Source organism: Paraburkholderia sp. RAU2J (assembly GCF_003634845.1).
GTDB classification, from domain to species: Bacteria; Pseudomonadota; Gammaproteobacteria; order Burkholderiales; family Burkholderiaceae; genus Paraburkholderia; species Paraburkholderia fynbosensis.
Genome location: NZ_RBXG01000001.1, coordinates 3,386,538 through 3,443,941, shown reverse-complemented (window position 1 = coordinate 3,443,941; position 57,404 = coordinate 3,386,538). Strand labels below are relative to the sequence as shown.

Sequence of the window (57,404 nt, the reverse complement as noted above, 5' to 3'; positions counted from 1 at the left end):
ACGTCGCGTTCGCGTGGCCGGTGCGTGGTCCGCTGCTCGGCACGTTCAACGATTCGACAAACAAAGGTGTCAATATCGGTGGTGCCGCAGGCGACCCGGTGAAGGCTTCCGCGGATGGCCGCGTGGTCTATGCCGGAAATGGGCTGCGTGGTTACGGCAATCTCATTATCATCAAGCATGACGCAACTTATCTCACCGCGTATGCACACAACCGCGCTTTGATGGTAAAAGAGGGAGACGCGGTGACGAAAGGGCAGAAGATCGCTGAGATGGGCAATAGTGATTCCGACCGTGTGATGTTGCATTTCGAAGTTCGCCGTCAGGGTAAACCTGTCGACCCACTGAAGTATTTGCCGCCGCAATAAGCGATACGACCATGCCGAAATCGAAGCGCCGCCCGCCGCAAGCCGAGTCTGAAACGATCAGCCAAGCCACGTCCGCTGCGGTGGACGAAAGCGGCGCTTCGGAAGTGGAAGAAGAGATCGCGGAAGAACGCGATCTCGACGAGCGTCAGAGCGGCGCTGAGGAAGCCGGCGACGCCCGTGAAGGTGCGAGCGAAGCAGCGCCGGATGCGGACGATTTTCGCGCGCTACTGCAAGCCGAGCTGACGGCCGACACCATCCAGCATTATCTGAATCGCATCAGCGTGAAGCCGCTTCTCACGGTCGAAGAGGAGCAGAAATATTCGCGTCTTGCCAAGGCGGGCGAGTTCGATGCGCGGCAGGTGATGATCGAGCGTAATCTGCGGCTGGTCGTCAGTATCGCGAAGGGTTATCTGAATCGCGGTGTGCCCTTGCTCGATCTGATCGAAGAGGGCAACCTCGGCCTGATGCACGCGATCGAAAAATTCGATCCGACGCGCGGCTTCCGCTTTTCGACTTATGCGACCTGGTGGATTCGTCAAAGCATCGAACGCGCGATCATGAACCAGGCGCGCACCGTGCGCTTGCCGGTGCACGTGATTCGTGAGCTCAACCAGGTGTTGCGCGCGAAGCGCCATCTGGAAAAAAATTCGATGAATTCCGGGGAAGCCGCCGAGCGCCGCGACGCCAGCATCGACGACATCGCCTATCTGACCGGCAAGACGACCGACGAAGTCACCGACATTCTCGCGCTGAACGAGCACACGGCCTCGCTGGATGCGCCGCTCGATCTCGATCCGGCGAGCAGCCTGCTCGATCTGCTGTCTGACGACCAGAGCCAGTCGCCGGATGCCGAAGTGCAACATCGCGAATTGGAAACACTCACGCGGGCATGGCTCGCGCGCCTGTCGGACAAGCATCGTCATGTGATCGAGCGCCGCTTCGGGCTCAATCACATCGAACCCGCCACGCTCGAAGAACTGGCCGACGAAATGGGCCTCACGCGCGAGCGTGTGCGTCAGATCCAACAGGAAGCGCTCGTGCGTCTGAAGCGCTTCTTCGCCTCCAACGGTGTTCGGAAGGACGCCGTTCTATAACCTGATGACTCCGATTCTTGTTTTCGACATCGAGACGATTCCCGATGTCGCCGGCATTCGCCGCCTCGAAGATTTGCCTCCCACGCTGAGCGACGCCGAAGTCGCCGAGCACGCGTTCGCCGCGCGCCGAGAAAAGACCGGTAGCGATTTCCTGCCGCATCATCTGCAGCGGATCGCCGCGATTTCCTGCGTGTTCCGCGACAACAACGGTTTTCGCGTGCGCTCGCTCGGCACGCTGGAAGATGGCGAGGCCGCGCTGATCCAGTCGTTCTATCGCGTGATCGAGAAGTACACGCCACAGCTCGTGTCGTGGAACGGTGGCGGATTCGACCTGCCAGTGCTGAACTATCGGGCATTGGTCAACGGCATTCCCGCCAGCCGCTTCTGGGATCTCGGCGAGGACGACCGCGAGTTCAAGTGGAACAACTACATCAGCCGCTATCACGCGCGTCATACGGATCTGATGGACGTGCTCGCGATGTACCAGGCGCGCGCCAACGCGCCGCTCGACGCGCTCGCCAAGATGTGCGGCTTCCCCGGCAAGATGGGCATGGACGGCAGCCAGGTGTGGCACGCTTATCAGGATGGCCGCGTCGAGGAAATCCGTAATTACTGCGAGACCGACGTCGTCAATACGTATCTGCTGTATTGCCGGTTCCAGTTGATCCGCGGCGCGTTTTCGGCGGCGGAGTATGCTGATGAGATCAATCTGGTCAAGAACGCGCTGGCGCTGGAAGTCGCGCCGCAATGGGCCGAGTATCTGGCGGCGTTCGAGCAATAGTGTCGCACTGTCCGGCAGCCAGAACCGGCCGACGGGGCGCCGCGCCGGTTCGCCGGCCGCCGCCGCGGTTGACGACACAAAGGTGAATCGCGAGCGTGGCCGGCTACGGCAGCGCTTCGTCTACAATCTCGCCTTTCCCCAAGTCTGTCAGGAAGTCGCAGGTGTCCCGAACTGCCCCCCATCGTCGCTCGCCGAAGCGCCCCTCGAAATACCAGAAGGCGCCGGTGCCAGCGCCCGTCATCACCGGCAATGAACCGGTCATCGAAATCGTTTCGCTCGATATGGAAGCGCGCGGCGTCGGCCGCACCGAGACCGAAGACGGCACGCCCGGTAAGGTGATTTTCGTCGAAGGCGCTTTGCCCGGCGAACGCGTCAGCTACTCGACGCATCGCAGCAAGCCGAAATTCGAGCAAGCCGAAGTCGTTCAGGTGTTCCGCGAGAGTGTGATCCGCACCAAGCCGAAGTGCACCTACTTCGATATCTGCGGCGGCTGCTCGATGCAGCATGTGGATATCCGCGCGCAGGTCGCGGTCAAGCAGCGCGTGCTCGAAGACAACCTGCAGCATCTGGCGAAGCTGCGCCCCGAAACGGTGTTCCGGCCGATTCACGGGCCGGCCTGGGGGTATCGCTATCGTGCGCGCCTCGCCGTGCGTTTTCTGCCGGAGAAGGGCGGGATGCGCATCGGCTTCCACGAGAAGAAGAGCAGCTACATCGCCGACATGAAGACGTGCGATGTGCTGCCGCCGCATGTCTCGGCGATGCTGATGCCGCTGCGTTTCATGATTCGCAAGCTGTCGATCTACGACCGCATGCCGCAACTCGAACTGGCGGTGGGCTCGTCGGTCACGGCGCTGGTGGTGCGCAACCTCGAACCGATCACCGCCGCCGACGAACAGGTGCTGCGCGATTTCGCCGACGAGCACAAGGTGCAGTTCTGGCTCCAGCCGGGCGGCCCGGACACGGTCACGCCGCTCTATCCGCTCGACGTGCAACTCGACTACACGCTGCCGGAATACGACATCCGCATGCCATTCAAGCCGACCGACTTCACCCAGGTGAATCACGCGATCAACCGCGTGCTGGTCAGCCGGGCCTTGCGTCTGTTGGCGCCGGCGCGCACCGATCGCGTGCTCGACTTGTTCTGCGGGATCGGCAACTTCACGCTGCCGCTTGCGCGGGTCGCGAAGGAAGTGGTGGGCATCGAGGGCAGCGAAGTATTGACCACGCGGGCGCTCGCCAACGCTGAGCTCAATGGTGTGGCGGGGCATACGTCGTTCGCGTGCCGCAATCTGTTCGAAGTCACCGCCGACGACCTGCGCGCGCTTGGCCATTTCGACAAATTCCTTATCGACCCGCCGCGTGAAGGCGCGCTGGCCGTCGCAAAGGCGCTGGTGGAGATCGCGCAGAGCGGCAACGGGCCACTGCCGAAACGCATCGTCTACGTGTCGTGCGCGCCGGCGACGCTGGCGCGCGATTCGGGCCTGCTCGTGCATGAGGCCGGTTATCGGCTGGTCGGCGCGGGCGTGGTGAATATGTTCCCGCACACGTCGCACGTGGAATCGATCGCGTTGTTCGAGCGGGACTGAGCGCCGCTTACGGTCACGGCCGTTATCGGCCGCCTGTATCCGAACGAGGCAGGCGGCTCGCACAAGTAAAAACGCCACGACCGGAGTCGTGGCGTTTTTATTTCCAGCTGGGATTCAGTGCGTGGCGCGTTAGAACTGCCACCACGACTTCTGCGTACCCGGCCGTGCGTGGCCCGTGATGTACGGGCTGTCGGGGAAGGTGCCGGCCAGCACACGTTTGGTATCGTCGGCCAATTGCGGCTGATTCAGTTTCTGATACGACAGCATCATGATGTGCAGCGCATCTTCGATAGCCGGTGCGTTCTTGTACTCCCGCAGCGCCAGTTGCGCGCGGTTGATCGCTGCGACATACGCGCCACGGCGATAGTAGTAATCCGCCGCGTGAACCTCGTGAGAGGCCAGCGCATTCACGATGTAGCGCATGCGTTGCGCGGCATCCGGCGCATACTTGCTCTTCGGGAACCGGTCGACCACCACCTTGAACGCGTCGTATGACTCGCGCAGCGACTTCGGATCGCGCTCGCTCATATCCTGGCCGGAGAAGCGGCCGAACAGACCGAGGTCGTCGTTGAAGTGGATCATGCCCTTCAGGTAGTACGCGTAAGCGATGTCCGGATGATCCGGGTGCAGCTGGATGAAGCGGTCGATCGCCGTGTCGGCGGCGGCGTTTTCGTTGTCTTTCCAGTTGCAGTACGCGACGTTGATCTGCGCCTGCTGGGCGAAATGGCCGAACGGGTCACGGCCTTCGAGCATTTCGAAGTATTTCGCGCACTTGCCGAAATCACCACCGGACAAGGCGTCGTTCGCCTCCGTATATAATTTGTTGTTGTTCCACGTTGCCGTTTCGTCGGTCTTCTCCGGCAGGCCGTGGCAAGCCGCAACGGCGACGACGGCTGCGGCACACGCAATGTATCCGGCCACTTTCCGGGCCGCCTTCTTGATGGCCGCCAAATTGATCGCCGCTTCAGTGATGGTGTTCAAGGCTCGCATTTTCCAGTCTAGCTTTACGTCCAGGTGACCCAGACTCAATGACCCGCTCAAATACTCCAGGCGCCGCAACCGGCGCCGGGAATAGCAACAAAGATTATAGCGTAAGCGCTGACCCCTCCGACGCGTTGGGCGTCGATTCCCTCGACGACGATCTCGGCAGCGACGCGCTCGCGGCCGCGGGCGCGCCGGCCATGGTGCCGACCGTAGCGAGCCGCGTCGCCGACGAGAGCCCGCGCAGCGTCGTCGTGCCCGACGAACTGGCCGGCGAGCGCCTCGACAAGGTGCTCGCGCGGGTGTTTCCCGAATTCTCGCGCAACCGGTTGCAAAGCTGGATCGTAGGGGAGCGCGTGCGCATCGACGGCAAGCCGGCGAAGATCCGTCAGCCGGTGCCGCTCGGCGCGACCATCGAGCTCGTGCCCGATCTGCTGCCCGAGCAGCTTGCCTTCACGCCCGAGCCGGTGCCGCTCGACATCGTCTACGAAGACGACACGCTAGTGGTGATCAACAAGCCGGCCGGCATGGTCGTGCATCCGGCGGCGGGCAACTGGGGCGGCACCATGCTGAACGGTCTGCTGTACCGCTACGGCGACGCCGCCGCTGGCCTGCCGCGCGCGGGCATCGTGCACCGGCTCGACAAGGAGACCTCCGGGCTGATGGTGGTGGCGCGCACGCTCGAAGCGCAGACCGACCTCGTGCGCCAGTTGCAGGCGCGCACGGTGAAGCGCCGCTATCTCGCGCTGGTGTGGGGCAACATGCCGGAAGAGGGCACGATCGACGCGCCGATCGGCCGCGATCCGCGCGAACGCACGCGCATGGCGGTGGTGACGAGCGCGTCGGGCAAGCCCGCGCGCACGCATTTCCGCCGGGTCGATTCGGCGATCTGGCAGCGTCAGCCGGTCACCGCGATTCACTGCGACCTCGAAACCGGCCGCACCCATCAGATTCGCGTGCATTGCGCGCACATCGGCCATCCGCTGCTCGGCGATCCGGTGTACGGACGCGCGCGCGGCAAGCGCTCGGTCACGCCGCTACCCGACGGCTTCGCGCGCCAGGCGCTGCATGCCTGGCGGCTCGGGCTGATTCATCCGCAAACCGGCCGCACGATGCAATGGCGCGCCGACGTGCCGGAAGACATGGAGGCGCTGTCGGCGGCGCTCGGGCTGGGGCGCGACGACGCGGGCGAGTTCGACGAGACGTACTATGAGGAGGACGACTACGACGCATCGCTGGATGATGACGAAGACGCCGCCCTCGATCACGACGACGCCGAAGACACAGACGATCACGACAAGGACGATCACGCATGAGCCCGAATCTGCCGGAGCTGAGCTTTGCCGATGTCGTGCAACCGGCATGGAACGTGTCGCCGCGCGTGCGCGCGCTCGTCACGACGCGCGACGGCGGTGTGAGTCAGCCGCCGTTCGGCCGCTGGCGCAATGGCGCAGACCAGCCCGGCGGCCTCAATCTCGGCACGAAAGCCGGTGACGATCCGGCCGCGGTCGCGCTGAACCGCAAGCGGCTGCTCGATCTCGCGGGCGTGAGCGAGGCCGCGTGGCTCGAACAGATTCACGGCGCGAGCATAGTGCGAGCTGAGGATGTGCTCGCCCAGGCGCGGGCGGACGGCACGCCGACGCGCGCCGATGCGAGCGTCACCGATCGCCCCGGCACCGTGTGCGTGGTGATGGTGGCCGACTGCATGCCGGTGCTGCTGTGCGACGCAGCGGGCCGCGCGGTCGGTGCGGCGCATGCGGGTTGGCGCGGGCTCGCGGCGGGTATTGTCGAGCAGACCGCGCAGCGTGTCGCGCAACTCGCCGGTGTCGAAACGCACGCACTGCATGCGTATCTCGGGCCGTCGATCGGTCCCGACGCGTTCGAAGTCGGCCCCGACGTGCGTGACGCCTTCATGAACGGTGTCGACGGCGCACAACGCGACGCGACGGCGAACGCATTCGTCGAGCACCCGCGCAATCCCGGCAAATATCTCGCGAATCTCCCGGTGCTGGCGCGCTTGCGTCTGCAGACGCTAGGCGTGACGCGCGTCGTCGGCGGCGATCTCTGCACGGTCACCGAACGCGAGCGTTTCTATTCGTATCGCCGCGATCGGGAGACCGGCCGTATGGCCGCGCTGATCTGGCTGGACGACCAGGCGCAGACCCTCGCAGACTAATGCGGCTTGCGCCGCTCGCGATTCAGACAAATCCACGCCCGCATGGGGACGCTTCGTACACCGATCCGTCGTCATGCGGATGTGCTGCATTGGCGAGCGCCGGTGGCCTGGGCCACGCGTTTCGCGGACTCGCGTATGCGGGTTTGTGCCGAGCCGCGCGGCGCATTTTTGCTGCGCTGCCGGAATTCGCGGGGCTGGCGTAGATCTGTCGCATAAAGTGTCTGCGTGCGAACGGATAAACGCACATAAGCCCATGCAATTTGGGAGCTTTTTTCGTCGCGGCCCTCTCCAATCACCAGACTTCAAAAGCGCGATCTGCTACACAGGGAAAACGATAATTAAAAAACTATCGCACTGCGGCAAAATCGGGAACAAGCATTGACATGCCTTGCGATGGGGAGCAAGAATGTTCCTCACGAGCTCCTCGTACATGGGACAGGGCGTGACGAGGTCGCGAGCAATCGCTCACGTGCGCACGAACCTGCCTCTCAACCCGTCCGCAAGGACTTACCGGTCAAAAGCAGGTATGGCAGCTTCTCATTCCTCAGCTTCCCCCAGCACGGACTCCTCGACGGAGCAAACGCAGCAGGCCGGTACGAGCGGTGCAGCGCCCGCCGCCGGCATGCAGCAATTATTCGACACGTGGATGAACGGGTGGCGTTCGCTCGGTACGCCACCCGGCGTGGGCGGCCTGCCGTTCTCCATGCCCCAGATGCCGCAGGTGACCGGCGCCCCGCAAATGGGCTTCCCCCAGATTCCGTCGTTTCCCGGCATGCCCGATTTCAGCAAACTGGCCGCGGGCGCGATGCCGTCCATGCCGTCGTTCGCCGGGCTGAATATCCCGAGCGCCGCGATTCCGACTGAACGTCTGCAGAAACTGCAAGCCGACTATTCGCGCGAGGCGATGGAGTTGATCCAGCAGGCCGCTTCGTCGGCGGCCAAAGCGCCCGAGCTCAAGGACCGCCGCTTCAGCGCCGAAGCATGGAGCGCGACGCCCGCGTACGCATTCACCGCCGCCTGGTATCTGCTGAACGCGCGCTATCTGCAGGAAATGGTCGACGCGCTCGACATCGAACCGAAGGTGCGCGAGCGCATCCGTTTCGCGATCCAGCAGTGGACCGCGGCGGCCTCGCCGAGCAACTTCTTCGCGTTGAATCCCGAAGCGCAAAAAACCTTGCTCGACAGCAAGGGCGACAGCCTGCGCCAGGGCGTGATGAACCTGCTCGCCGACATGCGGCGCGGCAAGATTTCGCAGACCGACGAATCGGGCTTCGTGGTCGGCGAGAATCTCGCGAACACCGAAGGCTCGGTGGTGTTCGAGAACGACTTGCTGCAGTTGATCCAGTACAAGCCGCGTACGGCTACCGTGCACGAGCGTCCGCTGCTGATCGTGCCGCCATGCATCAACAAGTTCTACATTCTCGATCTGCAGCCGGAGAACTCGCTGGTCGCGCACGGTCTCGATTCGGGACACCAGGTGTTCCTGATTTCATGGCGCAATGCGGATCAATCCATCGCGCATAAAACCTGGGACGATTACATCGGCGAGGGCGTGCTCACCACCATCGAGACAGTCAGCAAGATCAGCGGCCGCGAGCAGATCAACACGCTCGGCTTCTGCGTCGGCGGCACGATGCTCGCCACCGCGCTCGCGGTCGCCGCGGCGCGCGGCGAACACCCGGCCGCGTCGATGACGCTGCTCACCGCGATGCTCGACTTTTCCGACACGGGCGTGCTCGACGTGTTCGTCGACGAGGCGCACGTGCAGATGCGCGAGCAGACCATCGGCGGCAAGAATGGTGCGCCGGGATTGATGCGCGGCATCGAGTTTGCCAACACGTTCTCGTTCCTGCGGCCGAACGATCTGGTGTGGAACTATGTCGTCGACAATTACCTGAAGGGACGCACGCCGGTGCCGTTCGATCTGCTGTACTGGAACAGCGATTCGACCAGCCTGCCGGGCCCGATGTACGTCTGGTATCTGCGCAACACGTACCTCGAGAACCGGCTGCGCGAGCCGGGTGCGCTGACCACCTGCGGCGAGCCGATCGACCTGTCGAAGATCGACGTGCCCACCTTCATCTATGGGTCGCGCGAAGACCATATCGTGCCGTGGCAAACCGCGTACGCATCGGTGCCGCTACTCACCGGGCCGCTGAAGTTCGTGCTTGGCGCGTCGGGGCACATCGCCGGCGTGATCAATCCGCCCGCGAAGAAAAAGCGCAGTTACTGGACCCTCGAAGGCGACGCCAGAACGTTGCCGCAGAGCGCCGATGAATGGCTCGACGCCGCGTCGGAAGTGCCGGGCAGCTGGTGGCCCGAATGGACCACCTGGCTCGATCAGTACGGCGGCAAGAAGGTCAAGCCGCGCGCCACGGCCGGCTCGGCCGAATTTCCGGTCATCGAACCCGCGCCGGGACGTTACGTGCGGCAACGGGAGTAAAGTTAAAACGCGCTTCACGGTGCGGTGTTTGGCGGTGTGAATGAGCGTCCGATTGAGCAGGGGCGTAAGAGCAACGAATTTTTAACTTGACGGGCTGCGGCGCAGTTGGCCGGCGTGCCCGGAGGATATGGAAATGACTGATGTTGTGATCGTATCGGCCGCCCGTACGGCAGTAGGCAAATTCGGTGGATCGCTGGCGAAGATCGCCGCGCCCGAGCTCGGCGCAGTGGTGATCCGCGCCGTGCTCGAACGCGCCGGTATGAAGCCCGAGCAGGTGAGCGAAGTGATTCTGGGGCAGGTGCTGACGGCCGGTTCCGGCCAGAACCCGGCACGTCAGGCGCAGATCAAGGCGGGGCTGCCCACGGCAGTGCCGGCCATGACGATCAACGTGGTATGCGGCTCGGGTCTGAAGTCGGTCATGCTCGCGGCCAACGCCATCATCGCGGGCGACGCGGACATCGTCGTCGCGGGTGGTCAGGAAAACATGAGCGCCGCGCCGCACGTGCTGCCGGGTTCGCGCGACGGCTTCCGCATGGGCGACGCGAAGCTGATCGACTCGATGATCGTCGACGGCCTGTGGGACGTGTACAACCAGTACCACATGGGCGTGACGGCGGAAAACGTCGCGAAGGAATACGGCATCACGCGTGAACAGCAGGACGCGTTCGCGGCGCTTTCGCAGAACAAGGCGGAAGCCGCGCAGAAGTCGGGCCGTTTCAACGACGAAATCGTGCCGGTCGAGATCCCGCAACGCAAGGGCGAGCCGCTGCGTTTCGCTACCGATGAATTCGTGCGTCACGGCGTGACGGCGGAATCGCTGGCGAGCCTGAAGCCGGCGTTCTCCAAAGAAGGCTCGGTCACGGCGGCCAATGCGTCCGGTCTGAACGACGGTGCGGCGGCGGTGCTGGTGATGTCGGCGAAGAAGGCCGAGGCGCTCGGCCTCACGCCGCTCGCGCGCATCAAGGCGTATGCGACCTCCGGTCTGGATCCGAAGGTGATGGGCATGGGCCCGGTGCCGGCTTCGCGCCGCTGTCTGGAACGCGCGGGCTGGACGCCGGCCGACCTGGATCTGATGGAAATCAACGAAGCGTTCGCCGCCCAGGCGTGCGCCGTGAATCAGCAGATGGGCTGGGACACCTCGAAGATCAACGTGAACGGCGGCGCGATCGCGATCGGCCATCCGATCGGCGCGTCCGGCTGCCGGATTCTCGTCACGCTGCTGCACGAAATGCAGAAGCGCGATGCGAAGAAGGGTTTGGCGTCGCTGTGTATCGGCGGCGGCATGGGTGTGGCGCTGGCGCTCGAGCGCGCCTGAGTACGCCGCGCTGACCGGCGCAGCGAGGCGCCGGCCGGCAGGCATCAGGCAAGGTTGCCGCGCGTCACGGCGAAGCAGGTGGCGCGTGGTATCAGCAGTGGCCTCGTCGGCCGGTCGCCCGGCGGCAGTGGAGATGAAGCACCAGACGAGGGTAGAGGTTGCCGGTCGGCGCCTCGAAAAACGATAACGGAGTGTAGTTTATGACACAGCGAATTGCGTACGTAACGGGCGGGATGGGCGGTATCGGCACGAGCATTTGCCAGCGACTGCACAAAGAGGGCTTCAAGGTGATCGCGGGCTGCGGCCCGAATTCGCCGCGCCGCGTGAAGTGGCTCGAAGAGCAGAAAGCGCTGGGCTTCGATTTCGTCGCGTCCGAAGGCAATGTCGGCGATTGGGAATCGACCAAGGCCGCGTTCGAGAAGGTCAAGGCCGAAGTCGGCGAGATCGATGTGCTGGTGAACAACGCCGGCATTACGCGCGACGTCGTGTTCCGCAAGATGACGCATGAAGACTGGACGGCGGTGATCGACACCAACCTGACCAGCCTCTTCAACGTCACGAAGCAGGTGATCGACGGCATGGTCGAGCGTGGCTGGGGCCGCGTCATCAACATCTCGTCGGTGAACGGCCAGAAAGGCCAGTTCGGCCAGACCAACTACTCGACCGCGAAGGCCGGTATTCACGGCTTCACGATGTCGCTCGCGCAGGAGGTGGCCACCAAGGGCGTGACGGTTAACACCGTGTCGCCGGGCTACATCGGCACCGACATGGTCAAGTCGATCCGTCCGGACGTGCTGGAAAAGATCGTGGCGACAATTCCGGTGCGCCGCCTGGGTCGGCCGGACGAAATCGGCTCGATCGTCGCGTGGCTCGCGTCGGATGAGTCGGGCTTCTCCACGGGCGCTGATTTTTCGCTGAACGGCGGCTTGCATATGGGCTGAGTCACCAGCGCGCCGCTTACAAGGCGGTGCGCTCCGGCTCAGATGGTTCCGGCGGCGTCCCGGTTGCGCAATGACCTCATTGCGCAACCGGCTGACGCCGTTTCCGCGCTCAACTCGCGCTCAAAGGCGTTACATGACCACTACTACAAAGAAAACTGCCGATCGACTGATCAAGAAATATCCGAATCGTCGGCTCTACGATACCGAGACAAGCACGTACATCACGCTCACGGATGTCAAGCAGCTCGTGCTCGATCAGGAGGATTTCAAGGTCATCGATGCGAAGAGCAACGAGGACCTGACGCGCGCCATCCTGTTGCAGATCATCCTCGAGGAGGAGAGCGGCGGCTTGCCTATGTTCTCGTCGTCGATGCTGTCGCAGATCATCCGTTTCTACGGCCATGCGATGCAGGGCATGATGGGCACGTATCTGGAAAAGAACATCCAGGCCTTCATCGACATTCAGGCGAAGCTCGCCGACCAGTCGAAGAATCTGTATGAAGGCAAGGCGATGAATCCGGAAGTCTGGTCGCAGTTCATGAACATGCAGGCCCCGATGATGCAGGGCATGATGACCAGCTATATCGAGCAATCGAAAAACATGTTCGTGCAAATGCAGGAGCAGATGCAGAACCAGGCGAAGTCGATGTTCGCCACCTTCCCGTTCACGCCGGGCGGCGCGGTTAATGCCGGCAGTGGCGGGAACGCGCCGGGCACGCCGCAAACCGATCCGGAACCGGAGAAGAAGTAATAGCGTGGGGTGTTGCGGGTCGCTCCGACGTGACGGCTTCAAGGGGGCTGCAGCTACTACATGTGGCATGCGGTTGTTTGCGTCGCCGCCTGCGTCGCCTTAGCGCTTCCGCCCACGCATAGCACAGGCGCGTAGGCGCCGGCGCGGTACAATTACGGATTGAGTGCGCAGGTGCTCTTCCATAGGGTAGGGGTCTTCATGGCCCTTGAATCCCTTGCTTCGCTCCCCCATTCTCGCCGTCGCCATCGTCATCGCTCCCAATCGGGCCCGCTTTACTTTATGTCGCAGATCAATTTCTCCACCGCATCGGGCCCTTCGACTCCGAAGGCCGCACCGGTCAGCCTCGCTTGACCGGCGGATCGCATAAGCAGGCTCCCGCATGAGCCGGCTGTTTCTCGCCCCGATGGAGGGGCTCGCGGACTACGTATTGCGCGACGTGCTGACCGGCCCGGGCGGCTTCGACGGCTGCGTTTCGGAGTTTGTCCGCGTGACGGGCTCGTTGCTGCCCGCCCGCGTCTACGAGAGGGAGGCGCCCGAAGTCCTCCACGGAAGCCGCACCGCGAGTGGTACGCCGATGGTGATCCAACTGCTCGGCAGCGATCCCGGGTGGATGGCCCGCAATGCGGCGCAAGCGGCCGTCTTGTCGCCGTACGGGGTCGACCTGAACTTCGGCTGTCCCGCCAAACTCGTCAATCAGCACGGCGGCGGCGCCATGCTGCTGGCCGACCCCGAGCAATTGCACCGGATCGTCTCGGCCGTTCGCGCGGCAGTGCCGGCGAACGTCGCCGTGACGGCGAAAATGCGCCTCGGCGTGTCCGATACGGCGCGGGCGATCGATTGCGCGGTCGCGCTTGCGGAAGGCGGCGCGGCCTCGCTCGTCGTGCATGCGCGCACGCGCGATCAGGCCTACCGGCCGCCGGCCCATTGGGAATGGATCGCGCGCATCGACACGGCCGTTCGCGTACCGGTCATCGCAAACGGCGAAGTCTGGAGCGTGGCGGACTGGGAGCGGTGCCGAACCGTTAGCGGCTGCGCCGACGTGATGCTCGGTCGCGGTGCCGTGTCGGACCCGTTCCTCGCGCTGCGAATCCGCGGACTGATGGATCCGTCCCCATCCGATGTGGAGTGGCGGCGCGTGCTTCGCGATATCGCCGGATATCTGAAGAAGTTGCAGGCCCGCGCGACGCACAGCCATGAGCATGGCCGCGTCAAGAAGTGGCTCAGCTACCTCCAGCGGACCTGGCCACAGGCGGCCGAACTGCACGCGGCGATCCGGCGCGTGCAGGATTCCCACGAAATTCTCGGCGTGATCGAGCAGGCGCTGGCTTCCGGCACATCGCCGCGCCTATCTCGATCCGAATACGCCGAACAGCTCGATATGGCCGACGCCGTGACCGGTTGAGAGCGCTAAAATTCAAAGACTTACGAGCGGTGGCCGTGCCGAACCGCTACAATTCAAGGTTTAACGTCTCCATGCGGTCCTTCATGTCTGTCACCCCCACGATTGCCCCGACCGCCGCGCCTGCAGCCGCGCCTGCGGCCGCGCCTAAAGTCGGTTTTGTATCGCTCGGCTGCCCGAAAGCGCTAGTCGATTCCGAGCAGATCATCACCCAGTTGCGCGCCGAAGGTTACGAAATTTCCGGTACGTACGACGGCGCGGACCTCGTGGTCGTCAACACCTGCGGCTTCATCGACGAAGCGGTGCAGGAAAGCCTCGACGCAATTGGCGAAGCGCTGAACGAGAACGGCAAGGTGATCGTCACCGGTTGCCTCGGCGCGAAGAAGAGCGGCAGCGGCTCGGGGCTGATCGAAGAGGTGCATCCGAAGGTGCTGGCCGTGACCGGCCCGCACGCGGTCGGCGAAGTGATGCAGCACGTGCACACGCATCTGCCGAAGCCGCACGACCCGTTCGTCGACCTGGTGCCCGCGGCGGGCATCAAGCTCACGCCGCGTCACTATGCGTATCTGAAGATTTCCGAAGGCTGCAACCACCGCTGCACGTTCTGCATCATCCCGTCGATGCGCGGCGACCTCGTGTCGCGCCCCGTCGCCGAAGTGATGCTCGAAGCGGAAAACCTGTTCAAGTCCGGCGTGAAGGAACTGCTGGTGATTTCGCAGGACACGAGCGCCTACGGCGTCGACGTCAAATATCGCACCGGTTTCTGGAACGGCAAGCCGATCAAGACGCGCATGACCGATCTGGTCGGCGCGCTCGGCGAACTCGCCGCGCAATACGGCGCGTGGGTGCGTCTGCATTACGTATATCCGTATCCGAGCGTCGACGAAGTCATCCCGATGATGGCCGAAGGCCCATACAAGGGTCACGTACTGCCGTATCTCGACGTGCCGTTCCAGCACGCGCATCCCGAAGTGCTCAAGCGCATGAAGCGCCCGGCCAACGCCGAGAAGGTGATGGAGCGCGTCAAGGCATGGCGTGAGATGTGCCCGGATCTGACGATCCGCAGCACGTTCATCGCCGGCTTCCCCGGTGAGACCGAGGAGCAGTTCGAGACGCTGCTCGACTTCATCCGCGAGGCGGAACTGGACCGCGTCGGCTGCTTTGCGTATTCGCCGGTCGAAGGCGCGAGCGCCAACGAACTCGACGGCGCGTTGCCCGACGAAGTGCGTGAAGAGCGTCGCGCGCGCTTCATGGAAGTGGCGGAGGAAGTGTCGGCGAAACGGATCGCGAAGAAGGTCGGCAAGACGCTGAAGGTGCTGGTCGACGAGATCAACGCCGATGGCGGCATTGGCCGCACCGCCGCGGACGCGCCGGAGATCGACGGCGTGGTGTATGTTGCGCCGGCTACCAAGGCGTCCAAACGCTATAAGGTTGGCGATTTCGTGTCGGTGAAGATCACCGGCGCCGACGGGCACGACCTGTGGGGCGAGGTCTAAGCGATGACCGCAAGCATTGCCGCAACGCCGCAAAGCCAGCCCGCAGCGGTCCTCGCCCTCGGCGAGGCGATGATCGAATTCAACCAGTCGGCGCAAGACCAGCCGAACTATTTGCAGGGCTTCGGCGGCGACACGTCGAACTTCTGCATTGCAGCGGCGCGCCAGGGCGCGCGCACCGGTTTCGTGTCGGCGGTCGGCGCAGATCATTTCGGGCGTCTGCTGGTCGATCTGTGGGAGCGCGAGCAGGTGGATACGTCGCTCGTGCGCGTCGATCCGCACGCGCCCACCGGCGTCTATTTCGTGTCGCACGGTCCGAACGGCCACGCATTCGACTACCTGCGCGCCGGTTCGGCCGCGAGCCGCTACGCGCCGCACGATTTGCCGCGCGACGCGATCGCCGCGGCCAAGGTCGTGCATCTGTCGGGCATCAGCCTCGCGATCAGCCTGAGCGCCTGCGATGCCGCACTGGAAGCGATCGCGCACGCGCGCGCCAACGATGTGCGCGTGAGTTTCGACACCAACCTGCGCCTGAAGCTGTGGCCGCTCGCGCGGGCCCGCGCGGTGATGCTCGAAGCGATCCGTCAAACCGACATCTGCCTGCCGAGCTGGGACGACGTCACCGACCTGACCGGCTTGACGGGGCGTGACGAGATCGTCGATTTCCTGCTCGCGCAGGGTCCGCGCGTGGTCGCGCTGAAGCTCGGCAAGGAAGGCTCGTATATCGCGACGCCCGACGAGCGGCGCGTCGTGCCGGGCCACGTCGTCAACGCGGTCGATGCGACCGGCGCGGGCGACTGCTTCGGCGGCGCGTTCATCGCGCGCATTGTCGAAGGCGACGATCCTTTTGCGGCGGCGCGTTACGCGAACGTCGCCGCGGCGCTGTCCACGCAAGGCTACGGCGCGGTGGCGCCGATTCCTTCGCGTGCCAGCGTCGAACGAATTCTGGCGGGCTGAACGCAACGCCATGCGCCGCGACGCGCGGCCCGCCAAGGCAAGATCATCTTAGAGACTTTCACAGACGAAAAGAGGAGCGAGCGATGCAACGGGACGTAGTGGTGGTAAGTGGTGTGCGTACGGCAATTGGCGCCTTTGGCGGCAGCCTGAAGGATTTTTCGCCGACCGATCTCGGCGCGCGGGTGGTGCGTGAGGTACTGACGCGCGCCGGCGTGTCGGGCGACGAAGTCGGCCACGTCGTGTTCGGCAACGTCGTGCACACCGAACCAAAAGACATGTATCTGGCGCGCGTCGCCGCGATCAACGGCGGCGTCGCGCAGCACACGCCCGCGTTGACCGTGAACCGCCTGTGCGGCTCGGGCCTGCAGGCGATCGTCTCGGCCGCGCAGAGCATCCTGCTCGGCGACGCCGACATCGCGATCGGCGGCGGCGCGGAAAACATGAGCCGCGCGCCCTATTCGATGCCCGCCGCGCGCTTCGGTCAGCGCATGGGCGACGCGCGCCTCGTGGACATGATGGTGGGCGCGCTGAACGACCCGTTCCAGTCGATCCACATGGGCGTGACCGCCGAAAACGTCGCGCGCCAATACGACATTTCGCGCGAAGCCCAGGACGCGCTCGCGCTCGAATCGCACCGCCGCGCGGCCCACGCGATCACGAGCGGCTACTTCAAGGAGCAGATCCTGCCGATCACGCTGGCGTCGAAGAAGGGCGACACGGTGTTCGACACGGACGAACACACGCGCATGAACGCATCGGCGGAAGACTTCTCGAAGCTCAAGCCGGTGTTCGCGAAGGAAAACGGCACGGTGACGGCTGGCAACGCGTCGGGCATCAACGACGCGTCCGCGGCGCTCGTGCTGATGGAGCGCGGTGTCGCCGAGCAGCGCGGCGTGAAGCCGCTCGCGCGGCTGGTGTCGTATGCACATGCGGGCGTCGATCCGGCGTACATGGGCATCGGTCCGGTGCCGGCTTCCCGCAAGGCGCTCGAACGCGCTGGCCTGACGGTCGCCGATCTCGACGTGATCGAGGCGAACGAAGCCTTCGCCGCGCAGGCCTGCGCGGTCAGCAAGGAGCTCGGCTTCGATCCGGCGAAGGTCAATCCGAACGGCTCGGGCATTTCGCTGGGCCATCCGATCGGCGCAACCGGCGCGCTGATCACGGTCAAGGCGCTATACGAACTGCAGCGGATCGGCGGGCGCTATGCGCTCGTCACGATGTGCATCGGCGGCGGGCAGGGTATCGCGGCGATCTTCGAGCGGATTTGACGCTCGCAGTGAACCGGTAGCAAGCAGGTATCAGGTAATGAGGAAGGAACGGATGCGGGAATCGAAAGCGATGAAGGGCGCGGCGAAGGATGCGCTGAAGGGCGCGACGGCGCGGCGCAGTTGGTCAATCATGAGCGCGGCCGCGTTGCTGTGCGCCGGCACGGTGGCGTTGACACCCGCGCAGGCCTGGGCGGAAAGCGATGCGGTCAAGCAACTGGCGGCGCCTGCGGCGATCCAGTTGCCGCTCAAGCCGAGCCCCGAGTTCGCAAAATTCCCGCGTTACGCCGGCACGCTGGGCTCGCGTCAGATCGTGCTGCGGCTCGGTGCGAAAACCGACGATCCGTCCGGCGTGCACGGCGAATATCAGTACACCGATACCGGCGAGGTGATCCTGATCGCCGGCGACCGTAATGGCGATACGCTCGAAGTCGAGGAATCGAACGACGGCACCCATATCACCGGTAACTGGGTCGGCACGTTCGCCGCCGACGGCTCGGTGGAGGGCGACCGCATGAACGTCGACGATTCCGATCCGCAGCCGTTCAATCTGAAGCCGCTCGCGGCGGGGCAGGCGGTGCCTGCTGCGGCGGCCAGAGCCGCGCCAGCAGGGGGAGCGGCGCAGCAAGCTCCGGCCAGCGGCCGCGCCGCTGGGTCCGCGCCGGCGCCGGCAGCCAGGAACGGCGGTCAACCGGTGGGCGGCGTCAGCAATCTGCAAACCGGCGAGTGAAACCACCGCTACGCGAGCCGTCGGTCGATCCGACGCAATTTCGCTGCCTCGTCTACGCTTGCCTAGGCGGCGCGTGTGCCGAAACCGCGCGCTCGCCGCTTCTGTCTCGCTTCCGTCCGCTTTTATCCGTTTCTCTCAGCTTTCATCGAACTTCGCCATGACCCAATCCAAACTCAAACGCGGTCTGCAAACCCGCACCGTGCGCGCCGAGGACCAATTGACGCCGGGCTTCGAGTCGTTTTCGATGCCGGTCACGCGAGCGTCGACGGTCGTGTTCCCCGATCTCGCGACCATGCGCGCGCTCGACTGGAAAAACGACGCCCAATGGCGCTACGGCCTGCATGCGACGCCGACTTCGCTCGCGCTCGCACAGCGCCTCGCCGCGATTGAAGGCGGCAAGCATGCGCTGCTGCAGCCGTCGGGGCTGTCGTCGATTTCGAACGTGTACTTCGGCCTCGTGAAAGCGGGCGACGATGTGCTGATTCCCGATAACGTCTACTCGCCGAATCGCGATCATGGCGACTGGCTGGCGCGCGATTTCGGCGTCAGCGTGCGTTATTACGATCCGCTGATCGGCGCGGGCATCGCCGATCTGATCCAGCCGAATACGCGCCTCATCTGGATCGAAGCGCCGGGCTCGGTGACGATGGAAGTGGCCGACGTGCCCGCGATCACGGCGGCGGCGCGCGCGCGCAAGGTCGTCACGGCGATCGACAACACGTGGTCCGCGGGGCTCGCATTCCGGCCGTTCGAGCACGGCGTGGACATCTCGGTGCAGGCGCTGACCAAGTATCAGTCGGGCGGCGGCGACGTGCTGATGGGCGCGACGATCACGGTCGACCGCGAATTGCATCTGAAGCTGAAGGCGGCGCGCATGCGCATGGGCATCGGCGTCTCGTCGGACGACTGCTCGCTGATTCTGCGCAGCCTGCCTTCGATGCAGCTGCGCTTCGCGCAGCATGACCGCGCGGCGCTCGGTCTGGCGACATGGCTGAAAAGCCGCCCGGAAATTTCCGCGGTGTTACATCCGGCAATCGCCGACTGTCCTGGCCACGAGTTTTATAAGCGCGATTTCACGGGCGCGGGCGGGCTGTTTTCGGTCGTGTTCGACGAGCGTTACAGCGCGGCGCAAATCGATATGTTCTGCGAGTCGCTCGAGCTCTTCTCGCTCGGCTGGAGCTGGGGCGGTGCGCACAGCCTCGCCATGCCGTACGACGTCGCGTCGATGCGTACCGCCGGGCATTGGCCGCATCGCGGGACCTTGGTGCGGTTCTATATCGGCCTGGAAGAAGAGGCGGATTTGCGTGCGGACATCGAGCAGTGCCTGGCCGCGCTGGATTAGACGGCTGAGCGCGTTCGCTGAGGGGGACCCCACGGTGATGCCATAAGTAAGCCCATCGGGACACGTTGCCGGTGGGTTTTTTTTTGCCCCAATAGCCAGTAAGCCTAACCATTTTGGCTGAATAGCCGGGACGAAATCTCGACGCTACGATGGTGCATATCCTGACCAATGGCTGCTGCACGACGGCGACCCTCGATGAATCTATTCTTCTGGATGTTGCTGAATCTTGGCGTGCCGATTGTCGGACCAATCTTCACGCTGGCGCTCGTCGCACCCGCGCACGGCTGGCACGTCGCGAAGGCGTTGATCGGCGCCTCGGTGAAAGACGGCCAGCTGTTCTGGTGCGCGATCGGACTGTGTGCATCGGCGGTCTACGAAGCCGTGACGGCGTTGGAGCGGGGGAACGGTGAACTGTCGTTGCTGGCGTTTAGTATCGTGGGATTTTGTGTGGTCGCATTTTCCTGTTCGATCGTCGTGCTGTTGTGTTCGCTCAGTGTATGCGACGAGCACTGGGACGCGACTGCCGGTGATCGAACGGCATGGGGCGCGCGCAGAATATTGTCGCGCAGCGCGATAGGCCTGACGGGCTTGCTTACCTTCATAGTTGCGACTATGTTTGCAATCCTACACATACACCTGAATTCTAATTTTTAGATAGGGCTGCATTTATACTGGTTCTCTCGTGGAGGAACCGATGAGCAAGTTACTCGTTTCGCTGAGGTCTGAAAAAAATCAAGTGCGCATTATGACGGGGGTGGCTGTGGTCACCATCATCGTTTTCGTCAGCGAGATGGCGCTGCTTCTGCCCGCCATTCTGATGCGGTAGCGGGTCGGTCCGGATAGACCGTCACGGTGCAGCGCTCGCTGCGCGGCACCGCGCTGTGTTTCCCTTAGGCATCAGAACAGCCGCAGCAACCCGTCCAGTCCAACATGGTTGAACGCCACGCTGGCCGCTTCGCGCACCACCGGCTTCGCGCGGAAAGCGACAGACAGACCCGCGGCGGCCATCATCTTCAGATCGTTCGAGCCGTCGCCCATCGCAATCGCGCGGGTCGGTTCGATGCCGAGCGTGGCGCACGTTTCGCACAGCATGCGCGCTTTCACATCCGCGTTGACGATCTCGCCGATCACCTTGCCGGTCAGCTTGCCGTCCACGATTTCGAGCGTGTTTGCGCGCGTGAAATCGAGACCCAGGCGTGCTTTCAGTTTTTCGGTGAAGAACGTGAATCCGCCCGACACCAGCAATGTTTTCAATCCCGCTTGTTTCGCACCGGCCAGCATCCGCTCCGCGCCCGGCGACAGTTGCAGGCGCTCTTCATAAACGCGTTCGAGCGCGCTTGCGTCGAGACCCTCGAGCAGTGCGACGCGGCGCGTCAGGCTTTCGTTGAAGTCCTTGATCTCGCCGCGCATCGCAGCCTCGGTAATCGCCGCCACTTCGGCCTTTAGTCCGCAGAAGTCGGCGATCTCGTCGATGCATTCGATCGTGATCAGCGTCGAATCCATGTCCATCGCGACCAGCCCGAAGTCGCGCAACTGGCGGCCGGCCTCGACGAACGCGTAGTCCAGTTGATGGGCGGCGCAATAGACCTCGACATCGCCGCGCTGCGCGACGCTTGCGTCCGCGATGCGAAGTGAGTTCGCGTCGATGACGGTGGCGTGCGATCCGCGTGCGAGCGCGATGAGCGTGGTGTGGTGATCGGCGGAAAGAGGCGCGGAGCTTTGAATGACGAGGTTCATGGACGACGCAGTGACGCAGGAAAGAGGGCGCGCGGCGCGCGCGGAAAATCCCGCTATTGTATCGGTTCCGCGGGACGCGCCATCGCGAGCGCCCAGGAGGCGTCACAGGGACGGGCTGCGAGAAAAGGATCGACAGGCGCGGCGGTTGATTGCGCTCAGCCGTTGGATGCGTCCATCACGCTCGTCTGTCGAACGTCGCCGCTAAACGCGAGAGGACCTGCCGCCGTTTCTTCTGCAGCGCCACCAGGCGGCGCGTGCGGAGGGTGCGAACGCGCCGAAAGAAACATACGCTTCGCGCAGTACGACGATCAAGCCCAATCACCCCGGGCCGGGCCGCATGCGAGTCCCGCTGCACATGCGTCGTGCAATCCCTCCACGCCCGGTTCATACTGTCGCTTCCAACGACGCCCACCAGCCTGTGCCCGTCCCGACCTTGCGCGCCCGACACCGCCAGCGCACGTCGGAACAAACACACTGGCACAAGCAACAAGGCGCATCCCTACGGAGACAACCGCATGACCCCGGCGACCGCCAGCGACGCATCCTCTCTTGCACGCGACTTCGATCTTCGCCACCTGAGCCCCGCGTTCTACGCCAATCCCTATCCGGTCTACCACGCGCTGCGCACCCACGAGCCGATCCGGCGCATGCCCGACGGGTCACTGTTTCTGACGCGCTTTCGCGACGTGCAGGCGGTCTACCGCGACCCGAAAACTTTCAGCTCCGACAAGACCGTCGAGTTCAAGCCGAAATACGGCGACTCGCCGCTCTACGCTCATCACACGACCAGCCTCGTCTTCAACGACCCGCCGCGTCACACACGCGTGCGCAAACTGATCGCCGGCGCGCTCACGGCGCGCGCGATCGCGGCGATGGAGCCGGGCCTGATCCGCCTCGTCGATGGCTTGCTCGATGTGGCGGCCCGGCGCCGCCGCATCGATCTGATCGGCGAGTTCGCATCGGCGATTCCGGTCGAGATCATCGGCAATCTGCTGGACGTTCCGCATGACGAGCGCGAGCCGCTGCGCGACTGGTCGCTCGCGATCCTCGGCGCGCTCGAACCGTCGCTCAGCGACGCGCAGCTCGAACGCGGCAATCGCGCGGTGAGCGAGTTCGTCGACTATCTGCGCGAACTGGTCGCGCGGCGCCGGCGCGAACCGGGCGACCCGCAACACGACGTGCTGACGCGGCTGATCCAGGGCGAAGCGGGTGGCGAGCAATTGTCGGAAGCGGAGTTGCTGCAAAACTGCATTTTCATTCTGAATGCCGGGCACGAGACCACGACCAACCTGATCGGCAATGGACTCGTCACACTGACCGACTGGCCCGAGCAGCGCGCCGCGTTGCTGCGCGAGCCCTCGCTGATCGAGTCGGCGATCGAGGAATGTCTGCGCTACGAGAGCTCGAACCAGCTCGGCAACCGGATGGCGACCGTCGACACCGAGATCGGCGGCGTCGAGGTCGCGCGCGGCACGCCGGTCACGCTGTGCATCGGCGCGGCCAATCGCGACCCGGAACAGTTTGTGCAGCCGGACCGTTTCGACATCCGCCGCGATCCGAACCGGCATCTCGCGTTCGGCTTCGGCATCCATCAATGCGCCGGGTTGTCGTTGGCGCGGCTCGAGGCGCGTATCGCAATCGGACGTTTCGTGCAGCGTTTTCCGACGTATCGCCTTGCTGGCGAGCCGACGCGTGGCGGACGCGTGCGCTTTCGCGGCTTCGCGGCCGTGCCGGTCGACGTCGCGCCCGAAGCGGGGCCGGCCTAGCGCCACGCACCGTAGCTTTTGCCGTCCTGACGAAAGTCTTACCGCCCGGGTAGCGGGCCGCGCTTCATCCGCAAGCGCCGGCGCACCGCCTACACCGCGCCCGGCTCCGTCCGCCGAACCGTGGCACGCTTGCTGCTTCGCTTCAAGTCTTAGGCTCACGGGAGCGCACGATGGCACACATGATCTGGAAAGGCGCAATCAGTTTCGGGCTCGTCCACGTGCCGGTGCAGTTGTATCCGGCAACGCAGTCGGAGAAGGTCGGCTTCAATCTGCTGGACAAGCGCACGATCGATCCGGTCGGCTACAAGCAGATCAACAAGCGCACGGGCAAGGACGTGAGCCGCGACAACATCGTGCGGGGGTTCGAGTACGAAAAGGACAAGTACGTCGTGCTGTCGGACGACGAAATCCGCGCGGCGAATCCCGAGTCGACGCAGACGGTCGACATCCTCGCGTTCGTCGATGCATCCGATATCTCGTTCCTTTATCTCGACACACCGTACTTCCTGACACCCGACCGCAAGGGCGACAAGGTCTATGCGTTGCTGCGCGAAGCCATGAAGGCGTCGGGCAAGGTCGGCGTCGCGAGTGTCGTGCTGCACAACAAGCAGCATCTGGCGGCGCTCATTCCGGTCGGCCCGGTGTTGGCGCTGAACACGCTGCGTTGGGCCGCCGAGGTGCGCGGCTTCGACGAATTCAAGCTGCCTCCCGAAGGGATGAAGGCCGCGGGTGTGTCGGCGCGGGAACTCGACATGGCGAAGAAGCTGATCGACGACATGAGCGATGCGTGGGACCCGTCGCAGTATCACGACACGTTCCGCGACGACATCATGGCGCTGGTCGATCGCAAGATTCGCGCGGGCAAGACCGAGGAGATCACCGAGGTCGAAGCGCCGCACGAGTCGCGGCAATCGGCCGATATTCTCGACCTGTCCGATCTGCTCAAACGGAGCCTGGGCCGAGGCAAAGGCAAGCCGGCGGCAGGCGCTCGCAAGCGCGCGGCAGACGATGACGACGATCAGGACGACGCCGAGGCTGACGGCAAGGCTTCGACGCCGGCGCGAAAGAAGCCTCGCACGACACGTGCGGCGAGCACGCCACGCAGTCGCGGTAGCGGCAGCGGTACTGCCGGCGCTCGGGCGACGGCGGCCAAAACCGCAGCGGCGCCAGCGGCCCGCAAGCGGCGCGCGGCCGCATGAACGCCCGCCCACCTGAGCGTTGCGCTGACGGTTAGCGCCGCGCCCCATCCATTTTGGACGACGTCATCGCCATGAACGACAGACTCGACCTCTACCACCGCAAGCGTCGCTTCGACGAAACGCCGGAGCCTGCCGGCACCCGGACGGGCTCGAAGCGTTCCGCCGGCCGCAAAACGGCGGAACGCTCGAAAGACCAGACGCTCGCTTACGTGATTCAGGAGCATGACGCGCGGCGGCTGCATTACGACTTCCGGCTCGAACTCAATGGCACGTTATTGTCGTGGGCGGTGCCGAAAGGGCCGAGTCTCGATCCGTCGGTGAAGCGGCTCGCGGTGCACGTCGAAGATCACCCGGTCGAATACGGCTCGTTCGAAGGAGAGATCCCTGCGGGCAACTACGGGGCGGGCAGCGTGCTCGTGTGGGATCGCGGCTCGTGGGAGCCGGTTGGTGGCGCGGCGGAGGCGGCGCGCTCCTATGCGGCGGGCAAGCTCAAATTCCAGCTTCACGGTGAGAAGCTGCGCGGCGGCTGGACGCTGGTGCGCAGTCACATGCGCGGCAGCGGCGACAAGGAACAATGGCTGTTGATCAAGGAGCGCGACGATGAAGCGCGCGACGAGAGCGAGTATGACGTTCTGAAAAAGCGTCCCGGGAGTGTGCTCGGTGGCGGGTCGGCAGCGGGGAGTGGGGCGAACTCGAAAGGTGCTGCGGGCAAAACCGCGAGCAAGGGGAAAGGGAAAACCGCAAGCGGGCGGGCGAGTAAAACTGCGCCCGTCAGCGAAGGCGAAATTGCAAACGAGACTCCCGGCAAGGGCAAAAAACGGAAGGACGCAAGCAGCACCGCAACAGAACCTGCCATGGCTTCGACAACGAATACGCCGCCCAGCAGGACTTCTCCGGGCGCCGTCAAAGCCGTCGCCCGAAGCAACACAAGATCCGCAACGTCGAGCCGCGCGGACCCGAAGCGGCCCGACATCGTCTCCACCCGCACCGGGGAGTCTCTGCGCGAGCTTGCCGCGTCGCCGTCGATCGAAGGGGCCGTCAAGGCTCGTTTGCCCGCCACGTTCAAGCCGCAACTGGCGACGCTCGTCGACGCCGCTCCACCCGGCGACGACTGGGCCTACGAAATCAAGTTCGACGGCTATCGCGTGCTGGCGCGCATCGAGCGTTCGGTCAAAGGCGGCGCCGTCAAGGTATTCACGCGCGCGGGCAACGACTGGACCGCGAAGTTCAGCAAGCAGGTTGAGGCGCTCGACCAACTCGGCCTCGAAAGCGCATGGCTCGACGGCGAAGCGGTCGTGCTCGACGAGCAGGGCGTGCCGAGTTTTCAGGCACTGCAAAACGCGTTCGATTCGAACCGTCCGCAGGACATCGTCATCTATCTGTTCGACGTGCCGTTCCTGAACGGCTACGACTTGCGCGGCGTGCCGCTCGAACAGCGCCGCGCGATTCTGCACGCGCTGCTCGAGGAGGTCGACGACAGCGTGCTGCGCTTCTCGAACGACTTCGCGTTCAGCGCCGACGAACTGCTCAGGAGCGCGTGCGACATGGCCCTCGAAGGCATCATCGGCAAGCGGCGCGACAGCGGCTATCTGTCGGGGCGCTCGCAGACGTGGATCAAGTTGAAGTGCCGGCGGCGCCAGGAGTTCGTGATCGGCGGATATTCCGAGCCGAGCGGCAGCCGCGCGGCGTTCGGGGCGCTGCTGCTCGGCGTCTACGACGGCGAGGGGCGGCTGCGCTACGCCGGGCGGGTCGGTACGGGCTTTGACGCCGCGTTGCTGCGCACGGTCAAGAAAGCGCTCGATGCCCACGAGACGAAGCGCATGCCGTTCGCCGCCGCGCCGCGCGAGCGCAGCCGCACGCCGGTGCACTGGGTCGAACCGGTGCTCGTCGCCGAATGCAACTTCGCCGAGTGGACGAGTGACGGCATCGTGCGCCAGGCGTCGTTCGTGAGTTTGCGCGACGACAAGCCGGCGCGTCAGATCGTCAAGGAAACATCCCGCCAAGGAGCCGACGTGCAACAGCAAACCGATAACGGGTCCGATGCCGCGCCGAAGAAGCGGGCGGTGTCGAAGGCGGCTGGGTCAAAGACCTCTGCTTCGGAGACTACTGCTTCAAAGACCGCTGCCGCAAAGACCGCGACCGCAAAGACCGCTGCGAAAACAACCACCCCCAGCCAAGTCGCAAGCGTGCGCATCTCCCACCCCGACCGTGTCATCGACAAAAGCACCGGCACGCGCAAGATCGACCTCGTGCGGTACTACGAGTCCGTCGCCGACTGGATGCTGCCGCATCTGCAGGACCGGCCGGTGTCGCTCGTGCGTGCGCCCGAGGACATCGGCGGCGAACTGTTCTTTCAGAAGCACAGCCAGAAGCTATCGATTCCGAACGTCACGCAGCATCCCGGCCTCGACCCCGGCCATCCGCCGCTGATCACCATCGAGACGATCGAGGCGCTGGTCGGCGCGGCACAAATGGGCACGGTCGAATTTCACACGTGGAATGCGCTAGCCGCGAATATCGAAAAACCGGATCGCATGGTGTTCGATCTCGACCCCGACGCGGCGCTCGGCTGGGAGCGCATGATCGAAGCCGCGCAACTCACGCGCTCGCTGCTCGACGAACTCGGCCTCAAGTCGTTCTGCAAGACGAGCGGCGGCAAGGGCCTGCATGTCGTCGTGCCGCTCGCGAAGCAAGCCGGCTGGGACGAGGTGAAGGACTTCTCGCAAGCCGTCGCGCAACATATGGCGGCGACGCTGCCCAAGCAATTCAGCGCGAAGATGGGCGCCCAAAATCGTAAGCAAAAGATCTTCGTCGACTATCTGCGCAACAACCGCGGCTCCAGCACGGTGGCCGCATTCTCGGCACGCGCGCGGCCGGGGCTGGGCGTGTCGGTGCCGCTTTCATGGGACGAAGTCGCAGCCACCACGGGCGGCGATCAGTGGACCATCGAGAACCTGCACGAGCGTCTCGCCGATCTCGCAAGCGATCCCTGGGCGGATTATGAGAAGACGCGCCAGCGCATTACCGCCGCGATGAAAAAACGCCTGGACGGAGCGCGATGAGCGTTTGCCAGCCGATCTCACTCAATACGGGAAGGAGCACATCATGAAGACCTCACCGCAATCGTCGGACGGCGACAAGCAGGCCGATCCGCATGGGCAAAAGCAGCCGCGTTCGTTGCAGGACGCCGCCGCGCCGCTGCCGCATGAAACCGATCAGGACCCGGAGTCGCAGCACGAGGACGAGCCGCGCCATATCGGCAAGCAGGCGCATCGGGATCTCGAACATGGCCTGAAAGACACCGACCGCCGCGGCGGCGACGAGTATCAGCAGCAGACACAGAACGATACGCACACCGATGTGAATTCGGACGGCAAGCAGAGCGATGCGGGGCGGCCAGGCAAGCGCTGATGGAGGGGGCGTCGAGCGCCGGTGAACGGTGGGTCGAGCTGGTGTTGCCGCAGTTTCGGCCCAAGCCAACTCGAACCCAACCTCACTCAGCCTCACGATCCCAATAAGGCGGATCGCCAAAATGCGCTGCCAAAAACTCGATGAGCGCGAGCGTCTTCGGTGGCACGAACGCGCGGCTCGGATACACGGCCCAGATCGCCACCTCCTCGGCGAGCGGATAGGCGTCGAGCACGCTGACCAGTGCGCCGCTGCGCAAATAGGGCGCCACGTCCCACGTCGATTTCAGCGCGATGCCGAAACCGGCGAGCAGCGCATCGCGGATCACCTCGCCGTTGTCGGTGACGAGCCGTCCGCTCACGCGCACGTCGAGCGGCCCGGCAGGTGTGACGAAGGCCCAGTCGCGCTGGTCCGACAGAATCATGCATTCGTGCCGCGCGAGATCTGACGGGTGACGCGGTATGCCGTGTGCGGCGAGATAGGCGGGCGCCGCGCACAGCACCCGCCGGTTCACCGCGAGGCGCCGCGCGACCAGCGACGAATCCTTCAGCACGCCAACGCGGATCGCCACGTCGATTCCCGCATCGACGAGATCGACCAAGTGATCGGTGAGCCGCAAATCGACGCTGACGCCGGGATGGCGGCGCAGAAACTCGCTGATCACCGGCGACACGTGCTGCCGCCCGAACGACGAAGACATCGACACCCGCACCCGGCCCTGCGGCTCGGCCTGCGCACGGCCCACCGACGCGCGCGCGGCCGCCGCCGCGTCGAGCAGCGCTTCGGCGCGTGTCATGAACACTTCGCCGTCCTGCGTGAGACTGATGCGGCGAGTCGTCCGGTGCAGCAGGCGCGCGCCGAGGAGCCGTTCCAGTTGGGCGATCCGCGAACTCGCGACTGCCGCCGACAAACCGAACTCGCGGCCGGCGGCCGACACGTTGGCGAGCAGCGCGGCGCGCACGAACAAGGCGACGTCGAGCAGATCGAGCCGCTCCCGTTCGCTGGACGAGGAGCGCGCGGTGGGATCGGGAAGAGGCATTATTCGGAAAGACAAAAAGATGTTTCAGTCATTATGCCGGTTTTAGAAGAGTAAGAATCGCCGTAGGATGCCGCCCATGGATCGACGGCAAGCTGCGCCGATCCTTCATCTCATTGAAACGGACAGAACAGGAGCCTCCATGAAAGCCGTCGGTCTCTACCGCTACTTGCCGATCGATCAAACCGAAGCGCTGGTCGACGTCGATATTCCGACGCCCGAAGCCACCGGGCGCGACCTGCTGGTGAAGGTCGAGGCGATCTCCGTCAATCCGGTCGACACCAAGGTGCGCGCGCCGAAAGACAGCGTCGAAAAGACGCCGCGCGTGCTCGGATGGGATGCCGCCGGCACGGTCGCCGCAGTCGGCCCGGACGTCACGCTGTTCAAGGTCGGCGATCCGGTGTTCTATGCGGGCAGCATCACGCGGCCAGGCGCGAACAGCGAGTTCCATCTGGTCGACGAACGGATCGTCGGGCGCAAGCCGGCGTCGCTCGATTTCACGCACGCGGCCGCGCTGCCGCTGACCGCGATCACCGCGTGGGAAGCATTGTTCGACCGCCTCGGCGTGTCGCCGCAAGGCGCGGACGAAGGCCGCACGGTGCTGATCTTCGGCGGCGCGGGCGGGGTCGGCTCGATCGGCATTCAACTGGCGAAGCAGCTGGCGAAGCTGAAAGTGATCGCGACCGCGTCGCGTCCCGAATCGGCGAAATGGGCGACCGAACTGGGCGCGGACCATATCGTCGATCACTTCGGCGACATTCCCGCGCAGTTGAAAAAGCTCGGCATCGAGCAGGTCGATTACGTGCTGATGTTCAACGACACCGACAGGAATTTCCCTGCGGCCGCGGAAATCATCAAGCCGCAAGGCGGCATTTGCACGATCGTCGAGAACAGCAGCCCTGTGCCGGTCGAACTGCTGAAGGCGAAAAGCGCCGCGTTCCATTGGGAATTCATGTTCACCCGTTCGATGTTCGGCACGCCCGACATGATCGAACAGCACAAGCTGCTGACCGAAGTCGCGCGCCTCGTCGACGCGGGTATGCTGCGCACCACCGTCGGAGAAGAACTCGGGACGATCAACGCGGCGAATCTGCGCCGTGCGCATCGGCTGCTCGAACAAGGGCGCACGATCGGCAAGCTGGTGCTCACGGGCTTCTAAGGCGCGCGGCGCGCGAATAGCGTGGGTCGGTAGGGCCGGCGCCGCAGTGATGTGCGCCGGCCATGTTCATTTGCCGCGCATCATGCGAGACAACGCAATGCGATGTGCGGCCGCACGGTGCGATCGAAGCGGCGGCCCGAACCTCCTACTATCCCGGCGTTTCGCCGATTGCACACGCAGAAAACGCGTCCCTGCAAGCGGGTTAACACCCGAGCCTATGCGGCGCGCGCGGCGCCGCGCTTGGCGTTAGACTGGCGGTGCATCATGCGAAAACAGTTGCGTGTCTCGCGCACCGGTTCGCCGGACCAACCGCCCGAATCGGCGGTGCAGCACAGACAGTAGCGTTGAAGCGGGGCGCGCAGCGGCACAACAACGAGGTGACAGTATGAGCTCCAGCTTCAAACTCTCCGCCGTTTCAGTTGTCGCTTCTCTCGCTTGCGCGCTCGCGCCCGTCATGTTCGTGCCGGCGGCTCACGCGGCCACGCCGATCACGGTGACGTCCCAGTCCGCGCTCGACGGTCCGATCCGCTACACGGTTCGCGTCACGTCGAAGCAGTTCGGCAACTCACAGGAAACCCGCACGATCCGCTCCGGCGAGACCGACGACTTCACGTGGAAGACCGTGCCGCCGGGCGGCCCGGTGGCCGGCACGGATGCGTGTCCCGACTACGCGTCGCTGCCGGTCGACACCAACGGCGCGATGATCCGCCAGACGCAGATCCGCTTTGCACCGGTCGTCGGCAGCGACGGCACGGCGAGCGTGCAGATGAACTTCCAGGCGCAGACGCCGCGCGGTGTGAAGACCGTGACGAGCGGCGGAAAGACGCTCAAGTGTCCGAACGATGTGCGCGTGAGTCAGATTCTGCGCTTCACGATGCCGGTCAATGGCAGCACGAAAACGCTCACGCTCAGCGACGGCACCGAAGTGGCGGTCAGCGCCAAGCGCTGAAGCCGGTTCAAGAGGATCGTGGTGGCGTCGGCGGCGCGCTGCAGGTGTGCCGCTGGGTGGGTGAGCGGCCCTTTGCGGCGATGTGCTCGGCGGCCCACGTGAACCTCGCGCGCCACTGCGGCGTCAAGCGAGTTGGCCGGGGCGTATCGAGCGAATCTGAGCATGTCTGCCGCTGCGCCTTCGCGCGAAGTTTGTCACGAGGTCTTTAGCACTGACTGAGCATGCCTTGCCGCCGTGCTGTGTTCGTGAGCGAGCCATCTTGCTCAGCCGCCAGGCACGGCCCGTCTGCCGACCCCTCACCGCCGCTTCACCGCCCGCTCCACCAGCCGCGCCGACAAAAACCGGTGCTCCGCCGAAAATAGCCGCCGGTATGTCAGCAGGACCGCGCCCACGGTCCCCAGCGACGATGACGCCGCGATCAGAAACATGATGACGATCTGATAGCGCACCGCCTGCAGCGGCGACTGCCCCGCCAGCACCTGGCCCGTCATCATGCCGGGCAGGCTCACCACGCCGACCACCGCCATCTGGTTCAACGTCGGCATCATGCCCGCGCGCACGGCCTGCTGCGCCGGGGCCTGCGCCGCTTCCCAGCGCGTCGCGCCGAGCGCGAGCGCCATCTCGACGCGATCGCGCCGCGCCGTCAATTCCTCGGTCATCCGTTCGATGCCGAGCGACACGCCGGTCAGCGTATTGCCGAGGATCATCCCGAGAATCGGAATCGCATACTGCGGTTCGTACCAGGGATGAATGCGGATCACGACGAACAAACCGACCGCGGCCACCAGCCACGAACTGACCCAGATCGACAGCACGCTGTCGGCGCGTTGCCCGGCATAGGTACGGCTGCCGCGCCCCGCGCCCGCGAAGCCGGCGATCAGCGTCATCACGATCATCAGCGGCAGCACGACGTACCAGCGGCCGTAACTGAACACCCAGCCGAGCACATAGCCGATCGCGAGCAGTTGCACCACAGTGCGCAGCGCGGCCCACGCGAGCTTGCGTTCGAGATCGAGCTTCAGCGCCACCGACACCGCGCCGTTGACGACGATCAGCAGCGCGGCGATCGCGACGTCCCACAAAGTCAGGTTCTGCAATGTCATGGCGCGGGCTCCTGATGCGCGGACATCGGCGCGGTGATTTCGTCGAGCGTGCCGGCGCGCATCGTCAGATGGCGTTCGCTCATGCGCGCCGCTTGCGCCGAATCGTGCGATACCCAGATCGACGCATGACGGCCGGGATCGGCGTCGAACCACGCGCGCACCAGAGCTTCGATCGCGAGCGACGACGCCGGGTCGAGCGATGCGGTAGGTTCGTCGAGCAGCAGCACCTCGGGCGCGAGTTGCAGCACGCGGATCAACGCGGTGATCTGCGCTTCGCCGCCGGACAGTTCGCTCGCGCGTTTGTCGAGAAAATCGTCGGCACGGCCCGCCTGCGTGGCGAGACTAGTCGCCCGCGCGCGATCGAAGCGCACGTCGCGATAGGCGCGCAATTCGAACGGATAGCGCAGGTTGTCTTCGACACTGCCGTCGAGCAGCGCGGGACGCTGCCGGATATAGGCGACGTTGCGCCGGTAACGCGGAATCGCGGCGCGCTCGACCGCCGCACCGTGCCACAGGATGCGTCCCGCATCGAGTGGATCGAGCAAGGCGAGTGCGCGCAGCAACACGCTCTTGCCCGAGCCGGACGCGCCAGTGATCGCGACTCGCTCGCCGGCGTGCAGCGCGAAGGTCGTCGGCTGCAGCAGCGTCTGGCCGCGCAGCGCATCGCGCCGCACGATACCGTCGGCGAGGACGAGGGGAACATCGGTCATAAGCTGATCGTAGTGGGGGTTGTGTCGTGGCCCGGATGACCTGCGAGGCGGCGCGCCGTGCCGCCGATTCGCCGTAGCGGGGTGCAGCATGATAAAACGACAACGCGACCGACAACACGATCCATCGCGAGGCGCCGGGCACGATATCTGCTGCCGGTCCATCACGAAGAACAATGACGGAGCTTCACAATGGCAGTGTCGAGCGTCGGACGGCGAATCGGAAAAGTGATCGCATGGGTGCTGGCGACCATCGTCCTTCTGATTATCGCGCTGACCATTTTTATTTTGACTTTCGACTGGAATCGCGCCCGGCCTTATGTCAACGACAAGGTCACGCAAGCTATCGGCCGGCCGTTCGCGATCAACGGGGACCTGAAGGTGGGCTGGCGGCATCCGGTGGGCGAGAGCGGCTGGCGCGGCTGGGTGCCCTGGCCGCGCTTCTCGGCGGCCAATATCACGGTGGGCAATCCCGACTGGACCAAACAGCCGAACTTCGCCACGCTCGATGAAATCGATTTCCAGGTCAAGGTGCTGCCGCTGCTCGCGCACGACATCGTGATTCCGGCGATCAACCTCGTCAATCCGTCCGTCGATCTCGAACGTCTGCTCGACGGGCGCAACAACTGGACTTTCAAATTGCCTGCATCGAGCGGGCCGTCCGAATGGAAGCTCGATCTGCACGACATCGCGTTTGCGAAGGGCAATATCGCGCTGTCCGACCAGCAGAAGAAAGTCGATGTGCAGATGGTCATCGACACGCTCGGCCAGCCGATTCCGATCGGTGAGGCGATGAAGCAGCAGGAGGCGGCCTCGCGCAGCGCGTCCGCGCAGGCGATCGGCAAGGCGGGCGCGAGCAGACTGAGCGCGCAGGCGAAGGCGCAGGCGGCATCGGAGGCTGCGGCGGCGTCGGCGGCGGCCGCCTCGGGCGCCTCGGCGACCGATATCGATGCGTCGGGCGCAACCGCGGCGACGGGCGCCTCGGGCGCGCTGATGGCCGGCGCTTCGCGCGCGGCCAGTGAGAGCGCAGCCACATCGGGGGCGAGCGAAACGACGGCACAGCAGAACGCAGCGGCAGGGGCGAAGCGGGAGATCCCGCCTTATGCGATCGGCTGGACCATCAAGGGCACCTATAACAAGACGCCGGTGGCGGGCAGCGGCAAGGTCGGCGGCGTGCTGGCGCTCCAGGACGCGAACCGGCCGTTCCCCGTGCAGGCCGACGTGAAGGCGGGCGACCTGCACGTGGGCCTCGTCGGCACGATCACCGATCCCGCGCATCTCGCGGCGGTCGATCTGCGCCTCTGGTTGCAAGGCAACAGCATGGCGCGCCTCTACTCGCTGACGGGCGTGACCTTGCCCGACACCCCTCCGTACGCGACCGAGGGCCGGCTCATCGGTCAATTCAAGTCGAGCGGCAACGTCTTCAAGTATGAAAATTTTACAGGCCGGGTCGGCGGAAGCGACCTGAACGGTTCGTTGACCTATACGGCGCGTGAGCCGCGTCCGTTGCTGCAGGGCGAACTGGTGTCGCATCTGCTGCAGTTCTCGGATCTGGCACCGGTGATCGGCGCGGATTCGAACGCGAGCAAGGCCAAACGCGGCGATGCGACGGCGCAGCCGAGCGGCCGCGCGCTGCCGGTCGAGGAGTTCCGCACCGATCGCTGGAAGGCGATCGACGCCGACGTCAGGTTCACCGGCCGGCGCATCGTCAAGACGACGGACCTGCCGATCACGGACCTGTACACGCATGTCGTGATGACCGATGGGGTCCTCTCGCTGGAGCCGTTGAAATTTGGCGTGGCGGGCGGCTCGCTCGCATCGGACATTCATCTGGACGGCAGCGCGGTGCCGCTGAAGGGGCGCTTCTCGACCTCGGCGCGGCATCTGAAGCTCAAGCAGTTGTTCCCGAACTTCAAGACGATGCAGAACGCGCTCGGCGAGATCAACGGCGACGCCGCCTTGACGGCGACTGGCAATTCGCCGGCCGCGCTCGCGGCCACTTCAAACGGCGAATTGAAGGCGCTGGTGACGGACGGCACGGTGAGCCGTCTGCTGATGGAAGCGGCGGGGCTGAACGTGGCGAACGTCGTGTATGAAAAACTGTTCGGCAATCGCGACGTGAAGATCAATTGCGCGGCCGCCGATTTCGTCGCGACCGACGGTGTGCTCGAATCGCGCATATTCGCACTCGATACCGGCGACGCGGTGATCAACATCGACGGCACCGTCAATCTGCGCGACGAGACGCTCGATCTCGGCGTGCATCCGCATACCAAGGGCTTCCGCGTGTTTTCGCTGCGCTCGCCGCTGTACGTGAAGGGCACCTTCAAGGACCCGCACGTCGGCGTGAACGCGGCGGCGCTCGCGCTGCGAGGCGGCGCGGCCATCGGGCTCGGCCTGATCAATCCGTTCGCGGCGCTGATTCCGCTGCTCGCGCCTAGCAACAACAAGCCGCTGCCGTGCGCGCAGTTGCTGTCGCAGGTTCGTCAGGCGCCGACGGCGCCGCCGCCAGGCGTCAAGCAGAAGCCCAAGGCGCCGCTGTCTCTGGAAGGCGCGCCGGTCAACAAGTCCGCGGGCGGTGCATCGTCTCCCGCCGCGGTGAATCGGAAGCCCGCTGTCACGTCGCCGGCGAGCGCGGCTGAATATAAGGGGAGCTGATGTTTTCCATGCTACCGGTACTGCCCGCGGACTGGCTGAGCTGGAGCTTCGGCGGCGGCCTGTCGTTCATCTTCCTGTGGCTGATCAGCGTGCCGCCTGCGCGCGGCCACGCCGACGAATCGATCCCGGAGTAACGGACAGCGGCACGCCGCCTACGGGGCGCACGCGGTCAATGCGGCGCCCGACATGGCAAGTTCCACTGAAGAGAGGGGATGCAGCGCCACCTGGATCACACCGGTGGCGCTGCCGGATGCGGCAAGTGCAGGAATGAACCGCTGGGGCTGTCGCGACTCTCTACCTGAGCGAGCGCGGTGTGGCATCGCCCGCGGCATCCTGCCGACGCACACCTCGCCGCGAACCGACTCGCGTAGCGCCGAATTCCGTGAGAATCTTGCCGCGCGCGCGGCTGGCGAAGACAAGGAAGCCGAAGCCGTCCGCCTCGTACCAGTACCCGCCGTTCTCGAGCCCGTCGAGCGGCTGTTCCAATGCATTGGTGATGGATTCGATGCAGCGCCGCCTCAATTCGGCGGGCGCCGGATAGGGCGGTTGCGCGCCGCGCACGCTGCACAGGAGCACGTCGAGCCCGGGCAACACATGGGCGTACAACACCGGCTCGTCTTGTGCACGAGCACGCGCAATCTTGGTGTCGAGCTGGCCGAACGGTTTGAAATGCCGCAGTACCGCGAGGAACGACTCATCGCCGTCCACCTTCGCGCGTCTACGCTTTTTCGGGAAGGACATAAAAATTCGCCTGAAAAAGAATTGCAAGAAACGCTGCGTCCTCATGCGACAACTCCCGGCTTCGCGCGCCGCACGTCGATCTTTTATAGCATACGACAAGGTCGGATTCACGATGAATCGACGCCTTTGCCGCCTCATCGCCTCCCGCACGAATCATGCCGAACCGCCTCGCCGCGCGCTTTCGCATCCCAGCACATCTGTCTCCATCATAGACGCACGAGCCGCCGAAAAAACATCCAATAACAATAAAAAAGTCATTTTTATGTGGGCGAGCACATCTTGCGGTTGCGTTGAAATATCTTGCGTTCACGTCGATAATGGCCCGGCCGGCTGCATTGCGCAGCGCGCGAGGCGCTTGCCTCTGGCGCTTTGGCGGGGCGCGCGCAACCGGTGCTCGCGAGCCGCCTCGGCTCGAACGACCCTTCGGGCGAAACATGAAATTATTCACGAAGGGTCTGCTGCTGATTGCAGTGCCGAGCGTGGTCGAGCTGGCGCTTCTTGGCGTCGTCTTCGATACCCAGGAGCAGACAGCGCAGGCCGCGCAGTGGGTCGACAACAGCAAGCAGATCCTCTATCAGTCATCGGCCCTCGTCGATCCGCTGCTGCGTCAGGCCGCGCGAGTGCGCACGGCCATGGCGACCCGCGACGCCTCGCTGCTCGAGCGTCATACGGTGTGGGTCGACCTCGGCGACCGTCTGTCGAAACTCGACGCGCTGGTCGCCGCCACGCCGCAGCAGGTCGAGCGCGTGCGCAACATGCAGCGCGTGGTCGACGCCTATCGCGCGCATACGCTCGCCATTTCGCAGGCGCTGCAGGAGGGGCGCAGCCTCGCGCCGTTCATCGCACGGGAGACCGGCGCATTGCCGCAGCAGATCGTGCTGTTTCGCGACGAGCTCACCGCGTTCGGCAACGAGGCCACGCGGCTCGATGCCGACGGTTCGGCGGCACTCGCACGGCGCCGCGAGCGTCAGCAATACGCGCTGATCGCGGCGGTGTTGGGCTCGATGCTGATCTGGGCGGCCACGGCGGTAGTGTTCGCGCGCAGCATCGGGCGGCGCCTGGAAGTGTTGACCGACAACGCCGAGCGCCTTGGCAACGGCCGGCCGCTCGCAGTACCGCTGTCGGGCAACGACGAAATCTCGACGCTCGACGCGGTGCTGCATCAAACCGGGGCGCGTCTGCGTGAAGCGGAGAACAAGCAGGCCACGCTGAAGACGCGGCTCGAGGCGCACGCGCTGACGCTCGCCGGCGTCAACGAGGAGCTGCGTCAGGAAACGCAAGACAACGAAATGTTCATCTACAGCGTGTCGCATGATTTGCGCTCGCCGCTGGTGAATCTGCAAGGCTTTTCGAAGGAATTGCAGGTGTCCTGCGATGAACTGGATACCATCGTGGCGCAGGCCGGATTGCCGGAGGCGCAGCGCCGGCGCATGGCGCATATTCTCGACGGCGACGTGCGCGAGTCGTTGCACTACTTGCGTACCGCGGTGACGCGCTCGGCGGCGATCATCGACGCGCTGCTGCGCATTTCGCGCGCGGGCCGCCTCGAATATCAATGGCAGCGGGTCAGCGTTGGACGCGTGGTGGGCCGCGTGGTCGACGCGCTGCGGGGCGCGATCAGCCAGCGCCAGGCGGTCGTCACGGTGCGCGAGTTGCCGCCCGCATGGGGCGACCCCGCCGCGCTCGAGCAGATCTTCAGCAACCTGATCGGCAACGCGCTGAATTTTCTCGACCCGGCACGTAGCGGACGTATCGAGATCGGCGCACTGGAGCCCGGACCGGTCGATGAAACCGAGCCGCGCGCGGTGCGCATGCGCACATATTACGTCCGCGATAATGGCCTCGGGATACCGGCTGCGTATATGTCGAAGGTGTTCCGCGCGTTCCAGCGTCTGCACGGCGAGGTCGTGCGCGGCGACGGCATCGGGCTCGCGGTGGTGCGGCGCACGGTGGAGCGGCATGGCGGGCGAGTGTGGGTCGAGTCGGCCGAAGGTGCGGGATCGACCTTCTTCGTCGCGTTGCCCGAACAGCCGATACGCCTCTGACGCGGCACGGGCGGGCGCACGGCAACGGTGCGGACAAGACGGGCGTGACGGACACGGCGGACCTGAAAGTCCGCATGGCTGGACGAATGAATAGCACGGAGCGCATATGAGTCACGGGGAAACGGTCAGTATCGTGCTGATCGAAGACGACGACGGCCACGCCACGCTGGTCGAGCGCAATCTGCGCCGTGCGGGCATATCGAACGGCTTCGTGCGTCTTCGCGACGGGCAGCAGGCTCTCGATTATTTCTTCGGCCCGGCGCCGCCCGAAGGCGCAGGCGGTTCGACGCCGGGCCCCGTCGCTGACGTTTATCCGCCGTGCGCAGACCTGACCAATTTCGTCGTGCTGCTCGATCTGAAAATGCCGCGGGTCGACGGCTTCGAAGTGCTGCGGCGTCTGAAGGAATCGTCGCGGACCGCCTCGGTGCCGGTCATCGTGCTGACCACGACCGACGATCCGCGCGAAATCGCGCGCTGCTACGAACTCGGCTGCAACGTTTACATCTGCAAACCGGTCGAATACGACGCGTTCATCGAAGCAGTGCGCCGTCTGGGCTTCTTCCTGCAAGTGGTCAAGCTGCCGCCCGGCCATCGGCTCGGTGCACCGTGATCACGGGCCTGCGCGCGTGCGTGTGCCGGTGCAGCCCGAAGCTGCCCGATGCTGCCCGATAGCCGCTCATGACAAGATAGAACAAACCGACAGACCAACCGATCAGCCAGAGAACAGTTCGCATGACCGAACAAGTGTCCACGCCGCACGCCGCCTATGTGCTCGTCGTCGATGACGACGAAGGCATTCTGCGGCTCGCGCGCAAGTCGCTCGAACGCGCCGGCTGCCGGGTCGCGATCTGCGCGGGCGCCGATGCCGCCCGCGCGCGGCTCGCCGACGGCGGCCCCGATCTGCTGGTGCTCGACTACCAGTTGAGCGGACCGGAAACCGGACTCGACTTCTTTCGCCGCCTGCGCGCGGAAGGCGTGCGGATTCCCGCGATTCTCGTGACAGGTTTTACCGATGAGTCGCGCGTGATCGAAGCACTGCGGGCGGGCGTGTCCGACGTGGTGCCGAAGGCCGGCGATTACCTCGATTACCTGCCGGAAGCCGTCGAGCGCGTGCTGTCGCAAGTGCGCCTGCAACGAGCATCGGACGAGGCCTTGCTGCTGCGCGATCGCGAGCAGCATTACCGCACGTTGTCGGAAGCATTGCCGCACCTCGTGCTGACGTGCAACGCGGCCGGCGACTGCGATTTTCTCTCGAAGCAGTGGTGCGACTACACGGGGCTCTCCGACCACAGTTCGTATGGTCTCGCCTGGCTGGACGCGGTGCATCCCGACGATCGCGAAGCGATCCGCCGCAGTTGGCTCAAGGCGGTGGCGAACCCGACCGGCGATTATCGGCGCGAGATGCGGATTCGCCGCCATGACGGCGAATACCGCTGGTTCGACACGCGCGTGGTGGCGGTGCGTGACGCCGAACGCAACGTCGTCAAGTGGTTCGGCAGTTGCACGGACATTCATTCGCAGCGCGAGGCGATCGAGGAACGCGAGCGGCTGCTCGCATCGGAGCAGGCGGCCCGTCAGACCGCCGAAGAAGCGAACCGCGCGAAGGACCGGTTCCTGGCGATGCTGTCGCATGAATTGCGCACGCCGCTCACGCCGGTGCTGGCCGGCGCCCGCGTGCTGGAGATGATTCCCGATCTGCCCGACCAGGCGCGCAACAGCGTGCGCATGATCCGTCGCAACGTCGAACTGGAAGCGCGGCTGATCGACGACCTGCTCGATCTGACGCGCGTGGCGAACGGCAAGCTGCGGCTGTCGCTCGAAACGGTCGATGTGCACGACGTGATGGACAGCGTGCTCGAACTCTTTCGCAGCGAGATTCAGATCAAGCAGCAGGACGTGCACGTCGACAAGCGCGCGACCCATCATTACGTGCTGGCCGATCGCGCGCGCCTGCAACAGATGCTGTGGAACCTGATTCGCAACGCCGCGAAGTTCACGCCCGACGGCGGCCATATCTACGTGCGCACGCGCGACGAGCGCATGCACGTGCAGATCTGCGTGGAGGATACCGGCATCGGTATCGAGCCGGAACAGATCGGCAAGCTGTTCAACGCGTTCGAGCAGGGCGGCCAGAACATGACGCGGCAATTCGGAGGGCTGGGTCTGGGCCTCGCGATCACGAAAGCGTTGACCGACGTGCACGGCGGCACCGTCACCGCGCAGAGCCCCGGCGCGCACTGCGGTGCGACCTTCACGATCACGCTGCCGACCGCGGCGCCGCCATCGGGCGTGCAGCCGGTCGCAGCTCAGGCCGCGGTGCATTCGGGCGGATTGCTGACCATCCTGCTGATCGAAGATCACGTCGATACCGCCGAGGTGATGGCGCAGCTGATCCGTGGCCTGGGTCACGACGTGACCGTGGTGGGCCGGGTCGACGATGCGCTCGCCGCCACCCAGCAGCAGGCTTTCGATCTGATCGTCAGCGATGTCGGCTTGCCGGACGGCACGGGCCTCGATTTCATCAAGGCGTTTCGCGAGCGCTCGGATGCGCCCGCCGTCGCGCTGACCGGCTTCGGCACCGATGAAGACGTGCGCCGCTGTCTGAGCGCGGGCTTCACGTCACATCTGACCAAGCCCGTCAATTTCGGCCAGCTCGAAACAATGATCGAAAGCGCGGTGAATCTGAAGGCGCAAAAGCCGGCGTGATGCGTGTGCCGCATGAGCGCGTTGCTTCATGCTCATGCAAAAGACAAAGGCCTGTTGCGACTCTTGTCGCAACAGGCCTTTCTTTTGGCTCGATCCGGCGCACTGAATGTGCCGTATCGATACGGTTCAACGTGGGGAATTCTTCAACGAATCGCGGATTTCGCGCAGCAGCAGCACGTCTTCCGGCGTCGGCGGCGGCTCTGCCGGTGCGACTTCAGTCGGCTTGCGCAGATTGTTGATGAACTTGACCATCAGGAAAATGATGAAGGCGAGAATGATGAAGTTGATGAGCACGGTGATAAACGAGCCATAACCGATCACCGCGACGCCTGCCGTCTGCAGGTCTTTGTACGAAGTGGGATTGCCGTGATAAGTGGGCGGAATCGCGCCCAGGCGAATGAACATATTGGAAAAATCGAGACCGCCGGTGGCAAGCCCGACGATCGGCATGATCAGGTCTTTGACAACTGAATTTACAATGGTGGAAAAAGCGCCGCCGATAATCACACCGACCGCGAGATCCATCACGTTGCCTTTGAGGGCGAATTCCTTGAATTCCTTGATCATGCTCATAGAGGTTCCTCCCAGATATCAATAGGCGCATGATACCAACCTGAGAAGGATAGGCCAGTGTTTTGGCCCGGGCTGCGCTGATGCAGTTCCTATCGAGGAAACTGTGACTCGCTATGGCGCGCACGCTCGAGATGCGCGGCAAAAGTGACCGGGTCGGTATTGGTGCCGCACAACAGCACGCCCACGCGCTTGCCCCGCAACGGCTCGCGCAGCGGCCCAAGCAGCGCCGCGGTCGCCGCCGCGCATGCCGGTTCCACCGCCAGCTTCAGTTGTGCGAAGAGGATCAGCATGGCCGCACGCAACTGGTCGTCGGAGACGGTCACCAACTGATCGATATGACGGCGGCACAACTCGTAGCTGTATTCCTCGGTATGCGGCGACATCAGCGAATCGGCGATGCTGTGCATGTGGCCCATCCTGACCGTGTGATTGGCGGCGAAACTCTTGCTCATCACATCCGAGCCTTCGGGTTCGACGCCGTACACATGCACATTGGGATTGGCGAGCCGCATCGCGGTGGAGACGCCGGCGGCAAGACCGCCGCCACCGACCGGCACGATCACCGCTTCGAGGTCGGGCGTTTGCGTGGCCCATTCGTAGCCGAGTGTGGCTGAGCCCAGCACCGTGCGATAACCGTTGAACGGATGCACGAAATAGCGGCCTTCTTCGGCTTCGATATGGCGCACCAGTTCGAACGCCTCGGCAATATCTTCCGCGAACACGATGTCGGCGCGATATTGCCGGCACAACGCGACACGCGCCGGATTCGCCGCGCGAAACAACACGACCTTGGCGCTGATGCCCAGACGCATGGCCGCATACGCGAGCGCCACCGCATGATTGCCACCCGACACGCACGTGACGCCCGCGCTGCGTTGGCTTTCGTCGAGCGCGAGCAGGTTCGTGAAGGCGCCGCGCGCCTTGAAGCTGCCACCCGCCTGCAGCAGTTCGAACTTGAAATTCACTACCGTGCGTTCTAGCGAAGAAAAGTCGAGCCGGTCGAACACCGGCGTTCGCATGACCCACGGCGTCAACGCAAAATGCTGTGTGGCGATGTCGTCGAGCGTAGGGATCGGCTCGCCGTCGATCGTGTGGTCGGTGTGCTGCGGCGTGGCGGTTGACATGGCGGGAGCGTGTTGTCCTCGATGAGAGTAAGACCGGTTTGACGCAGCAACCGTTCCGCCGCGCGCCGTTTTCAGTGAGCGTCCGCGCTGACCGACATGCTGCGGATGAATTTCTGCAGGAAGCGCTCGCAGGCCACCAACTGGTCCAGCGCGACGAATTCGTTGGCCTTGTGCGCCTGCTGGATGTCGCCGGGGCCGCATACGATGCTCGGAATGCCGGCCAGCGAAAACAGCCCGGCTTCGGTGCCGTAAGCGACTTTGCGCTTGTCCTGATCGGCGGTCAGCGCGCGCACGAGTTGCGTGATGGCGGCTTGTTCAGATGAATCGAGGCCGGGCGCCGCGGCGATCTTCGTGATCTCGATGGCTGCCGACGGATGTTCGCGCAGCATCTTCGGCAACAGCGTTCCACGCGCGTATTGATCGATGCGCGCGAAGATCGGTTCGGGATCGAGCGTGGGCAGATTGCGGAATTCGAACTGGAAGCTGCATTCGGCCGGCACCGTGTTGATCGCGTTGCCGCCGCTGATCGTGCTGGTTTGCGCGGTGGTGAAGGGCACGTCGTACAGTTCGTCGAACGGACCTTGCTCGCGGAACTGATCGGCCATGTCGCGGATGTAGCAGATCAGACGCGCGGCGTACTCGATCGCGTTCAAGCCCTTCGGCGTCAGCGACGAATGCGCCGCCTGGCCGCGCACGCAGCACTGGTACGCGTTGATGCCCTTGTGCGCCACGATCGGGCGCATGCTGGTCGGCTCGCCGACGATGCAGCCGTCCGGCTTCACGCCGCGCTTCATCAGGTCGGCGATCAGGAGCGGCGCCCCTGCGCAGCCTACTTCCTCGTCGAACGACAACGCGAAGTGAATCGGTTTGGCGAGCTTCGCGCGCTGCATGTCCGGCACGAGCGCGAGCGCCGCGCCGATGAAGCCCTTCATGTCGCAGGTGCCGCGGCCATACAGCTTGTCGCCGCGAATTTCCGGCTTGAACGGATCGCTGTCCCATTGCTGGCCGTCCACCGGCACGACGTCGGTATGACCCGATAGCACCACGCCGCCGTTCGTTTCGCCATCATGCGCGGGAATCGTGGCGAACAGGTTCGCCCATTTGCCGCCGCGTTCGTCATGCGTGAGCGTGGCTTCGATACCGGCGGCGCGCAGTTCGTCGCGCACGGTTTCGATCAGGCCGAAATTCGGATTGCGGCTGACCGTATCCATCGACACGAGACGGGTGACCCACGGCAGCGAGATGGGAGAGGCGTCTGAAGCGGAGGTGGACGATTGTGAGGATTGCGCCGATTCAGCGACTTGAGACATGACAAGACTCCAGCATGTGAGTCATTCGATCATACCCAAAAAAAGTGCGCCCGTATGCTGCGGCGGCCATTGGCGCACCGCAGCATGAGCATGAAAACGCAGCACGTCCCCCCGTTTTCTGACGGGCGACGCTAACGGGGAGGCGTGCGGCAGGTGCGTGGCCGACTCAACGTGCGGCGGCAGCAGGCGCCGTGCCGCGGCTCGGCGCGCCGAGCGCGCGCAAGGTCTCCTTGACCGTCGCGACCCGCACCGCGAGATCGGGGCTGCGCGTTTCGATACGCAGCTTGTCCTGCCCAGCGAGCTTGATGTGCTTGTGCTTCTGGACCATCTCGATGATCCGCATCGCGTCGACCGGCGGATTGGGGATGAACTGCAAGCCGATCACCGCTTCGCCCGCATCGATCTTCGAAATGCCGAGCGGCTTCGCGGCGAGCCGCAGACGATGCGTTTCCACGAGCGCATGCGCTTGGGGCGGCAACTTGCCGAAGCGGTCGATCAGCTCTTCCTGGATGCCATCGATCGAGTCGTTGAGTTCGCAGTTGGCAAGGCGCTTGTAAAGCGACAGGCGTTCCTGCACATCGCCGCAATAGTCGGCCGGCAGAATGGCCGGCGCGTGCAGATTGATCTCGGTGGTCGCGGCGAGCGGCGCGGTGAGGTCGGGCTCCCTGCCTTCCTTGAGCGCCTTCACCGCGTCGTTCAGCATGTCGGTGTAGAGCTGGAAACCGATCTCGTGAATCTCGCCCGACTGCTTGTCGCCGAGCACTTCGCCGGTGCCGCGAATTTCGAGGTCGTGCATCGCCAGATAGAAGCCCGAGCCGAGTTCCTCCATCTGCTGGATCGCTTCGAGCCGCCGTTGCGCCTGCTTGGTGAGCCCTTGCGGATCATGCACGAGCAGATACGAATACGCCTGGTGATGCGAGCGGCCCACGCGTCCACGCAACTGATGCAATTGCGCGAGGCCGAACTTGTCCGCGCGATGGATCAGGATCGTGTTGGAGCTCGGCACGTCGATGCCGGTTTCGATGATCGTCGTACACAGCAGCACGTTCGCGCGCTGGGCGACGAAGTCGCGCATCACGCGTTCGAGTTCGCGTTCATGCATCTGGCCGTGCGCGACCGCGATGCGCGCTTCGGGCACGAGCGCTTCGAGCATCTGCCGGCGGTTCTCGATGGTTTCGACTTCGTTGTGCAGGAAGTAGACCTGGCCGCCGCGTTTCAGCTCGCGCAGCATCGCTTCGCGAATCACGCTCTCTTCCTCGCGACGCACGAAAGTCTTGATGGCGAGGCGCTTTTGCGGCGCGGTCGCGATCACCGAAAAATCGCGCAGCCCTTCGAGCGCCATGCCGAGCGTACGCGGGATCGGCGTGGCGGTCAGCGTGAGCACGTCCACTTCCGCGCGCAGCGCCTTGAGCGCCTCTTTCTGACGCACGCCGAAGCGGTGTTCCTCGTCGATGATCACGAGCCCGAGCCGCTTGAACTGCACGTCCGATGACAGCAGCTTGTGCGTGCCGATCACGATGTCGACCGTCCCTTCGTTGATCTGCTGGATTGCCGCGTTGACTTCTTTGGTCGACTTGAAGCGCGACAGCTCCGCGATGCGCACCGGCCAGTCGGAGAAGCGGTCGGTGAAGGTCTGCGTATGCTGTTCGGCGAGCAGCGTGGTGGGCGAGAGCAGCGCGACCTGCTTGCCGCCCATCACCGCGATGAACGCCGCGCGCAAGGCCACTTCGGTCTTGCCGAAGCCGACGTCGCCGCATACGAGGCGATCCATCGGCTTGCCGCTTGTCATGTCGCCGATCACGGCCGCGATCGCCGCGGCCTGGTCGGGTGTTTCCTCGAAGCCGAAGCTTTCGGCGAACTTCACGTAGTCCTTCGGTTCGAGCGCGAACGCATGGCCCGAACGCGCGGCGCGGCGCGCGTACAGATTGAGCAGCTCGGCTGCGGTATCGCGAATCTGCTGCGCGGCTTTGCGCTTGGCCTTTTCCCACTGGCCCGAGCCGAGCGCGTGCAGCGGCGCGCTCTCCGGATCGGCGCCGCTGTAGCGCGAGATCACGTGCAATTGCGCGACCGGCACGTAGAGCTTGCTGTCACCCGAGTATTCGAGGTGCAGGAACTCGGTCTCGCCTTCGCCGAGGTCCATCGTGACGAGGCCCATGTAGCGGCCGATACCGTGCTGCGAATGCACGACGGGATCGCCCACTTTCAGCTCGGACAAATCGCGTACCATCGAATCGACGTTGCTCGCCTGTTCCTGGCGGCGACGCCCCGCGCGCCGCGCGAGCGGCCCGTACAACTCGGTCTCGGTGATGATCGCGATGCCGTCGGCCGGCACGGCGAAGCCGTTGGCGAGCGGCGCGACGCCTAGCGAAAAACGCGCGTCGCCGAGCAGCCAGTCCTGAAAGCTGTCGCTCGAGGCAGGCTTCAGATGGTTGTCGGCCAGCAACTGCAGCAGCGTCTCGCGCCGGCCCGCCGACTCCGCCGCGAACAGTACGCGATTCGGCGTGGTGTCGAGATACGCGCGCAAGGCCAGCACGGGATCGTCGGCGTGGCGGTCGATCGCGAGATTCGGCAGCGGGGTGGACCAGCCGCCGCCCGCGTTGGCGGGCAGCGCGAGCCGCGCGAACGGCTTGGCGAACGCAAAGAAATCTTCGTCCGACAGGAACAGCCGCTCGGGCTCCAGGATCGGCCGGTCGCGGTCATGCGACAGGAAGTTGTAGCGCTGCTTCGTGTCGTTGGTAAAGCGCCGGATGGCGGCGTCGAGATCGCCGACGAACGCCAGCTGCGCGCCTTGCGGCAGGTAGTGGAACAGCGTCGCCGTCTCGTCGAAGAAGAGCGGCAGATAGTATTCGATGCCCGCCGACGGCACGCCGTTGCCGATGTCCTTATAGATCGACGCCCGGCTCGGATCGCCCTCGAAGGTCTCGCGCCAGCGGCTGCGAAAAGCGGTGCGCGCGGCTTCGTCGAACGGGAATTCGCGGCCTGGCAGCAAGCGCACGTCCTTGACCGGATAGAGGCTGCGCTGCGTGTCCGGATCGAACGCGCGGATCGAGTCGACCTGGTCGTCGAACAGGTCGATCCGGTAAGGCAGGGGCGAGCCCATCGGATAGAGATCGAGCAGCGAGCCGCGTACGCAGTACTCGCCGGGCCGCACGACCTGGCTCACGTGCTCGTAGCCGGCGAGCGTCAGTTGCGCCTTGAGTTTCGCTTCGTCGAGACGCTCGCCCTGCGAGAAGGAGAACGTATAGGCCGCGAGGAAGGACGCGGGCGGCATCCGGTACAGCGCCGTGGTGGCGGGAACCAGCAGGATGTCGCAACGGCCTTCGCCGAGATCGTGCAGCGTGGCGAGACGCTCGGAGACGAGGTCCTGATGCGGCGAAAAGGTATCGTAAGGCAGCGTCTCCCAGTCGGGCAGCAGACGCACCCGCGCCTCGGGCGCGAAAAAGCCGATTTCCTGCGACAGACGCTGCGCATCGACAGCGCTTTCGCACACGACCGCCAGCAGTGGCACTTTCTCGCGCCAGGCGAGATGGTAACGGGCGATCAGCAGCGCGTCGGACGAGCCGTGCGTGCCGTCGAAGACGAAACGCTGGCCGGCCTTGACGAGCGCGACGGGCGGGGAGGACTGCGATGATGCGGCGATGTCTGGCATAGAAGAGAGAAAGCGGCCTCGGGCTCACACGGACGGCCAAGTTTACGCGCCTCGGGGCGTGGATGCGAAGCACCTATTATAAAATCCGTCCTTTACTTTGACCTCGCGGCATCCGCACTCGTGACTTCCCGTCTATTTGCCCTGATTCCGTGCGCAGGCACCGGCAGCCGTTCCGGCGCCGCGATGCCCAAACAATATCGCACTGTCGCCGGTCGCGACATGTTGCATTACTCGCTCGCCGCGTTCGACGCGTGCAGCGAATTTGCGCAAACCCTGGTCGTGATTGCGCCCGACGACCAGCACTTCGACGCTCGCCGCTTCGGCGGCTTGCGCTTCGCGGTGCGCCGCTCGGGCGGGGCGTCGCGCCAGGCGTCGGTGCTGAACGGCCTGCATGCGCTCGCCGAGTTCGGCGCGCGCGACGACGACTGGGTGCTGGTGCACGATGCGGCGCGCCCGGGCATCACGCCCGCGCTGATCCGCACGCTGATCGGCTCGCTGAAGGACGACCCGGTGGGCGGCATCATGGCGTTGCCGGTGGCCGATACGCTAAAACGGATCGACGCTGCGTCCGCCGATGGCCGCATCGCCCGCACTGAAGCGCGCGAGGGCTTGTGGCAGGCGCAGACGCCGCAGATGTTCCGCATCGGCATGTTGCGTGAAGCGATCCTGCGCGCGCAGGCCGACGGTCACGATCTCACCGACGAAGCGAGCGCGATCGAATGGCTCGGACATGCGCCAAAGCTCGTGCAAGGCAGCTTGCGAAACTTCAAGGTGACTTATCCGGAAGATTTCGATCTGGCCGAGGCGATTCTGAGCCGGCCTGCGGCTTCGTGATGAATTTCAATTTTAGCTGGCGGACTTTGAGGACTTGACGCATATGGATTTGAGAATTGGGCAAGGGTACGACGTGCATGCGCTGGTGCCGGGGCGTCCGTTGATTATCGGCGGCGTGACGATTCCTTATGAGCGCGGGCTGCTCGGCCATTCGGACGCGGACGTGCTGCTGCATGCCATTACCGACGCGCTGTTCGGCGCTGCCGCGCTGGGCGATATCGGCCGCCATTTCTCTGACACCGACGCGAAGTTCGCCGGCGCGGACAGCCGCGTGCTGTTGCGCGAGTGCGTCGCGCGCGTGAGGGCGGCGGGATTTGCGATTGCCAACGTGGATAGCAGCGTGGTCGCTCAGGCGCCGAAGCTGGCGCCTCATATTGAAGGAATGCGCGCGAACATCGCCGCCGATCTCGGCCTGCCGGTCGAACGGGTCAATGTCAAGGCGAAGACCAACGAGAAGCTCGGCTATCTCGGCAGAGGCGAGGGGATTGAAGCGCAAGCCGTCGCGCTGCTGGTGAAGAGCTGATTCGCGTGAACGGCCTTCGTGCAGGCGGGCGAACGTACGAAGGCTACCCAGGCCATCCGATTACATGATGCGCGCGTGGCGGCCATAGCCGCGCGGCGCGCGGTCGATCCGCTATTTGCCCTCTGCGCCCTCGGCGGCAATGCACTGCGCAGCCGCGTTGATCACCGCCGCAATGCGGCCCACGTCGCGCAATTGCGTGGAACTCATGCCCTCGGCGACCAGCGTATCGAAGTGCGACTTCACGCAAAAATGGCATTTGCCGATGATCGACGCCGCCAACGCATACATCTCGAAACGCCGCTTGTCCACGCCGCCATGCGACGCGTAAGCGTTCATCCGTAACTGCGCCGGTTGCGATTTGATATCCGAGCTCTCCACCATCTCGACGTACGGGTACCAGACGTTGTTCATGCCCATCAGCGCGGCGGCCGTCAACGCGCCCTGGGTTTCTTCCGGCGACAACACGCCGGCATGGCGAATCGCGTCGACGATCACCGTGCTTTTGGCGGCAAATGCCGCCGCCAGCGCGACGCCGACCGCGTCGTTGCCTTCGAGCGACGAGCGGGCAATCGTCCCGTCGAGATTCAGCCGGATGTCCTTCGCGTAGTCGGGCACGCGTGCCTTGATCGAAGCCAGGAATTCCATGGCATCTCCTATCGGATTGTCGATAAAAAAACCCGCTGCCTCTTCGAGGCTGGCGGGTTTTTGATGGCACGGCTTAAAGCGTTGCACCGCCGACTGCGCGGTTGCAAGGACACAGTTCATCGGTTTGCAAGCCGTCGAGAAGACGCAGCACTTCTTCCGGATTGCGGCCGACGTTCAGGTTGTTCACCGACACGTGCTGAATCGTATTGTCCGGATCGACGATGAAGGTGGCGCGCAACGCGACGCCGGCTTCCTTGTCGCGCACGCCGAGCTGGTCGATCAGTTCGCCCTTCACGTCGCCGAACGAATAGTGGTTCAGCTTGTTCAGGTCCTTGTGTTCGCGGCGCCATGCCAGTTTCACGAATTCGTTGTCGACGCTGCCGCCCATCAACACTGCGTCGCGCTCTTCGAAATCGCCGGCGAATTTGCCGAACTCGGCGATCTCCGTCGGACACACGAACGTGAAATCTTTCGGGTAGAAATAGATGATTTTCCACTTGCCCGGGAACGACTGCTCCGTGATGTCTTCGAACGCCGACGCGCCGTTTTCTTCATGGTGATTGAAGCCCGGCCTGGCAGCGGTGACGGTGAACGCTTCGATTTTATCGCCAACGGTTTTCATGCGAGTGCTCCTTCGTGGGTTGGAAAAAACAGCGTGTTGAGGCTAGCGACTCGTTGCAACGAGCGCGTTACACCGTCCCACTATATTTCTATAAAAATATGGGCTTGATAGTTTTTTCTACCGGACTGGATAGTTATTATTCAACGCGTCAGCAGCGTTGCAGAGAAGGCGGCGCCCGTTTCCGTTCAGACGCCTTTGGCGAGCGGAAACTCGATCGTGACTTCGAGACCGGGCCCTGGCGTGCGATTGCGTAAGCGCAGCGCACCGCGATAGCGACCCACAAGGCGCTGAACGATCGCCATGCCGAGGCCAGTGCCGTTGGCCTGGGTGCGCGCCGAATTCACCCGGTAGAACGGCCGGGTGACAAGCGCCAACTGGTCTTCCGGAATGCCGGGGCCTTCGTCGACCACCGACAGCTCGACCCGCGAATGCGACACCCGCGTCTCCAGAATCACGTGCGGGACGCCGTCGCCGTCGCTCAGGCCGTACTTGCGCGCGTTCTCCAGCAGATTGCCGACCACGCGCCGCATGTCGGTTTCATCGGCTTCGATCACCGCCGACGGCGCGAGCCGCGTGATCAGGCGCATGCTGTCCTCGCTCTGCATGCGCGCAGCCAGTTCGCTGGCGATCACGGACAGGTCGACCGGCTCGGGCACGCGCTGCACAGGGCGCGCGTAATCGAGGAAGCGGCCGATGATCATGTCCATCTGTTCGATGTCGTCGACCATCGCGTCTTTCGTGCTCTGGTCCGACGGGCTCATTTCGGTTTCGAGCCGCAGCCGCGCGAGCGGCGTGCGCAGATCGTGTGAGATGCCCGCGAGCATCAGCGCGCGATCGGCTTCGAGCTGTTCGAGGTCCTGCACCATCTGGTTGAAACTGCGATTGGTTTCGGCGGCCACGCCCATGCCGCGCTCGGGCAGCGGCTCAGGCGACTGACCCGAGCCGACTTTGCGCGCGGCCATCGCGAGCCGGGCGAACGGCCGGTTCACGAGACTCGTGATGAAGGCCGCGCCGAACAGCGACAGCGCCAGCGCGAACACGCCCCAGCCGGCCCATTGCAGACCGGTCGCGTTGTCGAGCTGATCGCGGTCGAGCGCGACCCAGTAGTCGTCGTCGTCGATCTTGAAGCTGATCCACACGCCGTTGATATCGTTCACGCTTTGCGCGATGACGGTGTCGTCGCCGAGACGCCCGCGGATGTCGTGTTCGATCAGGCGGTTCAGCGATTCGTCGGGCTGGAGTTTGTATTTGTCGGTAGCTTCGCGCGGGTACACGCGCACCCCTTCATTGCTTTCCAGGTCCTGCAGCAGCGCGCGCCGCAGGTCGGGATCGGAATAGAGGAGTGCGGTGCGCGTGAGCTTGACGATCGCGACGAGCTGCAACGCCACGCGCTGCGCGCGCGGCTCGCGTTCGATCACGCGAAAGCTCTGGAACCACGCGGCGAGACTGACTGCGATCAACAGCGCGATCAACAGGAAGGTCCGCCAGAAAAGGCCGCCGAACGCGAGCGTCAGGAGGCGCCGGTCGATCCGCATGGGCCCTTCTTATCTGAAATCAGAGACAGGAAACTGAAGCAAACTCAGGCCGCACCGTCGGGAATGAAGACGTAGCCCAGACCCCAGACGGTCTGGATGAAACGCGGGCTGCCCGGATCGGGTTCGATCAGCTTGCGCAGACGCGAGATTTGCACGTCGAGACTGCGGTCGAAGACTTCGTATTCACGGCCGCGCGCGAGTTCCATCAGCTTTTCACGCGAGAGCGGCTGGCGCGGATGACGCGCGAACACCTTGAGCACCGAGAACTCGCCCGTGGTCAGTGGAATTTCCTGGCCGGCCTTGGTGAGTGTGCGGGTGGCGAGATTCAGCGCGAACTCGCCGAACTCGAACACTTCGGTCGTTTCGGACGGCGCGCCCGGCAATTCCGAGGGCGACTGGCGGCGCAGCACCGCGTGAATGCGCGCGACCAGTTCGCGCGGATTGAACGGCTTGGGCAGATAGTCGTCAGCGCCCATTTCGAGGCCGACGATGCGATCGACGTCTTCACCCTTGGCCGTCAGCATGATGATCGGCGTACGGTCGTTGCTGCCGCGCAGGCGGCGGCAGATCGACAGGCCGTCCTCGCCGGGCAGCATCAGATCGAGCACCAGCAGATCGAAGCGCTCACGCACCCAGAGCTTGTTCATCGACGGCGCGTTCTCGGCGACGTAGACATTGAAGCCCTGTTCGCCCAGATAGCGGCGCAGCAGATCGCGCAGACGTGGATCGTCATCGACGACGAGGATTTTCGAAGGGTTTTTGGTTTCCATGGTCGGCATCTTAGCGCGATTAGAAAGTGGTGCGCGGTTGCATCGTTTACGGGGTTACAGTCAGTTACAAAATTTACCCGCACTGTGGCACGACGTAAAGCTCGGGCAGGTAGACTCCTTTACTCAATGCGGCTGTTCGGTGGATACTTCACTCGACCACAACTCTCGTACCCGGCTCGTTACCGGGGTCTGTATACGCATTTGAGGTAGCCGGTTGCCGCGCCACGAAGGGAACAACATGAAGGGAGGGGTTTGGCCAAATGTGCGCCTGAGCGTCATTGCACTGGCGGTAGCCGGTACGCTTGCAGGCTCACTGGGACCAACGCTCGCCCATGCCCAGCCTTCCGCCGACAGAGCTGCGAGTGTGCACGCGCCCCGGCCCGGCAACTCGCGGACCAGCCGCCGCAACAGCCCCAATGCCGATCGCCCCGCGTCAGACATCATGTTGCGCACTGCGGTTCCCCCCGATCTTGATCAACGTCGTCGCGATGGCCATATGACGCCCGACGAACGGCGCCTATTGCGTCAGCACATCGAAGATGCTGTGCGCGAACTCTACAAGCGGTAGCTTTTTTCGTGCCCGCTCGCGGCACGTAGGGCGCGCAGCCTCGCCGCGTGAAAGGATCTCGTTGTGCTTCCCGTTGATCAAATCGCATCTCCTCGGCTGTTGAGCAGCGTGGAGCGATCTGCGTGCGCCTGCGCGAAAACGTTTCTTGTGTTCGTCAACCAGGATGCTGCTGAGGCTTCGCCGGGCTGGGCGCAGTCGCGAACGCCGATGATCAGCATGTCGAATGGCAGCCTGCATGTGCTCGGCGTGACGAAACGTTACGCGCAGCTTGTGTGTGGGAGCCGACGAACACACTGTCAATGCTCCTCTCAAATAACCGTTTCACGCCGAGGTTCGGGAAAGGCCAGCCTGCGTAGCAGAGCAGGCTATTGTGCCGGGATGCCGAGGCGGCTAGATGACACCGCCCATTGCCAGCGCAAGCTCAAGTAAGGACTTCGCCCGCAGCGTTCAGGCTCATCGGGTCGTAGATATTCGAAGTTCGCGGGCGAACGATGCGTCGTCCACGATGCAGCAACAGCAGTCGTTGGAACGCACATGGCGCGAGCCGGTCAAGGTGGCGTACGCTTTGATGTCGCGAGCTTCGCTTCGCCTTGCATCACTACGCCGATGGCGAACTCGGGTGTTGCAGATTCACCGTCGTTGCAGCGCATGGTCCTGCCGCTCACGCGAGTCGGCGCGATCACGATCCATTCGACTGCTGTGCCTCGCTGGACACGTCGACGCAGACAAGACCCGCGCCATAGCAATAGCACGAGGGTAACAATGAAACGACGCAGCTTTCTGTCGATCGGCGCAGCCACCGGCGCGACGCTCTGGTGGCCGCGTTCGTTCGGCGCGCAGGCGATGGCGGCTGGCATGTCCCAAAGCCGCGGGTACGACAACCTCCTGATCCTGATCGAGCTGAAAGGCGGCAACGACGGATTGAATACCGTGATTCCGTATGCCGATCCCACTTATTACGCGCTGCGCAGGAACATCGGGATCAAGCGCGAGCAGGCGATTCAACTCGATGAGCATACCGCGCTGCATCCTTCGTTGCGGCCGCTGCTTCCGCTTTGGCGCAGCCGGCAGCTGGCAATCGTGCAGGGCGTCGGCTATGCGCAGCCGAACGTCTCGCATTTCCGATCGAGCGAAATCTGGGACACCGCGTCGCGCTCCGACCAGTATCTGCGCGAAGGCTGGTTGACACGCGCGTTTGCGCAGATGCCGGTGCCCGCCGGCTTTGCCGCAGATGGCGTGGTGATCGGCAGCGCCGAAATGGGACCGCTCGCGCACGGCGCACGTGCTCTCTGCGTGGCCAATCCGGCTCAGTTCGTCGACATGACGTGGCCCACGACGCTGGTGTCGCCGCCGACGAGTCTTCACAACAACGTCGCGAACAGCACCCTGAAAGCCGCCTATCGCGCGCGCCCCGCGCAGGGTCATGCGCAATTGAAGACCGTGTTTTCCGACGGCGCATTCGGTAGTTCGATCAGAGCGGCCATGCAAATGTTGGCCACTCGCGATGCGCCGAATGCACTGTCCTTTGCGAGCACCGCGCGCGGCTCGACAAAAAGCAGCCAGGGCGTCGCCGTCATCCGCCTGACGCTGAGTGGTTTCGATACGCACCAGAACCAACCCACTCAGCAGACCGCCTTGCTCAGGCAACTCGGGGAAGGGGTGTCCGCGATGAAATCGGCGCTCGTCGAACTCGGCCGCTGGGACAGCACCCTGGTGATGACTTATGCCGAGTTCGGGCGTCGTCCGCGAGAGAATGAGAGCAGGGGCACCGAGCACGGCACCGTCGCACCGCATTTCGTGATGGGCGGACGTGTGCGGGGCGGCTTGTACGGCATGCCGCCCACTCTCGCACGGCTTGACGGCAACGGCAATTTGCCGCTGGGCGTCGATTTTCGGCGGCTCTATGCAACCGTGCTGGGACCCTGGTGGGGGCTCGATGCATCGGCGATTTTGCAACAGCGGTTCGAGCCGTTGCCGCTATTGAACGTTTGATGGTGAATCGAGCGCGATGGCGATGCTTTCGATGACTGATCGCCTGAGCAGCTCAGTTGCGCGAAGCGGAGCCAAACAGCACCGGGCAGCGCACCGTGCTGCGTCGGCCCGTCGCTTCTATTTCGCGCGCCACGCGATCCACAGTTTGCGGATCGGCGTCAACGCGATGCGTTGATGCAGAACGTGATAACCGTCGCGTTCGATTTCATCCAGCAGGGCCGACGCCAGCGCCACCAATGCGAGCAGCGTGCGCTGCGCGCGGCGCTCGTGCGCGGGCACGGCGGCGAGCGCGGTTTGCAGCGTGGCGCGCGCGCGGCCGGTTTCGAAACGCATCAGCTCGGTGAACGCGTCGGTGTATTTCCGGTTGATCAGATCGGCGGCGGTGACGTTGAAGCGCTGCATTTCGTCGATTGGAATATAGATGCGGCCTTGCCGCGCGTCATTGCCCGTTTCGGCGACGAACTGCGCGAGCGTGAGCGCCTCGCCGAGCGGCGCCGCCCAGGCCGGTGCCTGCGCGGCGTCCTTCGCCGTCGCGCGTGCCACCAGCGACGCAAAGGTGCCCCCGACGCTTTGCATATAGCGTCGCAGATTCGGATAGTCGAGGTAACGCGCCTGGTCGAGATCGATTTCGAAACCGGCGAGCAACGCCTGGAGCGCTGGGTATTCCCCCTTCACGTCGGGCAGATAGGCGGCCAGCGCCTTGGAAACCGGGTGGGAGGGCGAGCCCGAAGCGAGCGCGGCGATCTCGTTTTGCCACCATGCAAGCTTCGTGCGGCCGATGGTCGGATCGCTGGTTTCCTTGACCGTTTCCTCGAACTCGCGGCGCAATGCGAACAGCGCCGTCAACAATGGCTGGCTTGCTGTGGGCGCCTGCCGAAGCGCATAGTAAGTGCTCGATCCGGGCGGCGCCGCTTTCTGCTGGCAATATTCGTCGAAATTCACTGGATTGGGAATGTGGGGAAGGGCAGGCGAAGAAGGGCACGGCGTGCCTGCGTCAAGCCAGAAATTCTAGCATCGGCGCCGCTTCCACAGACACCGGACAGATGCAGACAAGCGCGAATCAATCGGTTAGAATCTCGCGCTTACGCTTTCGGGCGCGTGTTTCTGGCGCGGCCGCGAGCAGGCAGGACATCGGGCAGGACGCTTGGCGGTGTGCCCGGCTGCGAGGGTGGCGAAATTGGTAGACGCACCAGGTTTAGGTCCTGACGCCCGCAAGGGTGTAGGGGTTCGAGTCCCCTCCCTCGCACCACTTATCAGTAGCGAAAAACCCCGTTAAGTCGTTGGACTGACGGGGTTTTTTGTTTCTGGCCTGATTCTGCCGCGCGTATCGGGCAAAGCCTGCCCGCCATCGCCTCAGGCGCCCGGCGTGTCCGATTGCGCCTGCGCGCCCGGCAGGTCCGCCTGCGCTGCGCCTTCGAGGAAACGGCGGGTCGATTCGAAAGCCTGCAGCATCTGATCCGGCCACGGCGTTTGCAGCATGACCGCCTGATGGTTTTCGAATGCCGACGACAACAGTTTGACCAGTTCGGGCGAGCGAAGATGACGCAGCAGTACGCTGACCGCGATCGCCGTCGCCTGGCTCGCGCCGGCAGTCTGGAGTTCCGAGGCAGTGAGGGCTGCGACCTGTTTGTTGATGTCCACTGAAACTTCCTTGGATGAAAAGTGGGAGGGTGAAGGCTCGGTGGCCGGTGCCGAATTTTGACATGGTTGGCGGGCTGTCGCGAATTCGGCCGGATGGCCGCGCGGGCTGTACAGTATCGCGGCGTGGGCGGCTGGTTCGAGGCCGGTGGATATCATCTCGACGCACGCAGGCGTCAGTTTAGGTATTCTCGATGGTCTGCGTATTACCGTGATCATGTGGACGGCTAGCCGGACGTTCTGCCTCGCTGGCGGTGCGCTCCGACGGCAATCGTCGTCTCCTTTCGCTGTCTGACCTATCTGGCTATATTCCCGTTTCATTCCCAAGCAGTGGTTCCGGAAACTGAACAATGAAGCATGCTTTGAGACTGACGGCCTGGTGCTTTGCAATCGCCGCTGCGTGGATGTCGCCACCCGCAGCCGCAGCCGACCATTTCGCGCAACGTTTCGCGCTCCAGCTCGAAGACGGCGCCGCGTACTACAGCGTGATGCTGCCGGCGAGGGTGTATGCGTCGAGCCAGCGCAGCGACCTCGGCGACGTGCGCGTATTCAACGGCGCCGGCGAAGCGGTGCCGTACTCGCTCGACGCGCCGCGCGAACCCGCACGCCCTGCGCCGGCTCTGCGCGCCGTGAGCTGGTTTCCCGTGCTGCCAGCCGCGGCAGGCGGCAACGGCGCACCAGTCGGGGTAGCGATGGCGGCCGATGGGTCGTTGCGCGCGACCTCGCCGCCGCCGCCGCGCGCCCAGCATGACGTCGACCTGATTGATACCGGACGCGCGCCGCGATCA

At 64.3% G+C, this 57,404-nt stretch carries 50 protein-coding genes and 1 tRNA gene (2 of these 51 cut by a window edge); 35 read left to right on the top strand and 16 right to left on the bottom strand.

From position 1 onward, the window contains the following. From B0G69_RS15635 to rlmD, 4 genes are all read left to right on the top strand, one after another. Positions 1–365, top strand: the final stretch of a protein-coding gene (locus B0G69_RS15635; RefSeq protein WP_121318363.1) for a peptidoglycan DD-metalloendopeptidase family protein. The gene continues 565 nt to the left of window position 1, outside the view; 365 of the gene's 930 nt are visible here — the last part of the coding sequence; its start codon lies beyond the left edge, outside the window; it ends in the stop codon at positions 363–365. Positions 366–376: 11 nt separating this feature from the next. After that, positions 377–1,459 carry an RNA polymerase sigma factor RpoS gene (gene rpoS / locus B0G69_RS15630; protein WP_121318361.1) on the top strand — a complete coding sequence of 361 codons (1,083 nt, stop codon included), beginning with the start codon at positions 377–379 and terminating at the stop codon, positions 1,457–1,459. Between the two features lie 4 nt (positions 1,460–1,463). Further along, complete coding sequence (locus B0G69_RS15625) at positions 1,464–2,240, top strand: 3'-5' exonuclease (protein WP_121318359.1); 777 nt, start codon at positions 1,464–1,466, stop codon at positions 2,238–2,240. A 161-nt stretch (positions 2,241–2,401) separates the two neighbouring features. Continuing rightward, complete coding sequence (rlmD, locus tag B0G69_RS15620; protein ID WP_121318357.1) at positions 2,402–3,826, top strand: 23S rRNA (uracil(1939)-C(5))-methyltransferase RlmD; 1,425 nt, start codon at positions 2,402–2,404, stop codon at positions 3,824–3,826. Between the two features lie 129 nt (positions 3,827–3,955). Here rlmD and B0G69_RS15615 read toward each other — a convergent pair whose 3' ends face one another. After that, on the bottom strand, positions 3,956–4,816 hold the full coding sequence (locus tag B0G69_RS15615) for an outer membrane protein assembly factor BamD (protein ID WP_121318355.1): 861 nt from the start codon (positions 4,814–4,816) through the stop codon (positions 3,956–3,958). A gap of 38 nt (positions 4,817–4,854) precedes the next feature. Here B0G69_RS15615 and B0G69_RS15610 point away from each other — a divergent pair, with 38 nt between their 5' ends. The 14 genes from B0G69_RS15610 (at position 4,855) to B0G69_RS42720 (ending at position 20,445) form a co-directional block, all read left to right on the top strand. Further along, a complete protein-coding gene (locus B0G69_RS15610; RefSeq protein WP_121318353.1) occupies positions 4,855–6,123 on the top strand; it encodes an RluA family pseudouridine synthase in 1,269 nt (422 codons plus the stop codon). After that, a complete protein-coding gene (pgeF, locus tag B0G69_RS15605; RefSeq protein ID WP_121318351.1) occupies positions 6,120–6,983 on the top strand; it encodes a peptidoglycan editing factor PgeF in 864 nt (287 codons plus the stop codon). Before B0G69_RS15610 ends, pgeF begins: the two co-directional genes overlap by 4 nt. Positions 6,984–7,605: 622 nt before the next feature. Next, a complete protein-coding gene (gene phaC, locus B0G69_RS15595) occupies positions 7,606–9,426 on the top strand; it encodes a class I poly(R)-hydroxyalkanoic acid synthase (RefSeq protein WP_199731275.1) in 1,821 nt (606 codons plus the stop codon). Positions 9,427–9,559: 133 nt separating this feature from the next. Next, complete coding sequence (locus tag B0G69_RS15590) at positions 9,560–10,741, top strand: acetyl-CoA C-acetyltransferase (RefSeq protein ID WP_121319455.1); 1,182 nt, start codon at positions 9,560–9,562, stop codon at positions 10,739–10,741. A gap of 200 nt (positions 10,742–10,941) precedes the next feature. Further along, positions 10,942–11,682, top strand: coding sequence for a 3-ketoacyl-ACP reductase (locus B0G69_RS15585; protein ID WP_121318345.1), 741 nt, complete (start codon positions 10,942–10,944; stop codon positions 11,680–11,682). A 133-nt stretch (positions 11,683–11,815) separates the two neighbouring features. Next, positions 11,816–12,433 carry a polyhydroxyalkanoate synthesis repressor PhaR gene (gene phaR, locus B0G69_RS15580; RefSeq protein ID WP_121318343.1) on the top strand — a complete coding sequence of 206 codons (618 nt, stop codon included), beginning with the start codon at positions 11,816–11,818 and terminating at the stop codon, positions 12,431–12,433. 379 nt (positions 12,434–12,812) lie between these two features. Beyond that, positions 12,813–13,835, top strand: coding sequence for a tRNA-dihydrouridine synthase (locus B0G69_RS15575; RefSeq protein WP_121318341.1), 1,023 nt, complete (start codon positions 12,813–12,815; stop codon positions 13,833–13,835). 83 nt (positions 13,836–13,918) lie between these two features. Beyond that, the gene (gene rimO, locus B0G69_RS15570; protein WP_121318339.1) at positions 13,919–15,328 is read left to right on the top strand and encodes a 30S ribosomal protein S12 methylthiotransferase RimO; all 1,410 of its coding nucleotides are present in this window, start codon (positions 13,919–13,921) and stop codon (positions 15,326–15,328) included. Between the two features lie 3 nt (positions 15,329–15,331). Next, positions 15,332–16,282, top strand: coding sequence for a sugar kinase (locus tag B0G69_RS15565; protein ID WP_121318337.1), 951 nt, complete (start codon positions 15,332–15,334; stop codon positions 16,280–16,282). Positions 16,283–16,365: 83 nt separating this feature from the next. Beyond that, entirely contained in the window at positions 16,366–17,550 is a 1,185-nt protein-coding gene (bktB, locus tag B0G69_RS15560; protein ID WP_121318335.1) for a beta-ketothiolase BktB, read from the top strand. Between the two features lie 52 nt (positions 17,551–17,602). Beyond that, positions 17,603–18,277, top strand: a complete 675-nt coding sequence (locus B0G69_RS15555; protein ID WP_121318332.1) for a hypothetical protein — start codon at positions 17,603–17,605, stop codon at positions 18,275–18,277. Positions 18,278–18,434: 157 nt separating this feature from the next. Continuing rightward, positions 18,435–19,619, top strand: coding sequence for a cystathionine beta-lyase (locus B0G69_RS15550; RefSeq protein WP_121318330.1), 1,185 nt, complete (start codon positions 18,435–18,437; stop codon positions 19,617–19,619). Positions 19,620–19,814: 195 nt separating this feature from the next. Continuing rightward, a complete protein-coding gene (locus B0G69_RS15545) occupies positions 19,815–20,273 on the top strand; it encodes a hypothetical protein (protein WP_121318328.1) in 459 nt (152 codons plus the stop codon). A 40-nt stretch (positions 20,274–20,313) separates the two neighbouring features. Further along, entirely contained in the window at positions 20,314–20,445 is a 132-nt protein-coding gene (locus tag B0G69_RS42720; RefSeq protein ID WP_277873542.1) for a hypothetical protein, read from the top strand. 71 nt (positions 20,446–20,516) lie between these two features. Here B0G69_RS42720 and serB read toward each other — a convergent pair whose 3' ends face one another. After that, entirely contained in the window at positions 20,517–21,356 is an 840-nt protein-coding gene (gene serB, locus B0G69_RS15540; protein WP_121318326.1) for a phosphoserine phosphatase SerB, read from the bottom strand. A 515-nt stretch (positions 21,357–21,871) separates the two neighbouring features. Between serB and B0G69_RS15535 the strand changes: the two genes are divergently transcribed. The 4 genes from B0G69_RS15535 to B0G69_RS15520 all read left to right on the top strand — a co-directional run bounded on the left by B0G69_RS15535 (position 21,872) and on the right by B0G69_RS15520 (position 27,732). Continuing rightward, positions 21,872–23,122: a cytochrome P450 gene (locus B0G69_RS15535; RefSeq protein WP_121318324.1), complete on the top strand. Its 1,251-nt coding sequence runs from the start codon at positions 21,872–21,874 to the stop codon at positions 23,120–23,122. Between the two features lie 170 nt (positions 23,123–23,292). Beyond that, positions 23,293–24,321, top strand: a complete 1,029-nt coding sequence (locus tag B0G69_RS15530) for a Ku protein (RefSeq protein WP_121318322.1) — start codon at positions 23,293–23,295, stop codon at positions 24,319–24,321. Between the two features lie 71 nt (positions 24,322–24,392). Continuing rightward, positions 24,393–27,383 (top strand): DNA ligase D, encoded by a 2,991-nt coding sequence (gene ligD, locus B0G69_RS15525; RefSeq protein WP_121319452.1) that lies wholly within the window; start codon positions 24,393–24,395, stop codon positions 27,381–27,383. A 43-nt stretch (positions 27,384–27,426) separates the two neighbouring features. After that, complete coding sequence (locus tag B0G69_RS15520) at positions 27,427–27,732, top strand: hypothetical protein (protein ID WP_121318320.1); 306 nt, start codon at positions 27,427–27,429, stop codon at positions 27,730–27,732. 82 nt (positions 27,733–27,814) lie between these two features. On the opposite strand, the gene B0G69_RS15515 is transcribed toward B0G69_RS15520, so the two are convergent. Further along, entirely contained in the window at positions 27,815–28,768 is a 954-nt protein-coding gene (locus B0G69_RS15515; RefSeq protein ID WP_121318318.1) for a LysR family transcriptional regulator, read from the bottom strand. A gap of 139 nt (positions 28,769–28,907) precedes the next feature. Between B0G69_RS15515 and B0G69_RS15510 the strand changes: the two genes are divergently transcribed. After that, entirely contained in the window at positions 28,908–29,924 is a 1,017-nt protein-coding gene (locus tag B0G69_RS15510) for a zinc-binding alcohol dehydrogenase family protein (RefSeq protein WP_121318316.1), read from the top strand. Positions 29,925–30,309: 385 nt separating this feature from the next. Beyond that, positions 30,310–30,873, top strand: a complete 564-nt coding sequence (locus B0G69_RS15505; RefSeq protein WP_121318314.1) for a DUF6013 family protein — start codon at positions 30,310–30,312, stop codon at positions 30,871–30,873. A 296-nt stretch (positions 30,874–31,169) separates the two neighbouring features. Here B0G69_RS15505 and fetB read toward each other — a convergent pair whose 3' ends face one another. Then, complete coding sequence (gene fetB, locus B0G69_RS15500; RefSeq protein WP_121318312.1) at positions 31,170–31,976, bottom strand: iron export ABC transporter permease subunit FetB; 807 nt, start codon at positions 31,974–31,976, stop codon at positions 31,170–31,172. Further along, on the bottom strand, positions 31,973–32,686 hold the full coding sequence (locus B0G69_RS15495) for an ATP-binding cassette domain-containing protein (protein WP_121318310.1): 714 nt from the start codon (positions 32,684–32,686) through the stop codon (positions 31,973–31,975). Before B0G69_RS15495 ends, fetB begins: the two co-directional genes overlap by 4 nt. A gap of 189 nt (positions 32,687–32,875) precedes the next feature. Between B0G69_RS15495 and B0G69_RS15490 the strand changes: the two genes are divergently transcribed. Continuing rightward, complete coding sequence (locus B0G69_RS15490; protein WP_121318308.1) at positions 32,876–35,341, top strand: AsmA family protein; 2,466 nt, start codon at positions 32,876–32,878, stop codon at positions 35,339–35,341. Next, positions 35,341–35,475 carry a hypothetical protein gene (locus tag B0G69_RS42715; RefSeq protein ID WP_277873541.1) on the top strand — a complete coding sequence of 45 codons (135 nt, stop codon included), beginning with the start codon at positions 35,341–35,343 and terminating at the stop codon, positions 35,473–35,475. Before B0G69_RS15490 ends, B0G69_RS42715 begins: the two co-directional genes overlap by 1 nt. A gap of 160 nt (positions 35,476–35,635) precedes the next feature. On the opposite strand, the gene B0G69_RS15485 is transcribed toward B0G69_RS42715, so the two are convergent. After that, positions 35,636–36,127 (bottom strand): hypothetical protein, encoded by a 492-nt coding sequence (locus B0G69_RS15485; RefSeq protein WP_121318306.1) that lies wholly within the window; start codon positions 36,125–36,127, stop codon positions 35,636–35,638. Between the two features lie 389 nt (positions 36,128–36,516). Here B0G69_RS15485 and B0G69_RS15480 point away from each other — a divergent pair, with 389 nt between their 5' ends. From B0G69_RS15480 to B0G69_RS15470, 3 genes are all read left to right on the top strand, one after another. Then, the gene (locus tag B0G69_RS15480; protein ID WP_121318304.1) at positions 36,517–38,127 is read left to right on the top strand and encodes an ATP-binding protein; all 1,611 of its coding nucleotides are present in this window, start codon (positions 36,517–36,519) and stop codon (positions 38,125–38,127) included. Positions 38,128–38,233: 106 nt separating this feature from the next. After that, complete coding sequence (locus B0G69_RS15475) at positions 38,234–38,737, top strand: response regulator (RefSeq protein WP_121318302.1); 504 nt, start codon at positions 38,234–38,236, stop codon at positions 38,735–38,737. Between the two features lie 122 nt (positions 38,738–38,859). Beyond that, positions 38,860–40,833: a response regulator gene (locus tag B0G69_RS15470; protein WP_121318300.1), complete on the top strand. Its 1,974-nt coding sequence runs from the start codon at positions 38,860–38,862 to the stop codon at positions 40,831–40,833. A 126-nt stretch (positions 40,834–40,959) separates the two neighbouring features. Here B0G69_RS15470 and mscL read toward each other — a convergent pair whose 3' ends face one another. From mscL to mfd, 4 genes are all read right to left on the bottom strand, one after another. Beyond that, on the bottom strand, positions 40,960–41,406 hold the full coding sequence (mscL, locus tag B0G69_RS15465; RefSeq protein ID WP_121318298.1) for a large conductance mechanosensitive channel protein MscL: 447 nt from the start codon (positions 41,404–41,406) through the stop codon (positions 40,960–40,962). Between the two features lie 89 nt (positions 41,407–41,495). Next, on the bottom strand, positions 41,496–42,530 hold the full coding sequence (locus B0G69_RS15460; protein ID WP_121318296.1) for a threonine/serine dehydratase: 1,035 nt from the start codon (positions 42,528–42,530) through the stop codon (positions 41,496–41,498). A gap of 71 nt (positions 42,531–42,601) precedes the next feature. Further along, complete coding sequence (argE, locus tag B0G69_RS15455; protein WP_121318294.1) at positions 42,602–43,840, bottom strand: acetylornithine deacetylase; 1,239 nt, start codon at positions 43,838–43,840, stop codon at positions 42,602–42,604. Positions 43,841–44,006: 166 nt separating this feature from the next. Next, positions 44,007–47,489 carry a transcription-repair coupling factor gene (gene mfd, locus B0G69_RS15450; RefSeq protein WP_121318292.1) on the bottom strand — a complete coding sequence of 1,161 codons (3,483 nt, stop codon included), beginning with the start codon at positions 47,487–47,489 and terminating at the stop codon, positions 44,007–44,009. Between the two features lie 120 nt (positions 47,490–47,609). Between mfd and ispD the strand changes: the two genes are divergently transcribed. Together ispD and ispF are read left to right on the top strand one after the other, a co-directional pair. After that, positions 47,610–48,323, top strand: coding sequence for a 2-C-methyl-D-erythritol 4-phosphate cytidylyltransferase (gene ispD, locus B0G69_RS15445; RefSeq protein WP_121318290.1), 714 nt, complete (start codon positions 47,610–47,612; stop codon positions 48,321–48,323). 43 nt (positions 48,324–48,366) lie between these two features. Further along, the gene (gene ispF, locus B0G69_RS15440; protein ID WP_121318288.1) at positions 48,367–48,846 is read left to right on the top strand and encodes a 2-C-methyl-D-erythritol 2,4-cyclodiphosphate synthase; all 480 of its coding nucleotides are present in this window, start codon (positions 48,367–48,369) and stop codon (positions 48,844–48,846) included. A gap of 111 nt (positions 48,847–48,957) precedes the next feature. Here the strand turns inward: ispF and B0G69_RS15435 are convergent, their stop codons facing one another. The 4 genes from B0G69_RS15435 to ompR all read right to left on the bottom strand — a co-directional run bounded on the left by B0G69_RS15435 (position 48,958) and on the right by ompR (position 52,418). Continuing rightward, entirely contained in the window at positions 48,958–49,491 is a 534-nt protein-coding gene (locus B0G69_RS15435; RefSeq protein ID WP_121318286.1) for a carboxymuconolactone decarboxylase family protein, read from the bottom strand. Positions 49,492–49,564: 73 nt separating this feature from the next. Further along, on the bottom strand, positions 49,565–50,113 hold the full coding sequence (locus tag B0G69_RS15430; protein ID WP_121318284.1) for a peroxiredoxin: 549 nt from the start codon (positions 50,111–50,113) through the stop codon (positions 49,565–49,567). 185 nt (positions 50,114–50,298) lie between these two features. Further along, on the bottom strand, positions 50,299–51,648 hold the full coding sequence (locus B0G69_RS15425; RefSeq protein ID WP_121318282.1) for an ATP-binding protein: 1,350 nt from the start codon (positions 51,646–51,648) through the stop codon (positions 50,299–50,301). A 44-nt stretch (positions 51,649–51,692) separates the two neighbouring features. After that, positions 51,693–52,418, bottom strand: coding sequence for a two-component system response regulator OmpR (gene ompR / locus B0G69_RS15420; RefSeq protein WP_033379433.1), 726 nt, complete (start codon positions 52,416–52,418; stop codon positions 51,693–51,695). 238 nt (positions 52,419–52,656) lie between these two features. On the opposite strand from ompR, the gene B0G69_RS41830 reads away from it, so the two are divergent. Further along, entirely contained in the window at positions 52,657–52,986 is a 330-nt protein-coding gene (locus tag B0G69_RS41830) for a hypothetical protein (RefSeq protein WP_121318278.1), read from the top strand. 762 nt (positions 52,987–53,748) lie between these two features. Beyond that, complete coding sequence (locus B0G69_RS15405; RefSeq protein WP_121318275.1) at positions 53,749–54,978, top strand: DUF1501 domain-containing protein; 1,230 nt, start codon at positions 53,749–53,751, stop codon at positions 54,976–54,978. 117 nt (positions 54,979–55,095) lie between these two features. Here B0G69_RS15405 and B0G69_RS15400 read toward each other — a convergent pair whose 3' ends face one another. Next, positions 55,096–55,920: a squalene/phytoene synthase family protein gene (locus B0G69_RS15400; RefSeq protein WP_121318273.1), complete on the bottom strand. Its 825-nt coding sequence runs from the start codon at positions 55,918–55,920 to the stop codon at positions 55,096–55,098. 220 nt (positions 55,921–56,140) lie between these two features. Here B0G69_RS15400 and B0G69_RS15395 point away from each other — a divergent pair. After that, positions 56,141–56,227, top strand: a tRNA-Leu gene (locus tag B0G69_RS15395). A gap of 104 nt (positions 56,228–56,331) precedes the next feature. Here the strand turns inward: B0G69_RS15395 and B0G69_RS15390 are convergent. Further along, positions 56,332–56,619 (bottom strand): hypothetical protein, encoded by a 288-nt coding sequence (locus B0G69_RS15390; RefSeq protein ID WP_121318271.1) that lies wholly within the window; start codon positions 56,617–56,619, stop codon positions 56,332–56,334. Positions 56,620–56,966: 347 nt separating this feature from the next. Here B0G69_RS15390 and B0G69_RS15385 point away from each other — a divergent pair, with 347 nt between their 5' ends. Continuing rightward, on the top strand, positions 56,967–57,404 hold the 5' portion of the coding sequence (locus B0G69_RS15385) for a DUF3999 domain-containing protein (protein ID WP_121318269.1). Its footprint extends 1,041 nt past the window's final position; the window shows 438 of its 1,479 coding nt (coding positions 1–438); the start codon lies at positions 56,967–56,969; the stop codon falls past the right edge of the window.

What these genes read in the sequence shown, in the direction of transcription:
- rpoS (WP_121318361.1), top strand. Translation starts at nt 377, where the DNA reads ATGCCGAAATCGAAGCGCCGCCCGCCGCAAGCCGAGTCTGAAACGATC.
- B0G69_RS15625 (WP_121318359.1), top strand. Translation starts at nt 1,464, where the DNA reads ATGACTCCGATTCTTGTTTTCGACATCGAGACGATTCCCGATGTCGCC.
- B0G69_RS15615 (WP_121318355.1), bottom strand. Translation starts at nt 4,816, where the DNA reads ATGCGAGCCTTGAACACCATCACTGAAGCGGCGATCAATTTGGCGGCC.
- B0G69_RS15610 (WP_121318353.1), top strand. Translation starts at nt 4,855, where the DNA reads ATGACCCGCTCAAATACTCCAGGCGCCGCAACCGGCGCCGGGAATAGC.
- pgeF (WP_121318351.1), top strand. Translation starts at nt 6,120, where the DNA reads ATGAGCCCGAATCTGCCGGAGCTGAGCTTTGCCGATGTCGTGCAACCG.
- phaC (WP_199731275.1), top strand. Translation starts at nt 7,606, where the DNA reads ATGCAGCAATTATTCGACACGTGGATGAACGGGTGGCGTTCGCTCGGT.
- B0G69_RS15590 (WP_121319455.1), top strand. Translation starts at nt 9,560, where the DNA reads ATGACTGATGTTGTGATCGTATCGGCCGCCCGTACGGCAGTAGGCAAA.
- B0G69_RS15585 (WP_121318345.1), top strand. Translation starts at nt 10,942, where the DNA reads ATGACACAGCGAATTGCGTACGTAACGGGCGGGATGGGCGGTATCGGC.
- phaR (WP_121318343.1), top strand. Translation starts at nt 11,816, where the DNA reads ATGACCACTACTACAAAGAAAACTGCCGATCGACTGATCAAGAAATAT.
- B0G69_RS15575 (WP_121318341.1), top strand. Translation starts at nt 12,813, where the DNA reads ATGAGCCGGCTGTTTCTCGCCCCGATGGAGGGGCTCGCGGACTACGTA.
- rimO (WP_121318339.1), top strand. Translation starts at nt 13,919, where the DNA reads ATGTCTGTCACCCCCACGATTGCCCCGACCGCCGCGCCTGCAGCCGCG.
- B0G69_RS15565 (WP_121318337.1), top strand. Translation starts at nt 15,332, where the DNA reads ATGACCGCAAGCATTGCCGCAACGCCGCAAAGCCAGCCCGCAGCGGTC.
- bktB (WP_121318335.1), top strand. Translation starts at nt 16,366, where the DNA reads ATGCAACGGGACGTAGTGGTGGTAAGTGGTGTGCGTACGGCAATTGGC.
- B0G69_RS15555 (WP_121318332.1), top strand. Translation starts at nt 17,603, where the DNA reads ATGCGGGAATCGAAAGCGATGAAGGGCGCGGCGAAGGATGCGCTGAAG.
- B0G69_RS15550 (WP_121318330.1), top strand. Translation starts at nt 18,435, where the DNA reads ATGACCCAATCCAAACTCAAACGCGGTCTGCAAACCCGCACCGTGCGC.
- B0G69_RS15545 (WP_121318328.1), top strand. Translation starts at nt 19,815, where the DNA reads ATGAATCTATTCTTCTGGATGTTGCTGAATCTTGGCGTGCCGATTGTC.
- B0G69_RS42720 (WP_277873542.1), top strand. Translation starts at nt 20,314, where the DNA reads ATGAGCAAGTTACTCGTTTCGCTGAGGTCTGAAAAAAATCAAGTGCGC.
- serB (WP_121318326.1), bottom strand. Translation starts at nt 21,356, where the DNA reads ATGAACCTCGTCATTCAAAGCTCCGCGCCTCTTTCCGCCGATCACCAC.
- B0G69_RS15535 (WP_121318324.1), top strand. Translation starts at nt 21,872, where the DNA reads ATGACCCCGGCGACCGCCAGCGACGCATCCTCTCTTGCACGCGACTTC.
- B0G69_RS15530 (WP_121318322.1), top strand. Translation starts at nt 23,293, where the DNA reads ATGGCACACATGATCTGGAAAGGCGCAATCAGTTTCGGGCTCGTCCAC.
- ligD (WP_121319452.1), top strand. Translation starts at nt 24,393, where the DNA reads ATGAACGACAGACTCGACCTCTACCACCGCAAGCGTCGCTTCGACGAA.
- B0G69_RS15520 (WP_121318320.1), top strand. Translation starts at nt 27,427, where the DNA reads ATGAAGACCTCACCGCAATCGTCGGACGGCGACAAGCAGGCCGATCCG.
- B0G69_RS15515 (WP_121318318.1), bottom strand. Translation starts at nt 28,768, where the DNA reads ATGCCTCTTCCCGATCCCACCGCGCGCTCCTCGTCCAGCGAACGGGAG.
- B0G69_RS15510 (WP_121318316.1), top strand. Translation starts at nt 28,908, where the DNA reads ATGAAAGCCGTCGGTCTCTACCGCTACTTGCCGATCGATCAAACCGAA.
- B0G69_RS15505 (WP_121318314.1), top strand. Translation starts at nt 30,310, where the DNA reads ATGAGCTCCAGCTTCAAACTCTCCGCCGTTTCAGTTGTCGCTTCTCTC.
- fetB (WP_121318312.1), bottom strand. Translation starts at nt 31,976, where the DNA reads ATGACATTGCAGAACCTGACTTTGTGGGACGTCGCGATCGCCGCGCTG.
- B0G69_RS15495 (WP_121318310.1), bottom strand. Translation starts at nt 32,686, where the DNA reads ATGACCGATGTTCCCCTCGTCCTCGCCGACGGTATCGTGCGGCGCGAT.
- B0G69_RS15490 (WP_121318308.1), top strand. Translation starts at nt 32,876, where the DNA reads ATGGCAGTGTCGAGCGTCGGACGGCGAATCGGAAAAGTGATCGCATGG.
- B0G69_RS42715 (WP_277873541.1), top strand. Translation starts at nt 35,341, where the DNA reads ATGTTTTCCATGCTACCGGTACTGCCCGCGGACTGGCTGAGCTGGAGC.
- B0G69_RS15485 (WP_121318306.1), bottom strand. Translation starts at nt 36,127, where the DNA reads ATGAGGACGCAGCGTTTCTTGCAATTCTTTTTCAGGCGAATTTTTATG.
- B0G69_RS15480 (WP_121318304.1), top strand. Translation starts at nt 36,517, where the DNA reads ATGAAATTATTCACGAAGGGTCTGCTGCTGATTGCAGTGCCGAGCGTG.
- B0G69_RS15475 (WP_121318302.1), top strand. Translation starts at nt 38,234, where the DNA reads ATGAGTCACGGGGAAACGGTCAGTATCGTGCTGATCGAAGACGACGAC.
- B0G69_RS15470 (WP_121318300.1), top strand. Translation starts at nt 38,860, where the DNA reads ATGACCGAACAAGTGTCCACGCCGCACGCCGCCTATGTGCTCGTCGTC.
- mscL (WP_121318298.1), bottom strand. Translation starts at nt 41,406, where the DNA reads ATGAGCATGATCAAGGAATTCAAGGAATTCGCCCTCAAAGGCAACGTG.
- B0G69_RS15460 (WP_121318296.1), bottom strand. Translation starts at nt 42,530, where the DNA reads ATGTCAACCGCCACGCCGCAGCACACCGACCACACGATCGACGGCGAG.
- argE (WP_121318294.1), bottom strand. Translation starts at nt 43,840, where the DNA reads ATGTCTCAAGTCGCTGAATCGGCGCAATCCTCACAATCGTCCACCTCC.
- mfd (WP_121318292.1), bottom strand. Translation starts at nt 47,489, where the DNA reads ATGCCAGACATCGCCGCATCATCGCAGTCCTCCCCGCCCGTCGCGCTC.
- ispF (WP_121318288.1), top strand. Translation starts at nt 48,367, where the DNA reads ATGGATTTGAGAATTGGGCAAGGGTACGACGTGCATGCGCTGGTGCCG.
- B0G69_RS15435 (WP_121318286.1), bottom strand. Translation starts at nt 49,491, where the DNA reads ATGGAATTCCTGGCTTCGATCAAGGCACGCGTGCCCGACTACGCGAAG.
- B0G69_RS15430 (WP_121318284.1), bottom strand. Translation starts at nt 50,113, where the DNA reads ATGAAAACCGTTGGCGATAAAATCGAAGCGTTCACCGTCACCGCTGCC.
- B0G69_RS15425 (WP_121318282.1), bottom strand. Translation starts at nt 51,648, where the DNA reads ATGCGGATCGACCGGCGCCTCCTGACGCTCGCGTTCGGCGGCCTTTTC.
- ompR (WP_033379433.1), bottom strand. Translation starts at nt 52,418, where the DNA reads ATGGAAACCAAAAACCCTTCGAAAATCCTCGTCGTCGATGACGATCCA.
- B0G69_RS41830 (WP_121318278.1), top strand. Translation starts at nt 52,657, where the DNA reads ATGAAGGGAGGGGTTTGGCCAAATGTGCGCCTGAGCGTCATTGCACTG.
- B0G69_RS15405 (WP_121318275.1), top strand. Translation starts at nt 53,749, where the DNA reads ATGAAACGACGCAGCTTTCTGTCGATCGGCGCAGCCACCGGCGCGACG.